Below are 57671 nucleotides of genomic sequence, written 5' to 3'. Positions count from 1 at the left end.
CCGGAAACCCTGGTCGAGGCGCAGGGGCATACCTTCGATCTCGCCCTGCGCCTGGCCGAGTCGGCACCGGGGCCGGTCGAGATGCTGAATATCGGCGGCGGTTTCGGCATCCCCTATTTTCCCGGCGACCAGCCTCTGGACCTGGGCCCCATCGCCGATCATCTGGAAAACCGCCTGCCTGCGGTGCGCGAGGCGCTGCCGGATGCGGAGATCATGCTGGAGCTGGGTCGCTATCTCGTCGGCGAGGCCGGCATCTACGTGGCCGAGGTGCTGGACCGCAAGGAGTCCCGTGGTCAGGTCTTTCTGGTCACGAACGGCGGGCTGCACCACCACCTGGCTGCCTCCGGCAACTTCGGCCAGGTGATCCGCAAGAACTATCCGGTGGTGGTGGGCAACCGGGTGCATGGCCACGAGCGTGAGCTCGTGAACGTGGTCGGCCCGCTGTGTACCCCGCTGGACGTGCTGGCCCAGCAGATGGAGCTGGCGCGCGCCGATGTGGGCGATCTGATCGTGGTCTTCCAGTCGGGTGCCTACGGCTACACCGCCAGCCCGACGCGCTTTTTGAGCCATCCGGAACCGGTGGAGATCCTGGTGTGAACAAGCAACCGATCGCTGCCCTCGACCCGAGCAGGCAGGCCGAGGCCGGTGAACGCCCATGAGCCAGCGGTTTTCTCCAATCGTTGTCGTGGGCAGCGGGCGTTCCGGCACGACATTCCTGGCCAAACTTCTCGACAGTCACCCCCGTGTTCTGTATCGACACGAACCGGACTGGGCACTTGTCGACAGGTCAATCCCGTTTCTTCCCGGGCCGGACGATCGGCAACGTTGTCTGCGTCTGGCGGGCGAATATTTAAGGCGGTTGGAGAATGTCCGGGCGCTTAAGGTCAGCGGCAAGGAGCCCTTCTTCCGCAAGTCTTACCGGTCCAGCCCGAGAGAGGCCGCTTACCGGCTCAATGTTGCGGCCGCTCGCCTGCTGGACCGGCTGGGGATCGCACAGAAACGAGACACCGTCGGGGACATGGTTGGCCGGGGTGCCCCCGATAACGTGGTGACTGTCATCAAAAGCGTGAATTCGGTGGCGCGGGCACCGCTGTTTGCGGATGCGCTGCCCCGTGTGCGGCTTGTGCATATCGTTCGCCATCCGGCTGGGGTCATTGCATCCAGACTGCGCGGAGCCGACAGGGGCCTTATGGACTCTCGGGTCTACATCAACAGCCTGTTCGACGCGGGCTATGCGGACCAGTGGGCGTGGCAACGAGAGGAGGTCAAGAGCTGGCCTATCGAGAAGCAGTTGGCCTTTGAGTGGATGGCGGTTAACGAATTCGTTTACCGATCACTCGAAACCCACGAGGCCTACATGTGTGTGACTCATGAGGCGTTGTCCCGGTCCACCGAGGCGGAAACCAGAAAGATCTTTGCCCACGCAGGGCTTGACTGGAATGAACAAACGGCTGGGTTTGTTCAGTCGCTGACCTCTCGTTGCGGCCAGTCCGGTTACTTCGACGTGCAGCGGGCGCCGGAGACTCAGATCGCCAAATGGCGCGAGGAACTGACGGAGCAGCAAGTGTCCTGGATCGAAGAGGTCGTCACGCCCTCATTGGTGGGCAAGTGGTTTCTTTGAGCCATTTGCGGAACGCTGGCCAGACTGATCGGTGTCGCCTCAAGCGCGTACTTCTCTCGGCCCCGTGAGGTTGCGGGCCAGGCGCAGGCCGAAGCGCAGGGGGGTGCGATCCCAGGGGGTGAAGCGCGGGAGCTGGAAGAGATCGGAATCGAGACGCGCGGCGCCCGGCGCGGTGGACACGGCGGCCTCGAAGCCGCAATCGCGCGCGATCTGCACATGTTCGGTGGCGTAGTCCTTGTTCGGGCGTCCGTTGGGGTAGGCAAACAGGCGTGGTGCCCGCCCAAGCAGCGCCTCGAGGTCGTTCCGGCCCTTCTCGATCTCGGCGCGGGCGGTGGCCGCGTCCACCTCGGTCAGGATGGGGTGGGTGGCGGTGTGGCCGCCGATTTCCATGCCCGCGTTCGCGAGTTCGCGCACCTGCTGGCCGCTCATCATCAGGTTGTCCGGCAGTTGCAGGCCAAAACGCGCGGCCAGGGCCTCGGTACCGGCCCGGCGCTGTTCGGCGGGCTGGTACTTGAAGCGGCCGATCAGCGCGTGGATCAGTTTCAGGCGGTCCTGGTGGGTCTCCAGCGCCCACTCCCCGAGGCCTTCCGGGCTCATGTCGGCATTTTTCGGCAGGCGGCGCACCGTCTCGATCAGGGTGTCGTTGAACATCCGGCCGCCATCGAGATAGCCGGTGGCAATGAAGAATGTGGCTGGCATGCCTTCCTCTTGCAGTATCGGCAGCGCGACCTCGGCGTTGTCGGCATAGCCGTCGTCAAAGGTCACGCATACGGCCCGTGGCGGCAGGGTGTGGTTTTGCAGGCGTTCGACGGCCTCGGCCAGCGGTAATGGGTTCATGTGGCGGGCCAGCAGGCGCATCTGCCAGCGGAAGTCATCGGCGTGCGGATCACCATCCAGCAGCGGGTCGGGTTCCGGCAGTACACGGTGATAGATCAGGATAGACAGGCGCCCCCTGGAACCACCAGGCGACATCAGGGACAGCAGCGAGCGCAGCAGCATGTCGGCTAGACCGCCCGAATGCGCGCGACGCAGCACCGCCGGGCCCGATCACGGCTTTGCCCCGGTTCGGGCTTCTTGGTGTGCGCGGGTGCAAGGGCTGCACGCATGCTTGGGTATGACTCCGGCATCTGCAATTTGGTGTCCTGCAACAGTGTTTCCCTTGGCCTTGTTGCCGATCATAGCGAAGGGAAACGCTGCAGAGTGAGGGCGCCGTTGATTGAGCGTTTTCCGCATGTGGAAAACGGGTGTACCACTCGCATCGATTGCCGCTTGCGTCGGGAGGTTCGGGGGTGCCTGATCGTACGCTTGCTTCACGGGCCTGACGGGAAGCCGGTGGCCCCGCCGCGAAAGGCCGAATGACAGAGGGCCAGTAGCGAGGCCATGCTGCTCAAAGACCGTTCGGTCGGGAGATCGCATATGTGGGCTGAATTAGCGGTAAAACGCGCGGGATGGGGACGGGCTGTTAGCTGCATCGGTTGCGCGACCCTGGGGGCCATGGTCCTTCTGCTGCCGGGCATCGGGCCCGTAGTTGCGGCAGATCATTCGGGGTTCACGGAGGCGCCGGACGGGGGATGGAACCGTATCCAGGCTACGCCGACGGACTATCGCGCGGCGGTGGCTGCGCTTGAGCCCGGTGACTGGTTGCAGCTGGAGTCAGGGGACTATCCGCGTTCGCTGCGGTTACACGGAGTGCGCGGGACGCCGGAGCGGCCCATCGTGATCAGCGGGCCAGCGGAAGGTGAGCCGGCCGTGCTGCGCGGGCGCCGCGGGGAGAACACGATCAGCCTGGTGGATGCGGAACATCTGGTGATCCGGCATCTGACGCTGGATGGCGGCGGGGAACCGGTTGCGGGGGTGGTGGCGGAGGCGCGCGGTGACGGCGTGCATCACGTGACGCTGGAGCACCTGACCATCCGCCATTATGACCGTTCGCAGGGCAACACGGGGATCACGACGCGCGTGCCGGCCTGGGGCTGGGTGATCCGGCACAACGAGATCCATGATGTGGGTACCGGGATGTATCTCGGACAGCCGGATGGCACCAGCCCGTTTGTCGGTGGCGTGATCGAGCACAATCATGTGCACCGCACTCTGGGGTACAACATCCAGATCAAGCACCAGACGGAAAGGGAGATGATTCCGGATCAGGACCCGGGCCCGCGCGAGACGCGGATTCGCTTCAATTTTCTGAACAAGGCAGAACGCGGGAGCGACGGGGCCCGGGCCCGCCCCAATCTGCTGGTGGGGCATTTCCCGCCCACCGGCCCGGGGTCTGAAGACCGCTATCGCATCGAAGGGAATCTGTTCTACCAGAACCCGCAGGAGCGACTGTTCCAGGGCGAGGGCAACCTCCTGATCCACGACAACCTGTTCGTGAATGATGTCGGCGATGCGTTGCTGGTCCGCCCGCACAACCATGTGCCGCGGGAGATCCACGTTGTGAACAACACGGTCTTGGCGAGCGGGTTCGGGATTCGGGTGGACGAGCCCGACCAGGCATACGAGCAGGCGGTGGCGGGCAACGCCGTGTTCGCCGGGAACCCGTTACAGTTCTCAGGCGGTATCGCGGGAGCCGAGAATTTTACGGCCTCACGCGATACCGCGGCCCGTTACCTCGTGGCCCCGGATGCTGGGCTGGATGCCCTGGATCTCTACCCGCGCGCGGGCGGTTTGCGGGAGCGTGGAGGCAGCGTGAGTTCGCCCGCAATCGCGGGCGCGGATCACGATTACAATGGCCGCCTGCGCGAACGACCGGTCTGGGGCGCCTATGCCGGTCCGCCGGGCCCCAATCCGGGGCGCGTGGAGGGGATCGGGCCGCGCGTGCCGGGTTGCGCGCCCTGCCAATAGGGAAACATGGATCCCATGTTTCCCTGAGCCGGACGCGGTCCAGGGACAGAACGGCCCCCGCCGGGGTGCCGCATGACGAAGAGCAACGAGAACGGACATCTTATGCATACGCTTCCCGCGCTGGATGAAGTCACCATTGGGGTCATCGGTCTTGGGTACGTCGGCCTGCCGCTGGCCGTCGAATTCGGCCATCACTGGTCCACCATCGGGTTCGACATCGACCCGGAACGGGTGCAACAGCTGCGGGCCGGGGTGGATCGCACGCGCGAGGTGGAGGCGGACAAGCTGGCGGCCACGCCGCATCTGGAATACACCTCGGACCTGGAGGCGATGCGGGCCTGCAACGTGTTCGTGGTGACGGTGCCGACCCCCATCGACCGGCACAAGCGCCCCGACCTCGGACCGCTGCTCGGGGCCAGCCAAAGTGTGGGGCGGGTGCTGAAGCCGGGGGACACGGTGATCTACGAGTCCACCGTGTATCCGGGCGCTACGGAGGAGGACTGCGTGCCGATCCTGGAGGCGGAGTCCGGCCTGGTGCACAACCAGGATTTCTTTACCGGCTACAGCCCCGAGCGCATCAACCCGGGTGACAAGGAGCACGGGGTGACCTCCATCATGAAGGTCACCTCGGGCTCTACGCCGGAGGTGGCCGACTTCGTCGACGCGCTGTACGCACGGGTGATCACCGCCGGTACGCACAAGGCCGAGAGCATCCGCGTGGCCGAGGCCGCCAAGGTGATCGAGAATACCCAGCGCGATGTGAACATCGCGCTGATCAACGAGCTGGCGTTGCTGTTCGAGCGCCTGGGGCTGGATACGGAAGCCGTGCTGAAGGCGGCCGGGACCAAGTGGAACTTCCTGCCGTTCCGCCCCGGGCTGGTGGGCGGCCACTGCATCGGCGTGGACCCGTACTACCTGACGCACAAGGCGCAGGCGGTGGGGCACCACCCGGAGATGATCCTGGCCGGGCGCCGTGTGAACGACTCCATGGGCGCCCACATCGCGGACAACACGGTGCGGGCCCTGGTGCGCAAGGGCATCAATCCGGTGGGCGCACGCATCCTGGTGATGGGGCTGACATTCAAGGAAAACTGCCCCGACCTGCGCAACACCCGCGTGATCGACATTCACGCCACCCTGGCCGGCTATAACGCCGAGGTAACCGTCTTCGACCCCTGGGTGGACCCGGCCGAGGCCGAGCACGAATACGGCATCACCCCGGTGACCGAGACCCCGGACCCGGGGCAGTTCGATGCGATCATTGTCGCGGTGCCGCACCGCGAGTTCCTGAAGATGGGGATCGAGGCGATCCGGGCGCTGGCACGCCCGGAGTCGGTGATCTTCGACGTGAAATCGGTCTTCCCGCGGGAATCGACCGACCTGCGCTTATAACAGCGGTTCGGGATGCACTCGCAGGGAGGCATCGAATCCATCGTTCGGTGTCGCCCCGGTCTTGCGACGAAACGATCTTCGACGGGTGGTACAGAGCCCGTCGAAGATCTCCGTGGTGGATGTTTCAGCTGCCGCTGTCGGACCGCTTGCGGCGCCAGAGCATCGATCCGGCTACCAGCAAACCGCTAGCAAACAATACTAGAGTGCCGGGCGTCGGGACTGGCGTAACTTGTTCGAGTTCACCGATGGTCATATTGTCGAAGCTGAAGATGTCGGTCGTCGGCCCTGCGACCAGGTCAAAGTCGAGCGAAGTGAACAGAAAGTCCTCACTTGAGGCGATTGCGCCGAAGTAGAAGACCGAGCCGTCCGTAGATCCGAACGATCCCACGGTGTGCGGGACGATTTCCTGGTGGACGCCTCCCGAACTCAGGTTGAAATTGATCAGCAGTTGCCCGCCGAAGTCCCCGATGTCGATCCCGTAGAACCCGAAGGCGGCGATGTCCTGTCCGAAGTCCACGCCGAATCCGTCGTCTCCCGTCGCATCGGCCCGCCAAGTGTTGGTGCCCGATACGGAGTACCGACCAGCGAAGGCGCTGCCCTCGGAGACGGTCTTGATGCGGCCGTCCCCCGTAAGGGTCGCGTCAAGCGTGCCACCACCGAAGCCGGGGAAGGTCAGATTCAGTGGCGCAGTGGTCCCCGTGGCAAAGCCTTCGAAGTCCTCGGTTCCGACGCCACTGAGCGACCCGAGAAAGGCGCTTTCGGCCGCATCTGAGTTGGGGGTCTCAGACAACGGAACGGTCGCCGAGTTGTTCAGATCCTCTCCGAAATAAGTGATGAACGCGGCCTGGGCCGAGGTTCCGGCTAGCATCGCCCCCGCGGCGATCAGTGCAATAGCGAGTGGTCCTTTCATGCTGCGACTCCCTTGTTGGCATCCTGGGTCCCGTCCGAAGCAGAAATCGTGCCATTGCGCTGCAACTCACTGACTTGTCGGGATTCAACGGGGCATACGAGAGGGTTCGGCCTTGCCGGTGTAAAGGTTCGTGACGCTTGTCGCGATTCCTGTGCGCTACTGCTCCGCGGACTCCACCGGGTATACAGTGATGACCCGGCCCCATCCCCGAGCGCCGCATGAACGCGATGGCGAATGCAGACGAGCCCTTGTCCCTGCGCACCTGTGCGCTGTGGGCCTGGCTGTCGCTGGGGGCGGCGATCTATCTGACGCTGCTGCCGTTCGAATTCGGCTCGATGAGTCTGGAACGCGCCTGGGAGATCTACCGCGGCATGAGCCTGACCGGCCCCGGCACCAGCGGCCGCCAGCAGTTTATGGCCAATGCCCTGATGTTCTTGCCGCTGGGGTTCTTCTGGACCGCGTGGCTGACCCATGGCCGCCGTAATCGACTGACGGCGTTTGCGGTGTTCACCTTTGTGGCGGCCCTGGGGCTGGCGGTTACGGCGAGCGTGGAGTTCCTGCAGGTCTGGCTGCCCTATCGGCACCCCGCGGGCGCCGATATTGCCGGTAACTTTTCCGGGGCCGTGGCCGGTTCGCTCGCCTGGCTGGCCCTGCGCAATCCGCTGGTGCGCTGGCGACAGGTGCTGGAAGGCGCGGGTGCGCAGACCCTGACCGCCGGCCTGGTGGTCTATGCCGCGCTCTACGTGCTGGTTGGCTTCGTCCCCTTTGACTTTGTACTGGCCGCGGACGAGTTGCGGGCCCGGTTGGCATCGGATGCCTGGGGCTGGTGGGTGGCGGCCGGCGCCTGCACTGGCGGCGTTCGCTGTATCAGCTGGTTGACGTTGGAGGTGGTGGTCAGCGTACCGGTGGGCTTGCTCCTGGCGCTGTGGCTGCATCGGCGTGGAGTTTTGCTGCTGGGGGCCGGGATCCCCCTGGCCCTGCTGCTGGCGGGCCTGCTGGAGCTGCTAAATCTGGCGACGCTGTCGGGGGTTGCCGAAGGACGCTCCGTGCTGCTGCGGGCGCTGGGGATGGGGATCGGCCTCGTCCTGTTCCGGCGCCTACCCGCGCATCCCCATGGCGTGATCCGAACGCTGCAGCAGTTCGCCACGCCGTTGCTTGTGACGGGTACCGTTGCCTACGCCTTGCTGCTGGTCGCGCTCAACCACGGCTTCGGTGCGTTTCACGCCGACGGGGAGGCGGCGCGGGCGCAGTGGGCCGACCTGAACCTGTGGCCGTTCTATTACCACTACCACGTGGACGAGATCCACGCCCTGCGCAGTACCGCGCTGCACCTGGCCATGTACGCGCCCCTGGGGATGCTGGTCTGGCTCTGGCAGTTGCGCCATCCATTGCAACCGGCCGCGTTGAACCTGCTGGCCGTCGTCGCGGGGGCGGTGCTGGCACTGGCGGTCGAGGCCGCCAAGCTGTTCGTGGACGGTGCCCGCCCGGACCCGGCCAGCCTGGTTCTGGCCGGGCTGGCGGCCGGATTCATGGCGGCCTCGCTGCAGTGGCTGGAACGCGCGAGCGTGGCGGGTGTCGCGCAACCGGTCGTGGCGTCGCGAGCCGGGCCCCTCGATGCTGCCCCGGGACCGAGCGACCCCGGCCCCGTCAAGGGTTCTCTGCAGCGGTTGCGGCAGGCCCTTGGCGGTCTCCTGGCTTTGGTGGCCGTGCTGGCGGCGGTGACCTGGCCGGTGGCGCCGGTTGCGCTGGCCGCGGGGTTGCTGGCCTACGCCGTCTTGCTGGCCTGGCGCCCGCAGGCCTGGCTGGTCGTGATGCCGATTCTGCTGGCCACGCTGGACCTGACTCTCTACCACGGGCGCCTGTTCGTCTCCGAGCTGGATCTGTTCCTGCTGATGACCCTGGCCGTGGCCCTGTGGCGGGGGCCCCATGCGCTGCATGCGGGCGTATCGCTGCTGCCGCGCGGGATCCGCTGGCCACTGGGGCTGCTGGTCGTTTCCACCCTGATCGGCCTAGCGCTGGCCCTGTGGCCGCCCGGAGGCTGGAATCCCGGCGCAGCGGTGCACTTTGCCCACGAGTGGAATGCGCTGCGGGTGGCCAAGGGCCTGCTGTGGGCGGTGGTGCTGCTGGCGGTGTTGCGCGTGGCGCCCATTCCGGTCCGGGAGCAGGTGACACGCTGGTTTCTCCCAGGCGTGGCCCTGGCCCTGCTGGCGCAGCTGGCCTTCGTGGTGCGGGAACGGATCACCTACCCCGGGCTGCTGGATTTCGACAGCGGCTACCGGCTCTCCGGCCTGTTCTCGGAGATGCAGGCCGGTGGCCCCAGTATCGAGAGCTTTCTGGTGCTGGCCTTTCCACTGGCCCTGATCTGGTTCTGGAGGCAGCGCCCCGGCCTGATGCTCGCCGGGGCGGCTGCGCTGGCGGTGGGGACGGCCTATGCAGTGGCCATGACGTACTCCCGCGGCGGGTATCTGGGGCTGGTCGTGGCGGTGGTGGTCCTCGCCGTCGGGGTATTGCTGGCGGCGCTGCAGGGGCGCATGCGGGCGCGCGGCGGGGCGCTGATCGGCGTGCTGTTGTCGGCCGCAGCGATCGCCCTGATTGCGGGCACGACCCTGGGTGGATTCGCCGAACAGCGTCTGGGTCAGATCGAGCGCGACTTCGGCAGTCGCGTGGATCACTGGCAGGCCGCGCTCGAATTGCCCGGTGGCGGGCCTCTGGCTCCCCTGTTGGGTCGAGGCGTCGGCAGTTTCCCCGAGCACTATCGCACCGGGAACCGCGACGGGCGCCTGCCCGGCAACCTGGCGTTTACCCGCGAAGAGGGTGAGCCGCGCCTGCAGCTGGGCGGCGGCGATTCGCTGTTCGTCAATCAGCGGGTGGACCTGCCGCGGGAGGGTGTCTATCGCATGACGGTTGAGGCGGCCAGCGCCCGACCCGCGGGTTTTCGTCTGTTCCTCTGCGAGAAGCCCATCCGCCATTCGTTCGCCTGTCGCAGCGAAGGGGTGCAACTGGAGGGGGGCGCGCGCCAGACGGTTGAGTGGACCTTCGATCTCGATCCGATGGGGTCCCGCCCATGGCCGTTCCAGCGCGGGCTGGTGCTGTCACTGGCGGTCGATGCACGGCAGCAGTCTGTCGTCGAATTTTACAACGTTCAGCTCCGGGGTCTGGACGGTCGCGAGTACGTGGCAAACGGCGACTTCCGGCATCTGGGGCGTCACTGGTATTTCACCACGGATCACCTCTGGCCCTGGAGGGTCGAGAACCAGTGGCTGGAGCTCTATTTCGATCAGGGCTGGCTGGGTCTGGTCGCCTTCGTCTGGCTGACACTGGCCGCTCTGACCCTGCTGGTACGGCGCGGGCTGAGGGGCGATGCAGTGGCGCTGGCCATGGCGGCCGCGCTGGCGGGGGCATTGACGATTGGCCTGTTCAGTACGCTGTTCTTCTCGCCGCGTATCGCGCTGTTGTTCTATCTGGTGCTGTTGCTGGGGGTGGCCTCCGCCATCATGCACGTCGAGGAAGAAAGCCGGACTCGGGTCCGGATGCCGGCCGGTTCAGACCCGCAGGGTGCCGGTTGAACACAATGTCTGGATTATTCGACAGGCCTGAACGGATGGACGGTCGGTGGGGTGTCCGATTTTTTTACGCAGCCAGGTGCGTGGTGTGTATCGGTGACGGAACACCCGGAGCGTGTTGTTAAAAAACAGCGGCCTATCGCGGGTGGCATCGTGATTGCTTGCGGGTCGGGCCAATGCCTCCGAACACCGACCAAGGGACGCGACCCATGAAAAAGGCACTTCTGATCGTACCGCTGGCGCTCCTGTCAGTCTCCGCCCACGCTGCGACGGTCGATCCGACCTACCAGTTCTTTAGCGCGTTGCCGGAAGCTGATTTCGGAGGGAGTGGCATCCCCAACGATTCCGTTGCCCAAACCCCGTTCGAGACGGCGGAGGCCCCCGGCCTGCTGGGCCTCTCCGCGGCGCAGCGTTTCGGTTCGCCCGAGGTCACCAACGACGGCGCGGGCACGTTTTTCGCGCAACCGGGTATTAGCGACCCGACCTACGAGTCGGATTTCGGGTCCGGACTGTCGTTGTGGAACCTCAATTTCTACATCGACCCCGGCACTGGGTCCCTGGCGGGCGCGCCGCTGACCTTCGAACTGTATTTCGAGACCGTGCCCGGCCAGATCAGCACGTTTCAGCTGGGAAGCCTGGAGGCTGTCACGCAGGGTTCGCAGAACCTCGGATTCAACTGGATGAACATCCTGGCGGATTCGCAGGGGAATGATCCGTTCGACCCGTTCGCGGAGGGCACCTACAGCTTCGGGCTTGCGGCGTTCGCCGACCGTTCGGAGGTGGTGGAGCCCCTTTCGACCACCCAGCAGGTCGAAAACCCGCCGCTCGTCGCCGAGACCTGGATCAACGTCCAGGTGGGCGATCCGACCGCGGTGTCGGAGCCGGGCAGTGCGTGGATGCTGGGCACGGGCCTGGGGATGCTCGCGCTGATGGCCTGGGGTGTGGGGCGCCGGCGCCCCGGCGCTGGCACGGCCTGACACCGGCCTAGTCTGCCCCTGGCAACCCCCGGTGCTGGCTTTCGCCAGACCGGGGGTTTTTCGTATCGGGCTCACGTTCGCGCAGACGACTTGCCCCAAGGCGGGTATCTGTCCGGAAATCCCACCTGCTACTCTCGTTTGACCAACCTTCCTTGGATCCCGGGAGATGAACAAGGCCTTCGAGGCGTTTGACGAGCACCTGCTCGAGCTGGCCCGGTTTGTTGAAGAAGCCGAGTCCATGGAGAAGGGGCTGCACCAGTTGACGGTCCTGGTGGGCCACGCCATGGACTGCCGGCATTGCTCGATCATGCTGGTCAAACAGGATCCCGAGACCGGCGAACCACGCCTCCGGGTCGAGGCGCACCAGGGGGCGCTTGTGCCGCAGGCCTACGGGGAGTCCCAGCGTTTCGGGACCGGCATCGCGGGACAGGTCGCCGCATCCGGCAAAGGACTCCTGATCAACGATCTCCACCATTCCGAATTTGCCGATGCCGCCCGCCGTTGCCACGAGGTGGAGGCGGTCGACGTGATCGCGGTGCCGGTGGTGCTCGATGGCGAGGTGATCGGCGTGATCAATATTGATTCCCCGCGTGATCAGCGGCGGCTGACGCAGGAGGATCTGCGCATGGCGTCGATCCTGGCGCTGGTGGTGGCCAAGTCCGTACTGGTCCATCGGCTGAAGGGGCTGCTGCGCACCAGCTTTACCCAGATGGCCTTGGCCCGTCAGCCGGGAGCGGCGACGGGGCCCATTACCCACGCACCGGAGCGCGTTGCCCGGTTGCTCGCGCGCACGCTGTACGACGAGATGAGCCGCGCCGGGTTTTCCCGCGATCATGTGCTGACGGCCGCGACCGAACTGATCGGCCAGGTGAGCGAGGGGCGGGAATGACGGCGAGGGTGCCATGAAGGACACCGGATTCGAGCGCCGCTGGCGCCAGCGTTTCCTCGAACGCGGGGCGAGCCTGGAGGATGACGCCGGGATCGCCGGCTGGACGCCGACCGGCCTGAACAGCCGCGTGCGGCAGTTCGAGCGTCTCTGGCGGGACGCGGCCCATGCGCCCGGACGCTGGCTCGATATCGGCTGTGGCGCGGGTACCTACACGCGAATGCTGCATGCGCAGGGTCATGCGGTGTGGGGGCTGGACTACTCCACCCCGTCCCTGGCGAAGGCGAGGGATCGCAGCAATCCGACGATCCCGTGGCTGGCGGCGGATATCCAGCATCTTCCGCTGCCGGAGGCCGCGTTCGACGGGGTGCTCTGCTTTGGCGTAATGCAGGCGTTGTCGGAGCCTGCGCCGGCACTGGCGGAGATCCGGCGGGTCCTGCGTCCCGGTGGCGAGGCCTGGGTCGATGCGCTGAATCTGCGGTGTCTCCCCACTGCGCTTCGGGAGTGGCGGCGCCATCGCCGGGGCCGGCCGCCGCATTTGCGCTACGACGATCCCGCCGCCTTGCGCGCGACGGCCGAGGCCGCGGGTCTGGTGGCGCTGGAGCTGGACTGGTTGCCGCTGGCACCCGGGCGTCTCGCGCGCCTGCAGCCACTGCTGGAGAACCGGGGCACCCGTGGTGTGCTGCAGTCGGTCCCGGTCGCCGGGGCATGGCTGAGCCATTCGTTCATTCTGCGCTTGCGCAGGGCGTGATGTACCGGCCGTCCGGCCCCTGTCGGGAAATTTTGCACTTGGCGGCGACGAGCGCCCTTGCGAACCCGAGGCCTGATGAGGCGGCCCTCGATATCAGTGAGTTACCCGTTATTCGATGGAGTGGCATTGCGCTTGCTAACTCTTGGTAGAAAGCGTCTGATTGCAGTGTGCCCCGAAATTCCCCCGGTGCGGGTGGAGGCGGGTGCCCTGGCGCGAACGGCGTGACGCCGGGGACGGACCTGGAGCAGGCAAGAATGAGCGACGAACACGATCAGAACCACAGCCATGGCCCGGAGGGCGAGGATCCGTCCGGCAGCCCCGTGGATCGGGACGAGGCTTCGTCCGGCCCGCGCAGCCGGACTCGCCGCCGCCTGACCACCGCCGGCCTGGGTGGCGCGATGTTGGTGTCTCTCCCCGCCAAGTCGGTCTGGGGTGCACAGGGGCAGTGTTCGCTGTCGGGTAATATCTTCTCCGCCAACGTCTCCAATATCGACCACGAGTGCACCGAGGGCGATGGCTGCACGCCGGGCTTCTGGAAGAACAACTGGTTCGCCTGGGACTGCACCGGCTACTCGCCGGGGACCTGCCACAAGACCAATCCACCGGGCAACCAGTGCCGCAGCTTCGATGCGACGGTGCATCCCGGTGGCGCGACCTCCTTCGAGTCGGTGTTCGGCTACAAGCCGGAGTGTCTGAGTGGCTCGCCGTCGCTGATGGAGGTGCTGCAGGCCAGTGGCGTGTGCAGTGGATCGCTGGACTGGCATGCGGTGGGGGCGGTCCTGAACGCGGCCTGCACCTCGATCGACTTTGGCGCCTCGGTGGATGAGGTGGTGAAGGCCTATTCCATGGCCCGCGATGACGCGGACAAGTACACGGCCGTGAAGAACGTCTTCGTCTACATGAACGAGCGCTTCTGCCCAATCAACAGCCAGGGCGACTGCGAGGATGGATACTCGCGCAACGAACTGGGCGTATGCGTAGAGGTGCGGACCACCACGTCCAACCAGAAGGGCAATCGCTGAGCTGCGGGGCGCTGCCCCGGGTACGGCTGGCCGTACGGTAAACGAGGCGCACTTGTCCGTTCCCGAAGAACCCCTCGAACTGATTTCGCTGCCGGTCGCTCACGTGCGGGCGTGGGGCGAATCCGTGGTCGTTTATGATCAGCGCTGTGGCGAGACACACGTGCTGCAACCGCCCCTCACCGAGCTCTTCCAGGCCCTGCAAGAGGGGCCGATGACGCCGACGGCCCTGTTCGAGTACCTTGAACAGCGTTACGAAGCCGCCGAGGGGGAGCTGGAGGATGCGATGCAGGCCGGCCTGAGTCAGTTGCGGGAGCATCACCTGATCTGTGATCCGGCGGACTCGCGGGACGCGTGACAGCCCCAGAAGACCTGCGCGCGGGGCTGCGCGGCGCCGGGGTGGCCCTCCAGGTGGGCCCGTTCGTGGTCCGGCTGCGTTCGCGGCTGGACCGGGTCGAACGCGCGCTGGCCCTGTTCTACGACCGGCAGTTGCTGCCGCCGGAACAGGCGGCGTTTGCCGATTTTCACATCACGCTCGCACGGGCCTCCGGCCTGCACTGGCTCTGGCGCCCGCAGGCGCGATTCTTCCTCGACGGTCGATCACCGTTTCGCCCCCTCCCGCTGGCCCACGCCTACCCGCTGTTCGAGTGGGGACTGAACTGGTGCATTGCCCAGCACGCCCACGACTTCCTGATGATCCACGCGGCGGTGCTGGAACGTAACGGTCGGGCGCTGGTGATGCCGGGCGAGCCGGGGGCGGGGAAGAGCACGCTGACCGCCGCGCTGACCCTGTCCGGCTGGCGCCTGCTGTCGGACGAATTCGCCCTGCTTTCCCTGACGGACGGGCAGCTGGTGGCCCTGCCGCGCCCGGTCAGCCTGAAGAATGCAGCCATTGACCTGATCCGCGAGCGCTACCCGCAGGCGGTCATCGGGCCCGCCTCGCATGACACCAGCAAGGGGACCGTGGCGCATCTGAGACCGCCGGATGCGAGTATTCAGAAGATGCACGACCCGGCGCGACCGGCCTGGCTGGTCTTCCCGCGTTTTGCCGCGGGGGGCCGTGACCACCTTGCGCCGCTGGACCGGGCCGTGGCCCTGCAGCGGCTGGTCGGGTCGTCGTTCAACTACAGCGTGGTGGGGGCCGCGGGCTTCGAGGCCGCGGCCGACCTGATCGAGCAGAGTGCGTGCCTCGAGCTCGAGTACGCAGATCTGGATGCCACCCTGGGGCTGCTGAACGACCTGACCGCGGGGGGCGCGTGACATCCTCCGCGCTGACGCAACTGCTCGCGGTCCTGGGCGCTCCGAAGTCGGCCGGGCGGCTTTCGCTGGCGGACTGGGACCTGCTGGTGCGGGTGGCGCGGGTGGCCTCCCTGGAAGGGCGGCTGCATGCATTGATCGAGGAGGCCGGGACACTGCCCGAGGTGCCACCGGCGCCGCGACGGCACCTGCACGCGGCCCGGGTCCTGGCGGACCGTCAGCACGCCATGGTCCGCTGGGAGGTGGCGCGGATCCACGAGGCCCTGGCGCCCGAGGCGATCCCGGTGATGCTGCTCAAGGGCGCTGCCTATGTCATGGCGGGCTTGCCCTGCGCCCCGGGGCGTCAGTTCTCCGATGTCGACATCCTCGTCCCGCAGGCGCGGATTGAGCAGGCGGAGCAGCACCTGTTTGTCCAGGGTTGGGTCTGCGAGGGCTACGATGCCTATGACCAGCGGTACTACCGCCAGTGGATGCACGAACTGCCGCCGCTCACGCATATCCAGCGCAAGAGCGTGCTGGACGTGCACCACACCATCCTGCCGCCGACCGCGCGGCTGCATCCCGACCCGGATCTTCTGTGGCAGGCGGCGCTGCCGCTCGACGACCACCCGGGTGTGTATATCCCGGCTCCGGTGGACATGGTCCTGCACAGCGCGACGCACCTGTTCCACGACGGCGAGCTGGAGAACGGGCTGCGGGACCTGGCCGATCTGGATGCGCTGCTGCGGTACTTTGTGGCCGAGGATCCGGGTTTCTGGGAGCGGCTGACGGCGCGCGCCTTCGAGATGGATCTGGCACGCCCGCTCTTCTACGCCCTGCGCTATGGCCGCGAATTCCTGCAGACCCCCGTGCCCGATTCGGCCTTCGCGGCCCTGGCCCGCGCGCGCCCGTCGGCGCCTCTGCGTGGGCTGATGGACGGGCTGTTCCGGCGCGGCCTGATACCCCATCACTGGAGCTGCGATGGCGTCGGGTCCGGCGCCGCGCGCTGGCTGTTGTACGTGCGTTCCCACTACCTGCGCATGCCGCTCCACCTGCTCCTGCCTCATCTGGTGCGCAAGGCGGTCAAGGACCAGCGCAAGGGGAAGCGGGAACGGCCCGAACCCTGAGGGAGACGCTGATTGAATCGCACGTCCGCGTTGGTGCCCCCTGTTTTCCGAGACAAGGCGCGTCGTGCAGCGGGTAGTGGTTCTACCCGCCCGTTTTGGATGGATTCGGGGCGCAACGCAGGATCGGGCCATATTCATTCAGAATCGGGGGGGGGCACCAACCCCACAAGCCATTGAAAGCAGCGGCTCGGCCGCCCGTTGTTGATCAAAAACGGGCGCGGGAACGGCGTTGCGGTTCCCTTGTGCAGAATGACTGCACGGCAGTCACCGCGCCTTGTTCGCACGCAAAAGCGACTCGAGCGCGGACGTGCGATTCAATCAGCGTCTCCCTGAGGTCCGCGCGCTCCCGAACCCGCAGCTCGACCGCCGCCCGTCTACCCGACCAGCGGGCCCTTACGCGGTGGCTGGGTCTCCATCCAGGCCCAGAGTGGCGAGGGGTGCCAGGAGCAGCTCGGCGCGAAACAGGACGCGTGGGCCGGCCACCAGGCCGAGGCAGCGGTAGCGCTGCTGTGCCATCCCGGAGCCGGCCAGGCCGCGATCCGAGGTGTCCACGTGTTCGGCCGGGCTCACCAGCATATGCAGGGCATCGGCGCTGCGCAGGGCGCGCGCCAGACGCTGGTCGACGCTGATGTGATGCGCGGTATAGATCATGGGGTCGCGATAGAAATCGTGGCCATCGGCATGGGCCTTCTCCAGCAGCGCGCAGGAGATCAGGGATGCCGGAAACATGTCGGGAAAGTTGACCCGGTCCTCCAGCTCGTCGAAGTAGTCCGCCTGGCGCACGAGCGAACCCGACAGCAGATTCTTCGCGTTGCTGTTGGTCATGAACTTGCGCTTGTGGAACCACCCGTTGTCCGGCAGTTCGCGGCGGTCCTCGAGCCGGTCGAGGTCGAACCCCGCGGGCAGGGGCAGTGCCGCGTCCGGCAGCGCGCGGGGGGTGGCCGTGTCGCGCACGTGTCCCAGCAGCACCAGACCGCCGGATGTGCGCATCGCGATGCGGTTCGACAGTTGCGGCCGTCCCGCCTCGTCCATGCGCCGGTTCGTGGGCTTGACCACGGTGGTCAGGGCCTCGTCCGGGCGCAGGGCCCCGGCAAAGGTGAACTGGTAGTTCCGGAATGGCCGTTCGCGGATGTTCCCGCTGTCGCCCTCCGCCTGGCGTACCTGCGTGATCAGGGCCTCGGCGAGGCATTCCAGTTGAAAGCCCAGCACAATCGGGCCGCCAAACGGGTTGCCGCGGATCCGCATCCACTTGTCGCCGTCATGGAACGGATTGAAGTCATCGGTGGCGTTGCGCGCCACGTCGATGTGGATCTGACGAAAGACGCGGGGGGCGTCGAGAGGGGGCGCGGCCATGGGCGTGCGTTCTACCGGGCAGGGCCTGCCGTGACGTGTGCGGGCGTCGATGGGTTACTCCCGGGCGTTTGCCAGCAGCGGACGAATCCGGTCCGCTGGCACCGCGTAGCTGATCCCGCTGGGGTGGCCGACCGCCGCCTCGCGTCCGCCCTGGACGAAGACCTGATTGATCACGCCGACGACTTCGCCGCTGTCGATCCGGTAGACGGGGCTCCCGCTGTTGCCGGGGTAGGCGGTGGCATCCAGCTGAAACACCATGGGTGCGCCGGCCCGCAGTTGCCGGATGCGCGCCTCGCTCAGTTCGCTCGAGCGCCGGGCGGTGATCGCCATGGGGGTGCGCGCCGCCACGCTCGCGCGATGGGTCGCGGGATAGGTGCCCAGGACCATGCCGATCGGGAAGCCGGTAAAGGCCAGTTGTTCGCCTTCCCGCACGGCATCGGAGGATCCCAGCTGCAGGGGTGGCAGCGGGGGCCCGGCAATCCGCAGCAGGGCCAGGTCGTCGTCCGCCGAATGGGCCACCAGTTCCGCGCTGTGGATGGAGGTGTCACGGCCTTCGCCGCTGACCACCACGAGTTGTTCGCGGTTCTCGTGATCCAGGGACGTCGGGATCACATGGTGATTGGTGACGATCAGACTACCGTCGCCAACCGCAAAGCCGGTGGCGAGGTAATGGGCCCGGGGGCTGCGCGCGGGCTGGTGGGTGGCGATGCTGACCACCGAGGGTTTGACGCGCTCGATGGTGTCGGGCAGCGCATCGGCCGCGGCCGGGGGCTGGACGACCAGAAGGGCCAGAAGACTGGCCGCGGCCAGGGCCTTCAGCGTCCGCCATTTGCGCGGGCGGGTGCATGGCGCAGAGGCCGGTGACAAGAGGCCGGATCGCGTGCTCGTCGTATTGTTCATGGGCCACCCCCGCCGGTTGATGGTCCAAGTCTAGGCCAGGCGTCTCCGATCGTGGTGGCAGTGCGTTAGGTGACGCGGGTAGTGGCCGGCGGAGGCGTTAAGCCGAATGTTCAGTTGAAGACGATGGTCTTGTTGCCGTGGGTGAGGACGCGGCCTTCGAGGTGGTAGCGCAGGCCGCGGGCGAGGACCCAGCGTTCGACGTCGCGGCCCTTGCGGATCAGGTCCTGCACGCCGTCGTCATGGCGGATGCGGGTGACGTCCTGTTCGATGATCGGGCCGGCGTCGAGGTCCTCGGTGACGTAGTGGCAGGTCGCACCGATCAGCTTAACGCCGCGGGCGAAGGCCTGGTGGTAGGGCCGTGCGCCGACGAACGACGGCAGAAAGCTGTGGTGGATGTTCAGGATACGCTCGGGGTATTCGTCGCAAAGCCGGGGCGGCAGGATCTGCATGTAGCGCGCCAGTACGATGGCGTCGGGCGCGAGTTCGGCGAGTCGCGCCTGCAGGGTGACGAAGGCGGTCTCGCGGTCCTCGCGCGGCACGGGGATGTGCTCGAACGGGATGCCGTAGCACCGGGCCAGCGGCTCCAGGTCACGATGGTTGGAGAGGATCGCCGGGATCTCCATTGGCAGTTCGCCGTTGCTCCAGCGGGCCAGCAGGTCGCTGAGGCAGTGCGGCTCGCGCGAGACCATCAGGACCACACGTGGTCGCGTTTCGGCGCCCGCCAGCCACCAGTCCATGCCGAGATCGAGGGCCAGCTCGTCCAGGCGTTCGCGCAGGGCGGGCTCGGCATCGACGGGCAGCGAGAATACCCAGCGCATGAAGAACCAGCCGGCCTCGGCATCGGTGTGTTGTGCAGCCTCGGTGATCCAGCCGTCGGTGTTGGCGATCGCGTTGGCGATGCGCGCGACGATCCCGTGCTGATCCGGGCAGCGAATACTCAGCCGAAAACGCGGTCGATCATCCATGTCGTTTATGTATCCCGGATAAGGTCAAGGGCGGGTTTTACCACGAAGCTCACGAAGGCACGAAGAAGGGCAAGGGCGGATTAACCACAGAGGTCACGGAGGACACGGAGAAAACCAGCGATGGTTTTGTGGCGGGCAGGATTCCGATGAACGTAGCGAATCGCTTCCTGCCCCTATAAACCTTTGTCGTCTTTCTCCGTGTCCTCTGTGCACTCTGTGGTGCAATCGCCTTTGACCTTGCCCTTCTTCGTGCCTTCGTGTCCTTCGTGGTGAATCAAGGCGACGCCGGGCAGAGAAAGGCCTGTCAGGCGGATTCGCGGCGCAGGCCGGAGGGGATGGAGAAGGTGATGGTCTCTTCGCGGCCGGCGAGTTCGGAGACGGTATCGACGCCGTGCCCGCGCAGGAAGTCGAGCACCTCGTTGACCAGGACCTCCGGGGCCGAGGCGCCGGCGGTGACGCCGATGCGGCTCTTGCCCTCCAGCCAGGCGGGGTCGATGTCGGCGGCACCGTCCACCAGGTAGGAGGCTACGCCCATGCGGGCGCCGATCTCGCTCAGGCGGTTGGAGTTCGAGCTGTTCTTCGAGCCGACCACCAGCAGCAGGTCGCACTGCTTCGCCAGGTCCTTCACCGCATCCTGACGGTTCTGGGTGGCGTAGCAGATGTCCATCTTGCGCGGGCCCTCGATCTTCGGGAAGCGCGCGGTAAGGGCATCGATGATGCCGGCGGTGTCGTCCATCGACAGCGTGGTCTGGGAGACGAAGGCCAGACGGTCCGGGTTTGCAACCTCCAGATTCTCGACGTCCGCGATGGTCTCGACCAGCATCATGCAGCCGCCCCGGGAGTCGTCGAACTGGCCCATGGTGCCCTCGACCTCGGGGTGCCCGGCGTGGCCGATCAGTACGACCTCGCGACCCTCGCGGGCGTAGCGCGCCACCTCCAGATGGACCTTGGTGACCAGCGGGCAGGTGGCATCGAACACGGTCAGGCCGCGATCCTCGGCCTCCTGCTGCACGCGGCGCGGCACGCCGTGCGCGGAGAAGATCACCACCTGGCCGTCGGGCACTTCGCTCAGTTCCTCGACGAAGCGCACGCCCGCATCCGTCAGGCGGCCGACCACGTGGCGGTTGTGCACCACCTCGTGGCGCACGTACAGCGGCGCGCCGTAGATCTCCAGGGCGCGTTCCACGATCTCGATGGCGCGTTCCACCCCGGCGCAGAAACCGCGCGGATTGGCGAGCTGGGCCTGGATACTCATGGTGTTCTCCTGCGGTCGGTCGCGACCTATTGTGGCTCCCGTACGGATACCACATCCACCTCGAAGGTGAAGTGTTGCCCCGCCAGCGGGTGGTTGAAATCCACCGTCACGGTGTCGTCCTCCACCGCTTCGATGCGGCCGGGCACGGCCTCGCCGGAGGGGCTGTTGAACTCGTAGATGTAGTCCACTTCCAGCGGCAGGTCATCCGGGAACTGCGAGCGCGGCATGCGTTGCACCGCCGCCTGATCCCGGAACGGGAACATGACGCCGGCCTCGATCGCAAATTCCCGGTGGTCGCCGGCCTCCAGCCCGACCAGCAGATCCTCCAGGCCGGGCAGGATCTCGCCGGAGCCGATCTCCAGGGTAATGGGTTCGTCGCCGGTCCCGTCCACTACAAAGCCGTTTTCGAGGATCAGGCGATAGTGCATCTCGATGTGCGCGCCCTTGGTGGCCGTGGTCATGCGTGCTCCCGTGTTCAGTGCTTGTCTTCGGAATGGCTGTGGTCACCCTCGATGAAGGTCGCCACGATCAGCGTGATCGCCCCCACCACGATGGCCATGTCCGCCACGTTGAAGGCCGGCCAGTGATAGCCCGCCCAGTGAAAGTCGAGAAAATCCACCACCGCGCCATAGCGCACGCGGTCGATCAGGTTGCCCACGGCCCCGCCCAGTACCAGGCCCAGGGCCGTCACCGACCACCACGCCCGGCGCGGCAGGCGGGCCAGCCAGCCGATGATCAGCAGCCCGATCACCACGGCGATGCCGGTCAGCAGCCAGCGGCCCCAGTCCCCGGCGCCGGCCAGGAAGCTGAAGGCCGCACCGGGGTTGTAGACCAGCGACAGATTGAAGAAGCTCGTCACCTCGACCGGGGCGAACAGCGTCAGCGCGTGTTCCGCCCAGATCTTGGTGACCTGGTCCGCGACCACGATCGCGGCCGCGATCAGCAGCCCCGGGCCCAGACCGGAACCCCGCAGTTGCATCAGGCGAAGTGCCGGGTCTCGCCCGGGCCTTCCACGTTGCTGACGCAGCGCCCGCACAGTTCCGGGTGTTGCGCGTGCTCGCCGACATCCGGACGGCGGTGCCAGCAGCGCACGCACTTGGGCTGTTCGCTCTTGTGCACCACCACGCCCAGCGCTGTCCCGTCTGTCAGTTCGGCGGTATGCGCGCCTTCCGGGGCGGCGCCCTCGGCCAGACGGGCCTCGGAGGTGATCAACACGAAGCGCAGCTCGTCGCCCAGGCGCTCCAGCAGCGTGCGCGCCGCGGAGTCGGCCGGCAGATGCAGGTCGATCTCGGCATTCAGCGAGGCGCCGATGCCCTGTTCGTTGCGAGCCAGTTCCAGCGCGCGGGCGACGTGGGTGCGCACCTCCAGGATGCGGTCCCAGTCACCGTCGGAGAACGTCGCGTCCTCCGGCAGCGGGGCCAGTCCCTCGTACCAGGTGGCGAACAGCACGCTGTCCGGCCGCTCGCCGGGCAGCAGCTCCCAGATCTCTTCGGCGGTAAAGGTCAGGATCGGGGCCACCCAGCGGGTCAGGGCCTCGGCCACGTGGTACAGCGCGGTCTGCGCCGAGCGCCGGGCGTGCGAATCCGCCTGCGTGGTGTACTGGCGATCCTTGATCACGTCCAGGTAGAAGCTGCCCAGCTCCACCGAGCAGAAGTTGTGCACGCGCTGGTAAATCTGGTGGAACAGATAGTCGTCATAGGCCTTGGTGACCTGGCCCTGTACCTGCAGCGCGCGGGCGACGATCCAGCGATCCAGCGGCAGCAGCTCGTCCAGCGGCAGGGCGTGCTCGGCCGGTTCGAAGCCGTTGAGGTTGCCCAGCAGGAAGCGCGTGGTGTTGCGGATGCGGCGGTAGGCATCGGCGGTGCGGTCGAGGATGTCCTTCGAGATCGCCATCTCGCCGGAGAAGTCGGTGGCCGCGACCCACAGGCGCAGGATATCCGCGCCCAAGGTAGAAACGACCTCCTGCGGCGCGACCACGTTGCCGCGCGACTTGGACATCTTCTCGCCCTTCTCGTCCACGGTGAAGCCGTGGGTCAGCACCGCCTTGTACGGCGCCGCGCCGCGCATGGCCACGCTGGTCAACAGGCTGGACTGGAACCAGCCGCGGTGCTGGTCCGAGCCTTCCAGGAACAGGTCCACCGGCAGTCCGCCGAGTTCCGGGCGCTTCTCCACCACCGTGGAGTGCAGCACGCCGGAGTCGAACCAGACGTCGAGGGTGTCGTTCAGCTTCACGTAGTCGTCGGCCTTGTCGCCCAGCAACTCCTTCGGGTCCAGCTGGAACCAGGCCTCGATGCCGTCCTGCTCGATGCGCTGCGCGACCGCCTCGACCAGCTCCGCGGTGTGCGGGTGCAGGCGGTTGGTTTCCTTGTGCACGAAGAACGGGATCGGCACGCCCCAGTTGCGCTGGCGCGAGATGCACCAGTCCGGACGGTTGACCACCATGCCGTGGATGCGGGCCTGGCCCCAGCTCGGCATCCACCGGGTGTCGGCGATCGCCTTGAGTGCATCCGCGCGCAGCTCGGCGCGCTCCATGCTGATGAACCACTGCGGGGTCGCGCGGAAGATGATCGGCGTCTTGTGGCGCCAGCAGTGCGGGTAGCTGTGCTCGAACTTCACCGCCACGATCAGCGCGCCGTGTTCCTTCAGTACGTCGATCACATGGCCGTTGGCCTGATGCACGTTCTCGCCGGCGAAATGCGGGGTGTCCGGCAGGAAGCGCCCGTCCGGGCCCACCGGGTTTTCCACCGGCAGGCTGTACTGCAACCCGAACGCGTAGTCCTCCTGGCCGTGGCCGGGGGCGGTGTGCACCGCGCCGGTACCGGTCTCGGTGGTCACGTGGTCGCCCAGGATCAGCGGGACTTCGCGGTCCAGGAACGGGTGGCGCAGCATCAGGCCTTCCAGCGCCTGGCCCTTGGCGCGGGCGACGATCCGGCCCTCGCCCAGCGAATAGCGGGCCAGGCAGTCCTCGACCAGGTCCTCCGCCAGCAGGATGCGCTCGTGCTCCAGCTCCACCAGGGCGTAGTTCAGCTCCGGGTGCAGGGCGACCGCCTGGTTGGCCGGCAGGGTCCACGGTGTGGTGGTCCAGATGACCACGCTGATCGGGCCGCGCGAGCCGTCGATGCCGTCGAAGCGGCGCAGGAAGTCGATGTCGTCGACCACGCGGAAGCGCACGTCGATCGCCTGCGAGATCTTGTCCTCGTACTCGACCTCGGCCTCGGCCAGGGCCGAGCCGCAGTCCACGCACCAGTGCACCGGCTTCTCGCCCATCTGCACGTGGCCGCGCTTGAAGATCGTGCCCAGCGCGCGAACGGTATCGGCCTCCACCTGGTAGTTCATGGTCAGGTAGGGGTGGTCCCAGTCGCCCAGTACGCCCAGGCGCTGGAAGTCCGCGCTCTGGCCGTCCACCTGCTCCTGGGCGTATTCGCGGCAGGCCTTGCGGAAGGTCGCGGCGTCCACGTCGCGCCCGGCCTTGCCCAGGTTCTGTTCCACCTTCAGCTCGATCGGCAGGCCGTGGCAGTCCCAGCCCGGCACGTAGGGCGCATCAAAGCCGGCCAGGGTGCGGCTCTTCACGATCACGTCCTTGAGGATCTTGTTGACCGCGTGGCCGACATGGATCGAGCCGTTGGCGTAGGGCGGGCCGTCCGCCAGCACGAAGCGCGGCCGCCCGGCACAGTGCTCGCGCAGGCGCTGGTAGCGGTCCTCGGCCTTCCAGGCCTCCAGCCACTCGGGCTCCCGCGTCGCCAGGCCGGCGCGCATGGGGAAGGCCGTCTCGGGCAGGTTGAGGGTGTCCTTGTAGGGATTCGGCGGTGCCGGTTTGCGTGCCATGAGCGAGTTCCGGATCGGCCCTGCGGGCCGGTTTCAGTCGAGTTCGGAGAGTTGCATGCGGGCCGTGTCGACGTCGCGCGCGATCTGTGCGCGCAGCGCCTCCAGGCCCTCGAAGCGTTGTTCGCCGCGCACCTGCGCGACCGGCTCGAAGCACACGGCCTCGCCGTACAGGTAGGGCTGGCCCTCGAGCACGTGGGCCTCCAGGCGCTGTTCGGTGCCGTCCACGGTCGGGCGCCAGCCGATATTGGCGACCGCCGGCAGGGCCTCGCCGGAGGCGCGTCGCAGCCAGCCGGAGTACACCCCGCGCAGCGCCAGCGGCCAGGGCCCCAGGCGCAGGTTCGCGGTGGGGAAGCCGATGGTGCGCCCGCGCTTGTCGCCATGCGCGACCCGGCCGTGCAGGCGGTAGGGCCGGCCGAGCAGCTCGGTCACCCGGGCGAAGTCCCCGGCGACGGCCGCGGCGCGCACCCGCGTGCTGCTGATACGGCCCTCGGCATCGCGCACCGTCGGGGTGGACTCCACAGTGAAACCGAGGCGTCGGCCGGCGGTCTGCAGCGCGGCCTGGTCGCCCTCGCGTCCGCGGCCGAAGCGGAAGTCGTCCCCGACCAGGACGTGCCGCGCGCCCAGCCGCTGGTACAGGACCTCCTCCATGAAGGCGTTCGCCGACAGCCCGGCCAGGTGCGCGTCGAAGCGCAGGATCCAGGCGGCATCCAGGGCGCTGTCGCCCAGGGTGACCAGGCGGTCGCGCAGCCGCTGCAGGCGCCCGGGCGGAGCCGGGGCCTGGGTCCGCGCGCCAAAGTACTCGCGCGGCAGCGGTTCGAAGGTCATCAGGAGCGCCGGCGCCTGGCGATCCTGCGCCGCCTCGAGCAGGCGCCCCAGAACAGCCTGATGACCACGATGGAGACCATCAAAGTTGCCAATGGTCACCACCGCGCCGTGCAGGCCGGCCGCCTCGAACGCCTTGCTGTCGGCCGGCCCCAGGCCGCGAATCAGCCGCATCGCCCCGATCCCGCGCAAAACCGCGAGTATAACCCGCCGGGGCCACCCCGGGCATCATTGATCCGCGCCTTCCGTGGACTCGCGCAGCAACAGGTGACGCGGACGCAGCCCGGCCAGCCACAGCGTGGCGGCGAGCGTGGCGGTCCCGGCCAGAATCAGACCCGCGAGCGCCATAAGGCGTGTATCGATGGACCACTCGGTCCACTGGCCGAACTCGGGCGAGAGCCAGGCCAGCACGCCGATCATCGCGGCCAGGCCCAGCGGCAGCCCGAGCCGCAGCCGGCGCAGGCCCGGGCCCGGCTGGTAGATACCCTCGCGGATCAGCCCGCGATAGAGCAGCCCGGCGTTGATGTAGGCGGAGGCCGAGGTGGCGAGCGCCAGCCCGGCATGCGCCCCCGGCATACCGGAGAGATACCACGGCAGCACGAAGGCCCCGTTCAGCACCATGTTCCAGAGCATGGCGATGATCGCGATCTTGACCGGGGTCTTCGTGTCCTGGCGGGCGAAGAAGCCGGGTGCCAGGACCTTGATCAGGATGAACCCGGGCAGGCCCAGCGCATATGCGGCCAGCGCCATCGCGGTCATGTAGGTGTCGAACTGGGTGAAGGCCTGGTACTGGATCAGCGTGGCCAGGATCGGCACCGCCAGCACCACCAGTCCGACCATGGACGGCAGCGCCACCAGCATCGCCAGGCGCAGGGCCCAGTCCAGCGTACGGCCGAACGCGGCCGGGTCGGCCTGGTTGTACTGGCGCGCCAGGCGCGGAAGGATCACCGTGCCGATGGCGATCCCGAACAGCGCCAGCGGCAGCTCCACGAAGCGGTCGCCGAAGTACAGCCAGGAGATCGACCCTGCGACCAGAAACGAGGCGATCAGGGTGTCCACCAGCAGGTTGATCTGCACCACCGAGGTCCCGAGGATCGCCGGCAGCATCAGCTTCACGATCCGGCGAACCCCCTCGTGGGCGCGCCGGAAGCGGGGGCGGGGCAGCAGTCCCGCGCGCCACAGGAACGGGATCTGGAAGGCGAGTTGCAGGGCCCCGGCGATGAACACGCCCCAGGCCAGGGCCATGATCGGTTCTTCGAACATCGGCGCCAGCCACAGCGCCGCGCCGATCAGCGCCAGATTCAGGAACACCGGGGTGAAGGCGGGCACCGCGAAACGCCCGATGCTGTTGAGGATGCCGGCCGCCATCGCGGTCAGCGAGATGAACAGCAGGTACGGGAAGGTGATCCGCAGCATGGTGGCGGCCAGATCCTCGCGCCCGGCCTCCTGGGTGCCCAGGCCCGGGGCGAATACCCAGATCAGCGCCGGTGCCGCCAGGACCCCAATCAGGGTCACCGCGGTCACCACGGTCATCAGGGTGCCGGCGGTGTGATCCAGCAGATCGCGCAGGGCTTCGCGCCCGCGCTTCTCGCGAAACTCCGCGAACACCGGCACGAAGGCCTGGTTGAAGGCGCCCTCGGCGAACAGCCGGCGCAGGAAGTTGGGGATGCGAAAGGCGACGAAGAAGGCGTCGGTCGCGGGGCCGGCGCCGAAGGTGACCGCCAGCACCATGTCGCGCAGATAGCCCATGATCCGGGAGATCATGGTCATGCCACTGACAACGGCGGTGGAGCGGAACAGGCGGTTCATCGCGTGCGGGCGGCCGACGGGAAAGCCCCGCAGTGTACTTGAATCACCCGCGCCGGACCGCCGCCTTCGCCACGAGCAAGGGTCAAATCAAGAGCGTTTCACAGGAAGATGGGAAGACAGGAAGGGTCATTTGGGTGCGGGTGCGGGTGCGGGTGCGGGTGCGGGTGCGGGTGCGGGTGCGGGTGCTGGCTGTGGGCTCGTGGCATGCCCGGACCGTCAGGCCTGCCCCGTATGCCCACCCCAGTCCCTCTTCCAGTCTTCACGCCTTCCTGTAAATCGCTTTTGACGTTCTTCGTGGTGCATACAGAATGCCGGGCACGAAAAAGGCCGCCCGGAGGCGGCCTTCTTGGACGGTCCAGTGCAGGAGCCGTCAGCCATGGGAGTGGCGCCTTAGATGGCGGTCACTTCGCCGGCGGCGAGGCCCTTGGCGGTTTCCTGGATCTCAAAGGAGACCTTCTGGCCTTCGGCCAGGGTCTTGAAACCCGAACCGTTGATCGCGGAGAAATGGACGAACACGTCCTTGCCGCCATCATCGGGGGTGATGAAACCGAAACCCTTGCTCTCGTTGAACCACTTCACAACACCAGTATTCACAACTTGTAACCTCTTCATGTAACTAACAAATGTGTTCGCGGCATGCTGCCAACAGATCAACGGGAGCACTGGTTCAGAAACTAGAAACTTCCTAGTGTTGCCGCTCAACCACGAATCACGTCTCCGACTATACGCCGCATCCCCGGCGAAATCCAACGCCCCTCCATGAACTTTTTTTTGGCGCTGCAGCGCCGATTTTCCGCACGCCGGGGGCCACCACGAAGCGCACGATGGCACGCAGGAGGGCCAGGGCGGTTCACAGGAAGGCGGGAAGGTCGGAAGAATTATTGATTGGGTACGGACAGGGGGCTGGATGTCGGTGCATGCCCCTGCCCGTCAGCCCTGCCCTCAACGCTTCAGCCCGATCCCCCTTCGGATCTTCCCGTCTTCCTGTCACCCGTCCTTGATCTTTTGGGTGGCTGGGACGGCGCTGCGTCAGAGCTGGCGGATGTCGACGAAGCTGCCGCGGGTGGTCTGGTGCAGGCGGGGCAGGACGTCGAGGATGGCGCGGGCGGCGTCCTCGGGGTTGGGCATGTCGCGGGTGCCGCGCGCGGCCTTCAGGCGCTGGAGGACCGGAAAGCTCTCGCGGTCCGCCTCGTCGCACAGGTAGTCCTGCATCGCAGTATCCACCAGGCCCGGGGCGAAGGCGTTGATCGCCGTCTCTTCCGGGAATTCGTGGGCGTAGAGCTGCATCATCATGTTCAGCGCCGCCTTGGAGAGCGAGTAGCCGCTCCAGCCGGCATGCCCGGAGACCGAGGCGCCGGAGGAGATCGCGATGATCTGGCCGACCCGCACGCGGTGCTTCAGCAGCGCGTCGAGGATCACCTTGTTGGCGAAGGTGTTCACGTCCATCAGCAGGCGCAGCTCGTCCATCGGCGCGTCCTGCATGCGCTGCATGTGGCCCAGCAGCCCCGCGTTGAGCACCACCAGGTCCAGCGAGTCCACGCCCTGCAGCAGGCGTTCCATCGCGGCCCCGGTGGCGGTGAAGTCGCCGAGGTCCACCCGCTCGTCACCGCTGACCCTGGCCTCGGGGCAGCCGCGACGGCTCATGCCATAGACGTTTGCGCCCTGTTCCAGCAGTACCCGGGTCAGCCCCAGGCCCAGCCCGCTGGAGTTGCCGGTCACCAGCGCCGAACCAAAACGGCCGTCCTGCATATCGCTCTCCTTCGAGATTCCGAATGTCTGAATTGTCTACCACGAAGCACACGAAGACACGAAGAAGGGCCAAGTCAAGAGCGTTTGCACAGGAAGATGCGAAGACCGGAAGAGGGATATGGGATGAAGCACGAGTGCTTTGCCGGACATCTCGGATGTGCCTCGGCCGCCCATCCAGTACCCACCAAAATCCTTCCAGACTTCCCGTCTTCCTGTGAATCGCCCTTGCCCTTCTTCGTGCCTTCGTGTGCTTCGTGGTGAATTAAGAAGGACTACCCCGGCGTACGGGGACGTTCGCGCCACTGGCGTTCGAGGTCGGCGGCCGGCATCGGGCGGCCGAGCAGGAAGCCCTGGATCTCGTCGCAGCCCATCTCGCGCAGGAAGCGGTGCTGCTCCTCGGTCTCTACGCCTTCGGCCAGCACCCGCAGTTTGAGGGTCTTGCCCAGGCCGATGATGGCGCGGGTGATGGCCTCGTCGTCCGGGTCGTTGCCGATGCCCCAGATGAACTCGCGGTCGATCTTCAGCGTGGTCAGCGGCAGCCGCCGCAGGTAGCGCAGGGACGACTGCCCGGTGCCAAAGTCGTCGATAGCCACCGACACCCCGAGGTGCACCAGGCGCTGGAGCATGGCCGCGGCCGCGTCGATGTCCTCGACCAAGACACTCTCGGTGACCTCCACCTCCAGGCGCTCGGGGGCGAGCCCGGCTGCCTGAAGCGTCTCGAGGATGCGCTCGGGCAGGTTGGGGTCGGCGAACTGGCGCGCAGAGAGATTGATCGCCAGGCGCAGGGGCGGAAGGCCCTTCCGGTCCCACTCCACCAGTTGTTGCGTGGCGGTGCGCAGCACCCAGTCGCCGATCGGCACGATCAGCCCGGTCTGTTCCGCCAGCGGGATGAAATCCGCCGGCGAGATCATCCCGCGCTCCGGGTGGCGCCAGCGGACCAGGGCCTCGATGCCGGCCGTGTCACCCCGATTCAGGCCGGTCTGCGGCTGATAGTGGAGCTCGAACTCGCACTGGCGCAGCGCCGTGCGCAGCCCCTGCTCCAGTTCCAGTTGCTCGCGCGCCTGGGTGTTCAGCCTCTGCGTGTAGAAGCGACAGGTGTTGCCGCCGGCGTTCTTGGCATCGTGCAGGGCGCTGGTGGCATGGCGCAGCAGGTCGTCCTTGCCCCGTGCATCCTGCGGGAACAGGCTGACGCCGGCACTGATCGTCGCCACATGCTGGCCATCCCCCAGGGCGAACGGCTCGGCGCAGTGTTGCAGGATGGCCTGCGCGCGATCACGGGCCTCGGCCGGGTCCGCGATCGCGGTCAGGACCAGGGCGAATTCGTCCGCGGCCAGTCGTGCGAGGGTGTCGCGTGGCTGCAACTGATGCTGCAGCCGTTGTGCCAGTGCGTTCAGCAGGGCGTCCCCGGTGTCGTGTCCCAGGGTGCTGTTGATCGAGGTGAAGCGGTCGATGTCCAGCAGAAGTACCGCCAGTGTTTCTCCCTGGCGTTCGGCCTCGTCGAGGGTCGCACGCAGGCGGGTGCGCAGCCCGGTCCGGTTGGGGAGGCCGGTCAGGGCGTCGAAGTTGACCAGCTTGAACAGGGCCTGTTCGGTCTTCTCGCGCTCGGTCAGGTCCTGATGGATACCGAGGATGCGGGTGGGCGTATCCTCTGCGCGTTCGCCTTCGGCCAGCATGTAGCGTTCTTCGCCGTGGGGCAGCAGCAGGCGATGCCGGATGGAGAAGCGGTGGGTCTGGCCGTTGGCCAGGCGCAGCAGGGCGAATGCCAGCGCGGCGCGATCATCCGGATGGGTGGCCTGCACCAGGGCCTCGCGGGTCAGGGTGCGGGGCTGGTCGCCATGTCCGAAGAGTTTGCTTGCCTCGGGCGAGAGGTGGACCTCGTCGGTCTCCAGGTCCCAGTGGCCGATGCGGGCCACACGCTGTGCGGCCAGCAGGCGTTGATGGCTGTCCTGCAGGGCCTGCTCGGCGCGCATGCGTTCCTGCACCTGATGGGTCAGCAGGTCGATAGCCTCGCGCAGGTGTTCGGCCTGCTCCGGTGTGTCGTCCGGCCGGTCCGCGCGCTGTTCGCGCAGGACCGCGAACTGCAGCGGCTCTTGGGCGTGCTGGCAGGTCCCGATGTCGATCAGGGCGGGACGGGGCCGGCCGTCCTCGCGGACCAGGTCCACCGGGTCGCGCCGCGGGATCCAGCCCTCTGCCCGGGTCGCCTCGCGCAGCCGCTCGTGCAGGTCGAAGGCCGGGTCTCGCGGCGTGATCAGGCGGGCCAGATTGCGGCCGTCCAGGCTGCAGGCGGTGGTGCCGAACAGGCGTTCCGCCGCCGGGTTGGCGTAGCGTACGGTGCCGTCGGCCGTGACGAAGAGGATCGCCTCGCTCAGCGCGTTCACCAGATCGAGCGGGGCGGGGCTTTGACGGGTCTCCAGGGCGTAGGTCATGGCGTATCGCCGGATTCGCGCTGGGCGTCGGGGTCCGCTTGCCAGCGGTAGTCGGCTTCGACCCGGTTGCCGCTGCCGTGATAGCGCACCTGTTCGCACAGCTGGCGTACCAGAGTCAGTCCGCGCCCCCACAGGCGCTGGTCGCCACGGCCCTCCAGGGCTTCCTGGATCCGCTGGTGGTCGAAGCCCGGTCCGCTGTCGCGCACGCGGATGCGGATGCAGTGCTGACCATCCAGCGGGCGGTAGCGCAGGGAGAGGGCGATCCGGCCGCGGATGTCGCTCAGGGCCGCGGCGCGCTGGCGATAGTACTGCTCGAAGCCCTCCACCGTGGCCTTCATGCCGGAGTCCAGCCGCAGGACGCCGTGTTCGAAGGCGTTGTTGCACAGCTCCGCAATCACGGTCTGCAGGGCTTCGGCATGGCCCCCTCCCAGGTTCGGCAGCCATTCGAGCAGCTGGCTGCGCGCTGCGCCGACCAGGTCGACTTCGGCGAGGCGCTGGTCGCTGGCCTCCAGGGACCAGCGCAGCGTGCCCCGAAGCTCGTGGCTCTGCGGTCGTTCGCTCTCGGTGACCACGCCCGGGCTGCAGTCGATGGTCACCAGAGTCATGTCGTCGGCCGGCGTCTGGTCGCCACAGTGGGTATCCAGTGCCTCGCGGATGCGCTCGAAGGCGGTCCCGGCCGATTCGCCGGCCTGGCAGTGGCGAAGGATTGCGTCCTCGCCAAAGGCCGTTCCGGCGATATCGGTGGCTTCGAGCACGCCGTCGCTGACCAGCGTCAGCCAGTCGCCGTCGTCGAGTTCGTAGCTGCGTGCCCCGGTGTCGAGGTCCAGCCGGGCGAGGATGCCCAAGGGCATGGCCCGGGACTGGATACGCCGGACTCGGTCCTGGCGGGTATTGCACAGCCAGGCGTCCGGCATACCGCCATTCCACAGGCGTACCCGGCGGCCGTCGGCGGAGAAGGTGGCGAGCAGGGCCCCCATGAACATCGCCGGCGGCAGGAAATCATGCAGCACATGGTTCAGCTCGTGCAGCAGCTCCTGGTCGTCCACGCCGGCCTCGGTCAGGGTGTGGAAGGTCTCGCTGACCGGGTAGGCGCCGATCGCCGCGCTCAGGCCGTGGCCGGTGAAGTCGCCCACCAGCACGCGCAGGGCCCCGTCGGGCGTGTAGTCGGACAGCACCACGTCGCCGCTGAAGGTGGAGGCCGCGCAGCGATGCAGCTGCAGTCGGTCCAGCCCGCGGTTGCGGCGGGTGATGGCGCGCGAGAACAGGGTCTCGGCGGTTTCCTCCTCCCAGGCCTGGCGCGCCTGGGCGCGCAGCAGGGCGGCGTTGCGGCTTTGCAGGCCAGTGTGCAGGTCGCGCAGGCGCTCCATCGCGTGGATCTTGGCCTTCAGGATCGCGAGGTTCAGCGGCTTGCTAAGGAAGTCGTCGCCGCCCGATTCGATCGCCCGCAGCAGGGCGTTTTCGTCGTCCAGCGCGGTCAGGAAGATCACCGGGATGAAGTGCGCGCCCATCTCCGCCTTGATCCGGGACGTCGCCTGGTAGCCGTCCATCTCCGGCATCATCACGTCCATCAGGATCAGGTCGGGGGCCTGCTCCCGGCAGGCCTGCACGGCTGCCCGGCCATCCGCGGCCTCGCGCACGTCGTAGCCGGCTCCCTGCAGCATCATGCGCAGCAGCCGCCGGTTGTGGGGGTCGTCGTCGGCGACCAGTACTCGGCCTTCGCCGGAGATCAGGTCACCGGGCGGGGTCGAGCGCGGCTCGGGGGCGGTGTCGTCCACGGGGCCGGTTACTGGATGCGGAACAGGCGGCCAAAATTGGCGATGTCCAGTACCTTGCGCACGCCCTCCGAGGCACCGGTGATGCTGACGTCGGAGAACTCGCCGCCGGCGTGTTCGCGCAGCAGGAGCAGCATGCCGAGTGCGGAGCTGTCCATGTACTCGGTATGGGCGAGGTCGACGATGTAGCGCACGCCGGTCCCGCCGGTGTCGCGGTAGGCGGCGCGGAAATCCTGGTGCTGCTCGAAGTCGAACCGGCCCTTGACCCGGATGCGGACTTCCTTGCCGTCGTCGGAGGTGTACTGCTCGATGCTCATATGCGGTTCCTGGCGCTGTGGCGGGCTTCATGCCCGGTGAGAGTTGGTACGCGGCCCCGGGATTCGCGATCGGGTACGCGATCGGGTACGCGGGGGTTCGACGGAAAAACCTCAGAACAATTCCACATCCCCCGTGCCCATGTTCTGCTGGTTGACTGCGCGGTGATAGGTCTCCTGGCGGCGCTCGCGCCATTCGCGCACGCGGGTGGCCATGGCCCGCGCGTCCTCGGTAGAGCGGGCCTCGTGCAGGATGCTTCGCAGCTCCTGCAGATGTGCCACGGCCTCCTCCGCGGTGCCCAGTGACTGGCGGGCGATGTCCTCGAACTGCAGCGAGCGCACGGCGGTCGCGACCGCCTGGTTCATGCGCTCGCTCAGCTCGGCCTCCTCGCGGATGCGGTCCTCGAGCTCGTCGGTGGCGCGCTGCGCGTAGGCGAACAACCGGGTGATGCGTTCCTTCTCGCCCATACTTTGGTTCATGTCGCGCGAGGCCATGTCGTGTACGGTCCCGTGGACCTTTTTGATCGATTCGCGGGCCTGGTCGATCTGCGCGCGGATATCGTCGTGGAAGGTGGCCGAGCGCTGGGACAGCGAGCGCACCTCTTCGGCGACCACGGAGAAGCCGCGCCCGGCCTCGCCGGCCCGCGCCGCCTCGATGCTGGCATTGAGCGCCAGCAGGTTGGTCTGCCCGGCGATCGCGCCGGCGCTGTCCAGCAGCTTGAACACCCCGTCCATGTGCTGGCTCATGTCCTCCATGTGGTGGGCGCTCTCCACGCTCTGGCGGCTGATTTCCACCAGGGTGTCGATGAACATCTGCAGGGTCTCGTCGGACTTGCGGGTCAGTTCGGTGATGACCTCGGCGTGGGTCATACCCTGTCCGTCAGCGCCCTCTCGCGCGACGTCGCTGGTCATCAGTTCCATCTGGCGGTCGGCGATCTGGTGCATCTCGTTGAAGCTGGTGCCCAGTTCCTGCACGGCATCGGCGATCAGCCCGCGCTGGCGGCCGATCTCCGCCTCCAGCTGGTCCAGCTCGAAGCGCATCGCCTGGTCCAGCGCGTCGGAGAGTTCGCTGCCGCCGGTGGGCTGGCTCGCGGTCATGTCCGCGCTGGATTCGGCCGCCGGGGCCGGCCCGCGCAGATACGCGCCTGCGGTGATCAGGGCCGCCAGTCCGGCCAGGATTGCGGCCCCCAGAGCGATCCAGCCGGCCCCATTCAGTGCGGCGAGGATCGCCCCGAGCAGGAGCAAAACGGCGAGGCTGAGCGTCAGCCCCTTCTGGGTGATGTCACGGGTCAGCCATTGCATACGGTGGTCCATTCCGGTGGCTCCTATTCGCCGGCTGCGGCGGCTTTGCGGTGATCGCGGATCAGCGCGGCGGCGATCCGACCCAGCGGCAGCACCTGGTCAGCGGCGTCCAGCCTGACCGCCTCGCCGGGCATACCCCAGACCAGGCTGGTGCTCTCGTCCTGGGCGATGGTGTGGGCCCCGGCCTCGCGCAGCGCCTTGAGCCCGCGGGCCCCGTCGTCACCCATGCCGGTCAGCAGGGCGGCCATGACGTTGGCCCCGGCCTGTTCTGCGGCCGAGTTGAACAGCACGTCCACGCTGGGGCGATGACGGTTCACGGGGCCGCTGCGGTCCAGGCGGCAGACGTAGCGGGCGCCGTCCCGCGCCAGACGCAGGTGGTAGTCGGTACCCGGGGCGACGTAGGCATGCCCGGGCATCACGATGTCGCCGTCCTCGGCCTCCTTCACGCTGAGCGCGGTGTTCCGATCCATGCGTTCTGCAAAGGCGCGACTGAAGCCGGAGGGGATGTGCTGGGTGATCAGGATGCCCGGCGCGTCCGGCGGCAGGGCCGTTAGCACCTCGCGCAGGGCCTCGGTACCCCCGGTGGAGGCCCCCAGGGCGATTACCCGGTCAGTGGTGCGAAAGCGCGCCGCGCCCGCGGAGGCGAGCCGCTGCGGCGCTGCTGCCGGGGTCGCGCTGCGGGCCTGCAGGCGGATGCCGGCCGCGGTGCGGATCTTGTCGATCAGGACGTCGGCGTACTCCTGCAGGGCGTGGGAGACGTCTACCTTCGGCTTGGTGACAAAGTCCACCGCGCCGACCTCCAGGGCCTCCAGGGTCACATCCGCCCCCGCTTCGGTCAGCGAGGAGACCATCACCACCGGCATCGGGCGCAGGCGCATCAGATTGCGCAGGAAGGTGATGCCATCCATCTTCGGCATCTCCACGTCCAGGGTCAGCACGTCGGGTTCGTGCTGCTTGATCTTCGTGCGCGCGTCATAGGGGTCGGAGGCGGCGGCGACCACCTCGATGTCCGCGGCCTGCGACAGGATCTCGTTCAGCAGCTTGCGGATCAGGGCCGAGTCGTCGACGACCAGAACGCGGATGGGCTTGGCATTGGCAGGCATCTAGAACAGCTCCACGTCGCCCTGCAAGGGATCGTCCTGCAGTCGGCGGCGGTAGTCCTGCTCACGCTCGAGCAGGGTGTTGTTGTGCAGGGCCACGAGCTTCTTGATGCGCACGCGCCCGGTGGCGGGGAAGAAGACGACCTTGCGCGGCCAATGCCCGCCGACGTCCTCGGCGACCAGGTCCAGGTTCTCCTCGCGCAGGAAGCGGCGCAGGAAGGTGATATTGCCGGCACCGACGTCGGTCATCCCGGCCATTACGCGGCCGCCGCCGAACATCTTGACGCGCAGGTCGCTTCGCTCCGCGCCCAGCTTCAGCAGTTCGTTGATCAGGAACTCCATCGCATGGGTGCCATAGCGCGTGGCATTGGATACCGCCGGTCCCCAGCCGCTGTCACGGGCGCCGTCCGGCAGCATGAAGTGGTTCATGCCGCCGATGCCGGCCGCGGGTGACCAGACGCAGGCGGACACGCAGGAGCCCAGCACCGTGGTGATCAGTTCGGTCGGCGAGACCGAGACGTAGCACTCCCCCGGCAACAGCTTCGCGGCCGGGCAGGCGTGCACCCGGTCCCAGTAGCGATTGATGTGTGCGAAGGCGCCATCGTGCAGCTGCGGCAGGGCGGACATCAGGCCGCCCTCCGGTACAGCGTCTGCTCCAGCAGCCGGAAATCCTCGGTCACGCGGAACAGCGACTCGGAGTGCCCGATGAACAGGTAGCCCTCCGGGCGCAGCAATTGCGCAAAGCGTTCCACCAGCTGTTTCTGCGTCGGCTTGTCGAAATAGATCAGCGTGTTGCGGCAGAAGATCACGTCCAGCGGGCCCTTCATGGGCCATGGGTCGAACAGGTTCAGCTGGCGGAAGTTCAGCATGGCGCGCAGCTCGTCGCGGATCTTGACCCGGCCCTCGTTGGCGCCAGTCCCGCGCAGCAGCCAGCGCTTCTGGCGCGCCTGCTGGATGCCGGTGACGCGCTTGGCGTCATACACCCCGGCATCGGCATGGACGACCACGCGCGAGTCGATATCGGTGGCGAGGATGCGCACATCCTCCGGCGACGGCAGGGCCTCGGCCAGCGTCATCGCGATGGAGTAGGGCTCCTCGCCGGTGGAGCATCCGGCCGACCAGACCTTCAGCGGGCCGGTCGGGTTGGCCCGCCGGAGCTCCTCCAGCACCGGGCCGCCCAGCATCTCGAAGTGGTGCGGTTCGCGGAAGAACGCGGTCAGGTTGGTGGTCAGCGCATTGATGAACTCCTCCAGCTCGCCCTCGTCGCCCCCCTCGACCCGGTCCAGGTAGGTGTCGAAGGCATCCAGGCCGAGCACGCGCAGCCGCCGCGAGAGCCGGCTGAAGACCAGCTCCTTCTTGCTCTCGTTGAGCATGATCCCGGTGCGTTCCTGCGTCAGGCGCGCCACGCGCCGGAAGTCGCGCTCGCTCAGGCGATCGGAGGCGGCCATCTAGCATCGAGCCTCCATCCTCAGAACTCCTCCCATTCTTCGGAGGCCTCCTGACGCGAGGGGGCCGGGCGCGTGCTGGCGGCGTTGCCGGACGCGGAGGCCGGGCGCTTCAGTCCGGTGGCACTGCCCTGGCCGGCGGCGGTCGCAGGCGTCGGACGCTGGCTGGGCTGCTTCATGGCCTGGCTGGCGGCCGCGGCCTGCTCGCCCTTGAAGAAGCTCATCAGCTCCAGCAGTTCGCGCGACTGGTCGTCCAGCGATTCGCTGGCGGCCGCGGCCTCCTCGACCAGGGCGGCATTCTGCTGGGTCACCTCGTCGAGCTGGGTCACGGCCTTGTTGATCTCGTCGAGGCCGGTGGACTGCTCCTCGCTGGCCGCGGCGATCTCGGCAATGATGTCGGAGACCTTCTTCACCGAGTCGACGATGTCCTCCAGGGCCTTGCCGGAGTTGTCGACCAGCTTGCTGCCTTCGCCGATGCGCTCCACCGAGTCGTTGATCAGGGTCTTGATCTCCTTGGCGGCCTGCGCACTGCGCTGGGCCAGGTTGCGCACCTCGGTGGCGACCACCGCGAAGCCGCGGCCCTGCTCACCCGCGCGGGCGGCTTCCACGGCGGCATTCAGTGCCAGCAGGTTGGTCTGGAATGCGATCTCGTCGATCACGCCGATGATGTCGGCGATCTTCTTCGAGGACTGGTTGATCTCGCCCATCGCGGTCACGGCCTTGTCGACCACCTCGCCGCCTTCCTGGGCCTTGTCGCGGGCGGCGCTGGCGAGCTGATTGGCCTGCTTGGCGTTGTCCGCGTTGGACTTGACCGTGGAGGTCATCTCCTCCATCGACGAGGCGGTCTCCTCCAGCGAGGAGGCCTGTTCCTCGGTGCGCTGGGACAGGTCGGTATTGCCCTGGGCGATCTCGGCCGAGGCCGAACGCACGTTGCCCGCGCCCTCGAGGATCTGCCCCACGAGCTGGTCGAGGTTCTCCAGCGAGGTGTGGATGGCGTCGCGGAACTCGGCGAATTCGCCGCGGAACTCGCCCTGCATGCGCACGCTCAGATCGCCCTCGGCCATGGCCTGCATCACCCGAGAGCCCTCGCGCACCGGCGGGACGACGGCGTCGAGCAGCTCGTTCAGGCTCTCGGCGATACTTTGGGTGAATCCGCTGTAGCGCTCGGTCTCCAGGCGTTCGCTCAGGTTGCCGCTCGCCGCGTCGCGGATCAGGGCATCGATCTCGGCCTCGGCGGTCCGCATCTCGGTGACATCCCGCCACTCCAGCATGTTGCCGGCATAATTGCCGTCGTCGTCGATGATCGCGGTCGCGTTAATCCAGAAGCGCAGGTCGCCCAGGCTGATTTCGGTTTCGTACGGCAGTTTGGACGGGTCCTTCAGGATGGAATGCTGATGCGACGGGACCGAGTGAAACTGGTCAATGGACTGGCCCACCATGTTGTATGGGTCGAAGCCTGGAAACGCCTTGGTGAAGGCCTCGCGGTGTTTCTGGAACATCGCGGTCAGTGATGCGTTGGAAAAGGTGATGGTCATGTTCTCGTCGCACATCATGAGTGACGCGGTAGCGCCATCAATCGCAGCCCTGAAGCGAGCGCGCTCGCGGTCCGCCTCGTTCCATTCCGTCACGTCCTGCCACTCGACCATGCTGCCGATGATCCTGCCGTTGTCATCGGTGATCCCGGATGCCTGCAGCTTGAATTCGAGTCCACCGACCTCGATCTCGGCGGTGTAGGGCATGCGTGCCGGGTTCGACAGGATGGCGCGCTGATGTGACGGGTCCTTGTGGAATTGGTCGATCGACTGTCCCACGAGGTTGTCCGGATCGAAGCTCGGGAAGTGCTGCTGCAGGATGTGGCGGCGTTTCCGCAGCAGACTGACGACCGCCTCGTTGGCGTAGATGATGTTCATATCGTCGTCGCACATCATCACCGCCATTTGCGACCCCTCGCAGGCGGCACGCATGAAGCGGCCGTCCATCATCTCGTTCGGGTCGGTTTCTGGGGCGTCGGTTTGCGGATTGGCGGCCATGGGGGTGTCCTCGCTTGGCTTGTTCGTATGACGCGCGGCCGAGGTGCGGCGGCGGGCGGGTTTGTTGGTTTTCGGCGTCTCGGTTTTCGGGCCGGACCGGGGTTCGGGGGCGGCTTCGTCAGAAGCCGTGCGCTCGCTCGGGGCCTCGTCGGAGCCCGGTTCGCGGGCCGCGCTGGATGGGTCCATCCAGCCCAGCGGGTCGTTGCCCAGCTTGTTGCGTTTGCGTGTCGTCATGGCCCGTGTTCTCCCTGGCTTGCGGCTCAGGCGTGTGCCGCCGTCGGGCGGGTGTTGGTTGGTGCCCCGGCCGCGATCAGGTCGGCGGCCAGTTGCTGGAAGTCCGCGGCCGCGCGATGGCGCGGCTGGTACTCGAAGATCGTCTGCCCGAAGCTCGGGCTCTCGGCCAGCACCACCGACTCGCGGATGGTGGTGGGCAGCAGGGCATCGGCGAAGTGTTCGCGGATGCGCTCGCGCACCTCGCGGGCGTGGCGGCGCTGTTCGACAAAGCGCGACAGCACGATCCACTTGCGACGGCTCGTACCCAGGCGCGCCTCGATGCCCTGCAGGATGCGCATCAATCGCGACAGCCCGTTCAGGGCCAGGAAGTCTCCGGCGACCGGGATCAGCATCTCGTCGGCGGCGATGATGGCGTTCATGCCCAGCAGGCCGGCCGACGGCGGGCAGTCGATCAGCACGAAATCGAAGGTCTGTTCCAGTCTGTCCAGCGCCTTCTGCAAGCGCCAGCCACGCGCGGCTCCACCCTCGTTCAGGTTCTCGACCTCCTGTAGCTGTTCCCCGGCGGCGACGATCTGCAGCCCGTTTCCGGCTTCGCTGAAGGCGTCCTCCAGGCGCGCGCCACCCTGCAGGACCTGATCAAGGCCGGCCGGGTCCTCCAGCCCGAAGGCCATGGAGAGATGCCCCTGCGGGTCGGCGTCGATCGCCAGCACCCGATGCCCGGCCAGGGCCAGGGCATGCGCCAGGTTCAGGGTCACGGTCGTCTTGCCGACGCCCCCCTTCTGGTTGATCACCGCGATGCTCCGCATGGTTCCCCGCAGCCCCCGGCTACGCCGTGGCCTCGGCCGCGATGGCGTCGGTGCTGGCAATCAGGCCCGGGCCGAGCAGGGTGTCGATGTCCAGCATCAGGATCATCTTGTCGTCGACCGTCGCCAGGCCGCGTACGAAGTCGATCCCGATGCGGGTGTTGAAGTCGGGGGCCGGCTGCATCTCGTCAGCGCCCACGCTGTAGACCTCGGACACGGCATCGACGACGATCCCCATCACGCGCTCGCGGTCCTCGTTGATCACGCGCAGCATGATCACCACGGTGGTCGGGCCGTATTCCATCGGTTCCATGCCGAAGCGCAGACGCATGTCGATGATCGGCACGATCATCCCGCGCACGTTGATCACCCCGCGGATGTAGTCCGGGGCGTTGGGTAGCGGGGTGGGCTGCTCCCAGCCCTTGATCTCCTGCACCCGCAGGATGTCCACGCCGTATTCCTCCTCCGCGAGGATGAAGGTGAGGTACTGGTCCTCGCCGGCGGTGGCGGGGTCGTGGATGGACTGTGTTGCATCGTTTGCCATGGTGCTCGGCTCCTTGGGGTTCAGGCTCAGGCCGCGCGGGTGTCGCGTCCGGAGGCCATCCGCGCGATCCCGGCGACATCCAGGATCAGGGCCACCTGGCCGTCCCCGAGGATGGTCGCGCCGGCGGTACCGGGGACCTTGCGGAAATTGGTTTCCAGCGTCTTGATCACGACCTGCTGCTGGCCCAGGAGGTCGTCGACGCGCAGGGCGACGCGCTGGTCGTCGGCCTCGGCCACCACCAGCAGGGCGCGCTCCGGCAGCGGGCTGGGCTCGGCCCGGCCGAACAGCGCGGCCAGATCGACGATGGGGATGTATTCGTCCCGCAGCCGGTACAGCGGCAGCTTGCCGAAGGCCTGCTTCACGCTCTCCGGTTGGGTTTGCAGTGACTCGACGATCGCGATCAGCGGGATCACGAAGGTCTCGTCGCCGATCTTCAGCAGCTGGCCGTCCATGATCGACAGGGTCAGCGGCAGGCGGATGGTCAGGCGCGAGCCCTTGCCGGGCTCGGATTCCAACTCCACGTTGCCGCCCAGGCCACGGATATTCTTCTTCACCACGTCCATGCCGACGCCGCGGCCGGACAGATCGCTGACCTGGTCCGCGGTGGACAGCCCCGGCTCGAAGATCAGCTGCAGGATCTCGTGGCGGTCCAGTTGCTGGTTCGGGCCGACGATCCCGGCGTCGCGGGCCTTGGCCAGGATGCGGTCGGCATCCATGCCCTTGCCATCGTCGCGGATCTCGATGACCACGTTACCGCCGCGGTGGTAGGCCTCCAGACTGACCTGGCCGGTCTCGGGTTTGCCCGCCGCCGCGCGAACATCGGGCATCTCGATGCCGTGATCCACGGCATTGCGCACCAGGTGCACCAGCGGGTCGCCCAGGTGCTCCATGACCGTCTTGTCGATCTCGGTGTATTCGCCCTTCAGGGTCAGCTCGATCTGCTTGCCGAGCTGCCCGGAGATGTCGTGCACCAGGCGCGGGAAGCGGTTGAAGACCTGGGCGATCGGCACCATGCGGATGCCCATCACGCTTTCCTGCAGCTCGCGGGTATTGCGCTCCAGCTCCGCCAGGCCGGTGCGCAGGCGCTCGATCTGCGCCTCCATCTGCGAGGGGTCTTCCTCCAGCTGTTCGCTGATATCGGTCAGCATCGACTGGGTGATGACCAGCTCACCGACCATGTCGATGAGCGCATCGATCTTGCCGGTGTTCACCCGCATGGAGCTGGATTCCGCGCTGCGATTATTGCCGGCGCGCGCAGCGGGCGGCTCGGCGCGGGTCTCCGTGGCAGAGGAACCCGGGGGCGTAACCGGTTGCTCTGCCACTGTGTCCGGGGCCGTCTCGGGGGCGGCAAGGGGTTCGATCTCCAGGTCGCATTCGTCCTCAACCCATTCGAAGACCTCTTCGATCTGGTCGCGGGTCGCGTCCCCTTCCAGTTCCAGGGTCCAGGCGAGATAGCAGTCTTCCGGGTCGAAGGCCTCCGCGCTGTCCGGCAGGCGGTCGGTCTCGCAGTGCACGGTCAGTCGGCCCAGCTCCTCCAGCACCTCGAACATTCGCAAAGGGTCGTTGCCGGTGCGCATCAGGTCTGCAAAGGGCCGGAACCGGATGCGCCAGCCTTGCGGGCTGTCGCCGCCGGTGGGACCGGCCGCTTCGCCCGCCCCTTCAGACGTTGGGGCGGCCGGCGCGGGTTCGCCCAGATGGGCCTCGATCAGGGTGCGTACCTCGGCCACCTCGGCGGCGTCGGCCTCGCCGCCGTCACGGGCGGCATGCAGCTGGGCGCGCAGGATGTCCACCGCGCGCAGCAGCAGGTTCACCGTCTCCGGCGTCGCCTCCTGCTCGCCGTTGCGCATCCGGTCCAGCAGGGTCTCGACGCCGTGGGTGAACTCGGAGATCGCGCCGAATCCGAAGGTCCCGGCCCCACCCTTGATCGAATGGGCGCAGCGGAAGATGGTATTCAGGGTCTCCGGATCGCCGCCGTCCAGCGCCAGGAGTTCGGTCTCCATGCGCTCCAGCCCCTCGAAGCTCTCCTCGAGAAAGGCATCGACGAACTGGGCCATGTCGACCGACATGACTAGCGCAGCACCCGGTTCACGGTGTTCATCAGCTGGTCCGGGTCGAACGGCTTGACCAGCCAGCCGGTCGCACCCGCCGCCTTGCCTTCCTGTTTCTTCTCCGGGCCGGCCTCGGTGGTCAGCACCAGGATCGGGGTGAACTTGTAATCGCCCAGCTTGCGCAGTTCGCGGGTCAGTTGCAGCCCGTCCATGCCCGGCATGTTCACGTCGGTGATCACCAGGTCCGCCTTCGTCCCCTGGGCCTTGCCCAGGCCGTCGTTGCCGTCGCGCCCCTCGGTGACCTCGTGTCCGGCCTGCTTGAGGGTGAATGCGACCATCTGGCGCATCGAGGCGGAATCGTCCACCACCAGAACCTTAGCCATTGTGTTCTCCTGAATCGGTATCGTGTTCCTGTCCCGCACGCGCGGCGGCCGCGTCCGCACCGAGCGCCTGGAAGGCCTGCGTTAAGACGGCGCTTGCTCCGTCGATCGAAAAGCCCTGCGCATGGCGTGCCGCGCAGTGGCGTGCCATCAGCAGGACCTGAACCCCGGCGGCGTCGATATCGGCCACGGTCGTCGCGTCCACCTGAAGGTCCTCGCCGGCATCCAGCGCCACGCGCAGCTCCTGCCAGCAGGCGGTCGCGGTGTCGATGCGCAGGCGTTCGGGCAGCGCTATGGTGGTCATCGCCGTTACCTTTCCGTGAATTCGTTCACACTGTACAGGATCTGTACAGATATTTCCCAGCTCTTTGTAAAAAACTTGTACGGCTGCGGGTGGGAAAACTTGAGGACGGATTCACATGGAAACGTCGGCAGCGCGCTGGACTTTCGTCGCGCCAGTGTGACCAGATGCCGTGTGCGCCCGTGCAAGCCCGCTTTTTCCATGCAACCTTCGACCCCGGTGAGATGCTGAGATGGAGGCCCGTTCGCTCTACCGACTACCGGCCGACCCGGCGGCCCGGCAGGCCGCCGCGGCCTGGCTGCGGACCGCCGCAGCCCGGGGGCCGGTGCTCTGGGTGGGGCGGCATGTGCCCGACGGCCTGCCGCACGTGGCGCCGGCACAGGCCGGGCACTGGCTGGGCCACGAAGTGCAGGCCCTGGTGTTCGAGGCCGGGGATCCGCTCGCCGTGGATGCGCTGGTCACCGCGGCCGGGCTGCTGCGCGGCGGGGGCACCCTGGTGGTCCTCGACGGCGTCACCGGTGAAGGCGCGTTTACCCGCCGCTGGCGGGCCGCGCTGGCCGAGGCGTGGGTGCGGACGCCCGCATCGGCGGAGGAATGGCCCGAGGTGCCGGCACGTCCGGCGCCCGCCTTTGCGTGGACGCCGGATCAGGCCGCGGCGCTGGATCGTCTCGCGCATCTTGGCGCCGACGAATGCCTGGCGCTGATCGCCCCGCGCGGTCGCGGCAAGTCGACCCTCCTGGGCGAGTTCCTCGGCGGGACACTCCAACACGGCGGGCCCGCGATCACGCTGACGGCACCGAGTCCACGGGCCGTGGGTGCCCTGCTGGCGCGCGCCCGCCGGTGGGTCGACACGCCGGAGCGTCTCTACCGGGCACCGGATATCCTGCTGGAAGCGCCCGAACCCGTGGATACTCTGATCATCGACGAGGCAGCGAACCTGCCGGTGGAGCGCCTGCTGCGCCTCGCCCGCCGTGCCCGGCGCCTGGTGTTGTCCACCACGACCGGCGGCTTCGAGGGGAGTGGCCAGGGCTTCCGGCTGCGTGCGCTGCCGGCCCTGGAGGCGGCGGGGTTCCGGGTGCGGGTTCAGCCCATGGCGACCCCGGTGCGCTGGGCGCCGGGGGATCCGTTGGAGGACTGGCTCGATCGGTTGTGCCTGCTGGAGGCGGAAAGCCGGACACCGGCTACCCAGGCCGTCCGTCTGCGCTGGACGACCGGGGCGGCCCTGGCGGAGTTGCCGCAGACCCTGGAGGCCGTGACGGGCCTGCTGGCGGATGCGCACTACCGGACCCGTCCGTCCGATCTTCTGCGCTGGCTGGAGGACCCCGGCGGGCGCGTGCTGTGCATGGAGGGCGTGACGGACGGGGCGCTCTTCGGCGTCGTGCTGATTCAGGAGGAACCCGGCCTGGATCGGGCCCTGGCCGAGGCGGTGTGGGCGGGTGAGCGCCGTCCGCAGGGGCAGTTTCTGCCCTGCACACTGGCTGCTCTGGGGGGCTTCGAGCTGGCGGCGGAGCGTACCTGGCGCATCCAGCGCATCGCGGTGCACCCGCGCTGGCAGGGGCGGGGCCTGGGCGGCCGCCTGCTGCGGGCGATCGCGGATCGGGCCGTTGCCGAACGGGTGGCGTTGCTGGGGGCGAGTTTCGGACTGCAGCCCGCGTTGCTGCGGCTCTGGCAGCGGGAGGGCTACGTTCTGGTGCGCGTGGGCACCCAGCCGGACGCGGCCAGTGGTCAGGTCAGTGGCGTGGTCCTGCGCGCCCTCCGGCCCCGCACGGCCTCCGGTCTGCAGCCAATCCAGCGCGCCTTTTGGCGCGACTGGCCAGTCTGGCACCCACGCTTCCTGCCGGCATCCGCCGCGGCCATGGTGAGTGCGGTCCTGGAGGAAACGGCCCGGCCGTTGGCGGAGGCCGACCCGGCCACCGATCTCGCGGAGGTTCGAGCCTTTGCGTACCGCGCGCGGCCGCTGGAATGGGCGTTGCCGGCCCTGTTGCGGCAGCTGGAAGCAGCCCCGCCGGCCGATCCGGAAGGCCGCCTGCTGGCGGCGAGCCTGGCCGCGCCTATCGACTGGGCACGCCTGGCCCGCGAGCTCGGGGTGTCCGGGCGGCGCGGCGTCACCCGCAGGCTGCGCCGCGCCGCCCGGACCTGGCTGGAGGTACGTAGCCCGTAGACCGGGTCAGAGCCGGAACTGCGCCAGGGCCTGCTGGATCTCCTTTTCCACCTGCTTGAGTTCGTCGGAGGCGGCGCTGACCCGGTCGGCGGTGTTGGCCGACTGATCCGCCTCGTCGGAGATCTGCACGATATTGCGGTTGATATCCTCGACCACCGTGCTCTGCTGGCGCGAAGCGACCGCGATCTGCTCGGTCATCTCCACGATGGTGGTGACCGACTGCCGGATCTGCTGCAGGGCGCCGTTGACCTCGGCGGTATGCTCCATGGTCGACTCGGCCTCTTCCTGACCCTGTTCCATGGCCTTGACGGCACTGGTGGTGGCGGTTTGCAGGCGCGAGATCATGGACTCGATCTCGTCGGTGGATTCCTGCGTGCGGGTCGCCAGCTTGCGGACCTCGTCGGCGACCACCGCGAAGCCGCGGCCATGTTCGCCGGCGCGGGCGGCCTCGATGGCCGCGTTCAGGGCCAGCAGGTTGGTCTGCTCGGCGACCCCGCGGATCACCTCGAGGATGGTCCCAATTTGCTTGGAGTCCTCGCCCAGCTTGGAGACGGTCCCGGCGGCCTGCTCGACGGTGCCGAGCAGCGAGGCCATGGACTCGATGTTCTTCTCCATCACCTCGGAGCCGTTGTTCACCGCATCCCCGGCCTCCTGGCCGGCCTGGGAGGTCGCGTCGGTGTTGCGCGCGATCTCCTCGGCGCTGCTTTGCAGCTCGTTGATCGCGGTGGCGACACGCTCGGTCTCGTCGCGCTGGCGCGAGACCGCCTCGCGGGCCTCGTAGGCCTCCTGGTTCAGGTTCTCGGTGGCGCGGTTGAGTGTCTCGGTGCTGCCGCGCGCGTGGCCGATGGCCTGGGCGATCTTGTCGGTGAAGCGGTTGAAGGCGCGGCCCAGTTGCGCGGTCTCGATCAGCCCGTTCTCGTCCAGGCGGCGGCTCAGATCGCCATCGCCGTCGGCGATCTCCTCGAGCGCCGCGGTGGAGTGGGCCAGCGCGCGCCGCACGACCAGGATGATGAACACCGCGCCGGCCAGCCCGAGGATCACGCCGATCAGGGCCAGGATGCCCTGGGTCGTCTGGGTGGCGCGCATGTCGGCAGTCAGGGCGGCGGCGCTGCGTTCGGCGCGGGCAGTGATGCGCTCGCTGAGTCCTTGCAGATGATCGCGGGCCTCGACCAGCAGCGGGCCGATCTCGGTCCGAATCAGGTAGGCATCCTGCAGGGCCTGTTCGCTGCCGTGGATCTCGATCAGGTCGTCCAGCGCGGTGTTCTGGGTATCCAGGGCCATCTGGAAGTCTTCCAGCGCGATCTGCTGTTCGAAGTCGAGATCGTCGAACTGGTCCATCAGCTGCGCGGTGATGTCGTTGGTGCGGGTCGAGAACAGGCGGACGTTCTCGCGGAAGGCGTCATCGCGGAAGGCGATGAACCCGCGCAGGTTGGAGGTGACCTGGACCACCGACATGCGCAGCTCATGCAGGGTGTCGAGACGGTCCCAGGAACGCTGGAAGCGCGGCAGGGCCATCTCGGCGTCGATCATCATGTTGGTCTGCTGGGTCATCTCGCGGCTGGCCGGGTTGGCCCGGGCGTTGGCGATGCCCAGGGCCGGCATATTCTCGGCCGCGTTCTCCGCCACCTCGATCAGGCGGTCCTCGAAGCTGGCGAACTGATCCACCAGGCGGCGTACCTCGGTCGCGCTGGCGGCGAGTTCCTCGTCGGCCGCGATGACCGGATTCTCGTTCAGGGCCCGCGTGGCCGCATCGAGCTCGCGCATCGCGTTTTGCCATGCATCGCGATGCGACTGCTCCTCGCTCATCAGGTAGAAGCCGAGAAACGCCGCGCTCTCCTGCAGCAGCTGCTCGACATCGTTGACCCGGGCGACGGCCGGGTAGTCGGCCTGCGTGAGTTGCTCGACCCCCTGACTGCCCGTGCTCATCGCGCGCAGTGCCAGCAGGGAGTTGATGATCAGGATGGCGACGACCAGGCCGAACCCGGCAATCAGCAGCCCCCGGATGGAGAGTTTGTCCAGCATGCGATGACTCCTTCAGCGCGCCCTGTCCCGGGCGCTTCGCGAACCGGCCGCGGTCTCGGAGAGCGCGGACCCGAAAGGTGGCTATTCAACCCCTGTTACGGCAGACCCCCGGCAGAGTTGAGGGGTGGCCGGAAACCCGAGTGTAGACGCGCCGACGCTCAACCGGATTCCAGCTGCTCCCAGCGCTCGAAGCAGTGGGCCAGCTCGGCCTCCACGGTCTCGAGCCGCGCCTGCAGGTCGCGCATGCGTTCACCGTCGCGCAGGGCCTCGGGATCGGTCATCGCCGTGGTCAGTTCCTGTTGCTCGGTTTCCAGGGCCTCGATCCGGGCCGGGAGGGCCTCCAGTTCGCGCGCATCCTTGTAGGACAGTTTGCGCGGGGTCGCCGGAGCGTTTTCCGATGTCTGCGGCGATGGTTCGGGAGCGGGCTCGGCCCGCGGCTCCGGGGCGCCGGGGCGGGCGGCGGCCGCGGTTTCGCCCTCCAGCAGCCGCCGCGTGACACGTTCGGGCAGGTCGGACCAGCCACCCACGAACTCTTCCACCGATCCGTCGCCCGGCAGGACCAGGGTCGAGGTCGCGACATTGTCCAGAAACGAGCGGTCGTGGCTGACCACGATCACCGTCCCGGTGTACTCGATCAGGAGCTGTTCCAGCAGCTCCAGGGTCTCCACATCGAGGTCGTTGGTGGGTTCGTCGAGCACCAGCAGATTTGCCGGGCGCAGGAACAGCTTGGCCAGCAGCAGGCGATTGCGCTCGCCCCCGGACAGCGCCGACACCGGCTGTCGGGAACGTGACGGCGGGAACAGGAAGTCTTCCAGGTAGGACAAAATGTGCCGGCTCTCGCCATTGACCATCACCCGGTCTCGCCCCTCGCCGACCGCGTCCTGCACCGTGGTGTCCTCGTCGAGATGCGCGCGCGCCTGGTCGAAGTACGCGATCTCCAGCTGGGTGCCCAGCTTCACGTGACCGGCCAGCGGCTCCATCTGTCCGAGCAGGCCGCGCAGCAGGGTCGTCTTGCCCGCGCCGTTGGGTCCGACGATGCCCAGGGCATCGCCGCGTTGCAGCAGCAGGTTCACGTCCCTGACGATGGGTTTTTCGTAGCCGAAATCGGCGTGTTCCGCCTCGATCACCAGCCGGCCCGAACGCTGTTCCGGGCTCAGCTTCATCTTGACCTGGCCGCTGCGTTCGCGACGCTCGGCGCGCTTCTTGCGCAGGGCCTGCAGTGCCCGCACGCGCCCCTCGTTGCGGGTACGCCGTGCCTTGATGCCCTGGCGCACCCAGGCCTCCTCCTGCGCCAGCTTGCGGTCGAACTCCGCGCGCTGGGTGGCCTCGGTCTCCAGGCGTTCGGCCTGGCGCTCGCGGAATTCCTCGATCGACGGCGGATGTTCATACAGCTGCCCGCGGTCCAGCTCCAGGATGCGGGTGGCTACACTCTCCATGAACTGGCGGTCATGGCTGATGAAGACCACGGTCAGGCCGCTCTCGAGCAGGAACTCTTCCAGCCAGCGGATCGCGGCCACGTCGAGATGGTTGGTCGGTTCGTCGAGCAGCAGCAGCTGCGGGCGCTGCACCAGCTCGCGTGCCAGCCAGACCCGGCGCTTGAGTCCGCCGGACAGCGCGGCGAACTGCGCCTCGGGGTCCAGGCTCAGGCGGGAGATGGTGGTCTCCACCCGGTTCTGCAGGCTCCAGCCATCGATGGCGTCGAGCTGCGACTGCACTGGCCCCATCTTCTCCAGGGCATCCATGTCGCCGCCGGCCGCGGCCTGGCTCAGGTGGTGGAAGCGCTCCAGCAGGCGCCCGGCCTCGCCCAGGCCCTCGGCCACGACATCGAACACCGTCCCTTCAATGCCCGGGGGCAACTCCTGGGTCAGGTAGGCGGTGGTGAGGCCGTCCTGGCAGGTGATCTCGCCCGAATCCGCCTGCGCCTCGCCGTTGAGCACCTTGAGCAGGGTGGATTTGCCCTCTCCGTTGCGCCCGGCGATGGCGACGCGCTCGCCGGGTTCCAGGCTCAGGTTGATGCCGTCGAGCAGGGCGGCCATGCCGTAGGCCAGGTGGATGTTGCGCAGGGTGAGCAGTGCCATTCGAGTTCCGGTCGCGAGCGAGTGTTGTAGCGGGCGCCAAGCCTATCACCTTGGCGCTCTGCGGCGTGCGGTTGGCTGCGTCCAGCCGCCTGCCTCGTGGTGGCTGGTCCTCTTTCGTCATCTGGTGTTTACGGTGCCTTCGGTCCACATACTGCCCGGCGCTGACTCGCCAGCGCGCCGCGCCCGTTGTTGATCAAAAACGGGCTTCTTTGCTCGTGCAAAGAAGTACCCAAGAAACACGCCCGACTGCCGCGACCCCGGCCCGCTGCGCGGGCCGGGGTTTCCCTCGCTCCGAGGTTTTTCGCGGGCGGCGCTGAACTCGCTACGCCTTCGGCTCCGCTCAGACATCCAGCGCCTTTTTCCCCGCGAAAACCCTCTCCACTCGGCGCGACGACAACGGGGGATTCAAGGTCAAGACAACAGCCGTCCCGACGGTCGTGCCAGTGGAGGATGGCTAACTTTTCGGACATCTTGGGCACGCTCGGCCCTCGGCCGTTGCGTGCCGCGCCCGCAGGGCGGGCGCCAGGGGCTTTCGAGCGGCGTTGCCTATGGTTAGGCGCAAACATGGGGATGCGTTCGGTTTTGACCTTCGCCTCCCGTATGGAGCCCCTTGCGGAAGGGTTCTCGGGCCGGGAGAAGGCGCTGGATGTCTGAGCGAAGCGCAGCGTAGCGAGTTCAGCGCCGCCGGCCCGAGGGCCCTGGAGCAAGGTTCCCGGGCGGAATCCGGGTGCCCTTCTTTGGGCACTTTCTTGGGCAAGCAAGAAAGTGCCTCGGGGCGCGCTGGCGAGTCAGCGCCGGGCAGTATGTGGACCGAAGGCACCATAAACACCGAAGAATGAACCAGGACCAGCCTCAGCCCGGCAGGCGACCGGCCGGAGGCACCGTAAACACCAGAGGCCGAACCGGGACCAGCCACCAACAGGTCGGCGGCAGGCCGGAGTCACGCGAAAACGGAATCGCCCAGCATGCCTCGTGGGGGGCGAGGGCGAGAGAGGGGCGCGTGTCAGGCCTCGCCCATGAGCCAGGCGCTGGCGGCGCCGGCCAGACTCATCAGCGCGAGGACGAAGATCGCCACCTCGGTGCCCGCCAGCTGCGCCAGCAGCCCGAACAGCCCGCCGACCAGCAGCAGGGCACCAATGACCGTGTTGCTGACCGCGGTGAACGCGGCCCGGGTCTCCTGCGTGGCCATATCCACCAGATACGTCTTGCGCCCCAGGCGCACACCGGCATGACTGACCCCGAGCAGGAAGAACAACGCCGCATAGAGCCAGCCGCCGGGGACCAGTGCGTGGTCGGTATCCACCGGCACGAACCAGACGCCCACCGCGACCGCAATGCCAAGCCCGGCGGCCAGAAGGCCAGACAGGATCAGCACCCAGCGCGCCGAGCGGTCGGACAGGCGCCCCCAGACCGGGGCGCTGACCGCCGAGGCCAGGCCGCTGGCCAGGATCAGCAGCCCCAGGGTGCCGAGATCGCCGGCGGTGGCGTCCTCCGCGAGAAGGACGTAGAAGGGCAGGGCCAGCGCGGTGCTCATCAGCAGGGCGCGGGTCAGCACGAAGTGGCCAAAGGCGCGGTCGGTCCACAGCAGGCGCATGGAGCGGATGGCCTCGGTCACCGCGTTGCCGCCGCCCTCGGTGGAGCCCGGGTCCTCGCGCAGCCGGGTAAAGGTCGCGGCGGCCACCCACCAGGCCCCGGCCGAGGCGGCCAGCAGGGCGACGAAGACCCCGATGCCGGCCTCTTCGAGGTTCGCCAGCGTCAGGTAGATACCCAGGCCCAGGGTGAAGAAGCCGGCGAGGGAGGCGGCATAGCCCATCACGGTTCCGCGCTGGTGCTTGGCGATGGTCTTGCCGAGCACATCCTTGGAAGCCACCGAGTTGATCCCCCGCGACAGGGCAAAGACGATCAGGAGCCCGAGGATGGCCCAGCCGGCGGCGGCGCCCTCCAGGGTCAGGGCGACGACAGCCATGCCGGCGACGGCCAGGCCGGACAGGACACTGCCCAGCACCCAGAAGCCCTTGCGGATCGCCCGGCGGCGAATGGAGGCGGCAACGAACAGTTGAGGCAGTAGCGAGCCAGATTCGCGGATCGGCACCAGGAAGCCGGCGAAGGCGGCCGGGGCGCCCAGGGCGCCGAGCAGCCAGGCCAGCACCAGTCGGGCCGAGGCGAGCTCGTCGCCAATCTTGCTCAGGGTGTTGGCGACCAGGTGGACGAAGAAATTGACCGGCTGGGCGCGGCAGGCGTTTTCGGGGATGTCCTTGCAGACGCGCGCGTCCTCGTCGCCGGCAATGGTTTCGTACAGTCCGATAATCGGGCGCGGAAGCTTGTCCAGGTCGTTGGCGGTCATGAGGTCTTTCCGTTGCGTTGTCCCGTCATTGCGAGGAGCCGAAGGCGACGTGGCAACCTCCAGATGCTGGCAGGGCGGCGGGATCCGGTGGTGCCGGAAGGCAGATTGCCACGGTGCCTGCGGCACCTCGCAATGACAGGGGCGGGTGCGACGCGCTACCGGCGCCCGGCCAGCGGGTCGCTCGGGTCGACGCTGTCGCGGAACGGCTTGCGCCGGTCGAGGTTGGTCAGCTGATAGACGTTGCCCAGCCAGTTGTTGATCACCGCCAGCGCGGTGTCGTGCCAGGTGTTGTCGAGGCGGTCCAGTAGCAGCGCCTCGGGCAGGGCCGGGATCTCGGTGCAGTGTTCCAGCGCGGCCTCCACGTGCTCGCGGTGCTCGTCGAGGATGGCGGCGGCCTGCGGCATCAGGTAGTTCTCCGGCAGCGGCGGGTAAGCGTCGCGTTCGCCCTGGATGTAGCGCACCACCTCGCGTTTGTATTCCTTGAGCAGGCTGATCGAGTCGTATTCCGGGTGGCCCTGGAAGAAGACCATGCGAAAGCCGTCGGGCGAGGCCCCCAGGTGGATCCCGGACTGGTCACTCTCCACCAGCACGCGCAGTCCGTGGCGCTCGAACTGGTCGCGCGAGACATCGTTGTAGCGCGAGTGCGGCACGTCGAAACGGGTGTTCACGCCGGTGACCAGCGGATGCCCGCGGTCGACCACGCGATGCGGGAACACGCCCCACAGCTTCTCGCCCATATGCCGGCGGTGCTCGCCGTAGCGCGCCTGCAGCACGGCGTGGGTCGCCAGGCAGGAGCACAGGGTGGAGGTCACGTTCTCCCAGGCCCAGTCGACCACCTCGGCCAGCGGTTCCCAGAAGGGTTCCAGGGCCAGGTCCGGCTGGGTCACGTTGGCGCCGGTGATGATCAGCGCGTCGAGGCCCTCCTTCTTCAGGTCCTCGAAGGATTCGTAGTACTGCTTGACGTGGTCGCGCCCCTTCGGCCCGCGCTTGAGTTGCGGCAGGGTGAACGGGTGGATATAGAACTGCGCGATCTGGTTGCTCTCGCCGATCAGGCGAAAGAACTGGCGCTCGGTGGCCGCGAGGGCGGCGTCCGGCATCATGTTCAGCAGCCCGATATGCAGGGCGCGGATCTCCTGCTGCTGGGCGAAGTCGCTGGGCAGGACGGTCTCGCCCTCGCTTTTCAGGCGGGCAAAGGTGGGCAGGTCGGAGTAGGCGACAAGTGGCATTACAGACGCGCCTCCCGTTCCAGGGCCATGCAGACCAGGTCGTCGAAGTCGGCCGCGTTGCGCACCCGCGCCAGTTCCGTGGTGCTGATGGTGTAGCCGTGACTCTCGGCGATCGCCTCGTAACGTGGCAGGCGGGCACGGAACAGCCGCGAGAAGACCCAGCGCACAAAGGCGTCCGGGTCGATCTGGGCGACGTAGTCCAGCCCCTCGTCGCGCATGTATTCGGCCAGCTGCTGGTCGAGGAAGGCCTCGCGGTAGTACAGCGGCTTGGGATCGCTCTCGGCGCGCTCGATCAGCTGGCGCTCGTCCTCGTCGGTCGCCTTGATGTAGAGGATCAGCGTGTGCTCCGCGAGGGTCTCCAGCACGCCGGGGCTGTCCAGTTCGCAGACCGAGCCGCCGGCATCGTTGACGAAGTGCGGATAGCCGAACAGCGTCTGGGACTTGTTGATGAAGTCGGGCACGTCGAGCATGGCCTGCACCTCGGCCTCGTGGTGCAGGGTCTGGCGGCGCTTGAACTCGGTCAGCGGCAGTCCGCCCAGCTCCGGGTTGCCGAGCTTGCCGAGGAAGCTCGCCACCGGGTGCAGGTTGTCCACCGTGATGTTGTTGATGATCTGGATCGAGTCCGAGCGCAGCAGATCGCGCAGGAATGGCACCGCCATCGCCTGGGCCTTGATGTTGTCCAGGATCGGTTCGCTCAGGTAGCGCGTGCCGATGCGGTAGTCGCCGGAGTAGTGGAACCAGTCCTCGCGCCGCAGCATGTTGGACAGGCGCGTCTTGCCGACACCGGACATCCCCAGCAGGGTGATGCGGCGGTGGTCCTGATTGCGGTACTCGTCGGGGGTCAGGCGCATGATGTTGGTTTTATCGACGCAGGATGAACAGGATACCGGCGATCACCGCCAGGCCACTGATGACGTAGTGGTCGTACTGGAACTGCAGCCCCAGCAGACCGCGCAGGCCGAACAGGATCAACCACAAGCCCAGCAAAATGTTTCCAAGCATGCGCATCCCTGCGTGTCTCCCGGTTCGTGATTAGCGGATCAACTGGCTCAGTTCGCGGAACTGCGGATCGGCCGCGTCGCGCAGCCATTCGAACAGCACCGATTCGTGATTGGTGATGATGGCGCCGGCGGCGCGCAGGCGCTCCAGCCCGTTGTGCTTGCGCCCGGTGTCGCGCGAGCAGACTCCGTCCTCGACCACGAACACGGTCACGCCCGCCTCCAGCAGTTCCAGTGCCGTCTGGGTCACGCAGATGTGGGTCTCCGCGCCGGTCAGGATGATCTGGTCGCCGCGGGTCAGGCGGGTGTGCAGGTCGGGTTCGGCGCAGCAGGAGAAAGCCGTCTTGTCGGTGACCGCGCCCTTGCCGTCCAGCGCCTGCTGCAGGGGGGCGGTGACCTCGCCGAGGCCTTTGGGATACTGGCGCGATACCTCGATCGGGATGCCGAGCTTGCGCGCCGCCTCGATCAGGCGCACGGCATTGCGCTCGACCTCGGCACGGGCCGCCTCGGGCATGGCGGCCAGCAGGCGTTCCTGCAGGTCGATCAGGACCAGGCGCGACCGCGCGCGCTCGCAGCGGGCCCGTGGGTTATGCGTGGCGGAGGCGGACATTACTCCAGCAGGTCGTCGATGGCCTCGAGGTCGGCCACGCTCAGGCGACCGGCCGCGCGCTGCAGGCGCAGCGACTCGCCGAGGAAGCCGTAGCGGGCCTCGGCGTAGTCGCGCTCGGCGCGGAAGACCTCGCGCAGGGCGAGCAGGACGTCCACCTGGGTGCGGGTACCGACCTCGAAGCCGGCCTCGGCCGCCTCGAACGCGGACTGGGTCGAAACCAGCGCCTGCTCCAGCGCGCGCACCCGCGAGTTGTTGGAGATCACCGACAGGTAGGCGCTGCGGGTGTCCTGGGTGGTGCGGCGCTCCACCAGCGACTGGCCTTCCTGCGCGGCCTGGAAGTCCTCGCGGGCCTGGCGGGTCAGGGCGCTGACGCGCCCGCCGGTGTAGAGCGGGATCTCCAGTTGCACGCCGACCTGGGCGTCGGTGCCCTCGAAGAAGGCGCCTCTGGCATCAGCTGGTACATCCAGGCCGTGGTAGCGGTTCTCGCGCACCGAGGCGTTCAGGTTGAGCCGCGGCAGGCCCTCGGCGCGCTGGCGCTGGATCTGTTCGCGGGCGGTTTCCGTGCTCAGGCGCTGGGCGGCCAGTTCCAGGTTGTTGGCGAGCGCGATGTCGACCCAGGCCTGCGGATCGGCCGGGTCCGGCGGGGTCAGCTCGGCCTCGTCGCGCAGCATGTCCAGCTCGTCCCAGTAGGTATTGGTGATCACCGCGAGCTGCTCGCGGGTCAGGTCCAGCTGGTTCGCGGCGGCGATGCGCTCGGCCTCGGCGATGTCGCGCTGGGCCTGGGCTTCGGTGACGTCGGTACGGGCGACCAGGCCGACATCGAAGCGGCGCTGGGTCTGTTCCAGCTGGCGCTCGATCGCCTCGACCTCGGCCTCGCGGAAGGCCAGGGTTTCCTGTGCGATGAGCACGTCGAAGTAGGCCTGGGCCACGCGCAGGATCAGGTCCTGGCGGGCGGCATCCAGTTCGGCCTCGGCGCGGGCGATCTCGAGATCCACCTGCGCCAGCTCGATGTAGTTGCGGCGGTCGTAGAGGCTTTGGGCCAGATTGACGCCGAAGCTGGTCTCGCGCCCATCAATGCTCGGTTCATTGCGGCCGTCGCGGTAGAACGCGCCGGCCTCGGCCTGCCCGGAGATCTGCGGCAGCAGGGCGGAGCGCGCGAGCGGCCGGTTCTCCAGCACGCTGCGGTACTCCGCCTCGGCGGTGCGCAGTTCGGCGTCTTCCGCGGCCGCGCGCTCGTAGACCTCCATCAGGCTGGAGGCGGTGGCGGGGGCCGAGATCACCAGGGCCAGCCCGGCGGCGGCGAGAAGCGACGGCAGACGGTTCATGGACGCGACTCCGGAGGATATTAGGAAACGCCTATCCTATCAGAGCATGTTCCGGCATGGGGCCTCCGGCGCGCGCCCCGTGCCGGGGCGCAGGCGACCGGCTCAGAATTCGAACGCGGGCTTCGGTTCGAAGCCGACCAGCGGCTTCACGCGGGTCTCGAACAGGCCCTCGTGGCGGCAGTCGTCTTCGGTGGTCCGGGTGATCAGCTGGGCCTCCATGATCGGGCCATCGCCAGTGACCACGAACAGCCGGCCGCCGAGCGTCAGGTAGGGCTCGAGGAAGTCGTCGTATTCGGTCATGCCGCCAGTGAGGATGATCGCGTCGTAACGCGGGCGCGGCGGGGTCCAGTCACGGGTCACCGTGGCGGTGCGCAGGTGGGCGTTATCGAGACCCAGATCCGTCAGGCGGTTACGCGCCGCGAGACGCAGATCGTCGACCCGCTCGATGCTGTCGACCCGGGCCGCGAGGTGGGCCAGGCAGGCGGTCACGTAACCGGAACCGGTGCCGATCTCCAGTACCGTCTCGGTGGGCTGCGGCGACACGGCCTGCAGCAGCCGGCCGACCACCACCGGCGGCAGGGTGTTTTCGCCGTGCCCCAGCGGGATCTCGGAATCCGCATATGCCAGGGCCTGGTAGGGCTCGGGCATGAAGCGTTCACGCGGCAGGGTTTCCATCACGTCCAGCACGCGCGTATCGAGCACGTCCCAGGGGCGAACCTGCTGCTCGACCATGTTGATCCGGGCCTTGGCGAAATCCATCGCGGTTTCCTCTGTACGCTAAACAGCCGCGAAAGAGTACGTTCACGCGCCGAAACAGGCAAGTAGGAGGCCAGCCCTCTGGCCGATGGGGTGTTGACCAGACCCCATCGGCCAGAGGGTTTGCCTCCTGCGGGGGGTGCCGCTATTGCCCGTAGGAGCGCAGCCCCCTGCGCGATGGGGTCTGGAGTGTGGTGGTCAAGTGATTTCGGACACCGCGTTAGGTGGATTGGCTGCCGTTGGTTGCTCGTAGATGCTGGGAGGCAGGTAGCCCAGCGTCGAGTGGATGCGAACGGTGTTGTAGAACCGAGCGATGTAGTCCGCGATATCCCGCCGCGCCTCGCCGTGGTTTGCGTAGCGGCGCTGCCAGACGCGTTCCGTCTTGAGGCTCAGGAAGAAGCGCTCGACGACGGCATTGTCCCAGCAGTTACCCCGGCGGCTCATG

The 57671-nt window shown here is 67.6% G+C and carries 50 protein-coding genes (1 of these 50 running past the window's edge); 14 read left to right on the top strand and 36 right to left on the bottom strand.

Annotated elements, in window-relative coordinates; translation table 11 throughout:
- Together D106_RS0111385 and D106_RS0111380 are read left to right on the top strand one after the other, a co-directional pair.
- Positions 1-597, top strand: the 3' portion of a protein-coding gene (locus D106_RS0111385; protein ID WP_018880101.1) for a pyridoxal-dependent decarboxylase, exosortase A system-associated. The gene continues 639 nt to the left of window position 1, outside the view; the window shows 597 of its 1236 coding nt (coding positions 640-1236); its start codon lies off the left edge, out of view; it ends in the stop codon at positions 595-597.
- 58 nt (positions 598-655) lie between these two features.
- Positions 656-1621, top strand: a complete 966-nt coding sequence (locus D106_RS0111380; protein WP_081620083.1) for a sulfotransferase — start codon at positions 656-658, stop codon at positions 1619-1621.
- Between the two features lie 39 nt (positions 1622-1660).
- Here the strand turns inward: D106_RS0111380 and D106_RS0111375 are convergent, their stop codons facing one another.
- On the bottom strand, positions 1661-2620 hold the full coding sequence (locus D106_RS0111375; protein WP_018880099.1) for a polysaccharide deacetylase family protein: 960 nt from the start codon (positions 2618-2620) through the stop codon (positions 1661-1663).
- 717 nt (positions 2621-3337) lie between these two features.
- On the opposite strand from D106_RS0111375, the gene D106_RS0111370 reads away from it, so the two are divergent.
- A complete protein-coding gene (locus D106_RS0111370; RefSeq protein ID WP_018880098.1) occupies positions 3338-4468 on the top strand; it encodes a hypothetical protein in 1131 nt (376 codons plus the stop codon).
- 102 nt (positions 4469-4570) lie between these two features.
- A complete protein-coding gene (tviB, locus tag D106_RS0111365; RefSeq protein ID WP_018880097.1) occupies positions 4571-5860 on the top strand; it encodes a Vi polysaccharide biosynthesis UDP-N-acetylglucosamine C-6 dehydrogenase TviB in 1290 nt (429 codons plus the stop codon).
- A 124-nt stretch (positions 5861-5984) separates the two neighbouring features.
- On the opposite strand, the gene D106_RS0111360 is transcribed toward tviB, so the two are convergent.
- A complete protein-coding gene (locus D106_RS0111360; RefSeq protein WP_018880096.1) occupies positions 5985-6770 on the bottom strand; it encodes a hypothetical protein in 786 nt (261 codons plus the stop codon).
- Between the two features lie 218 nt (positions 6771-6988).
- Between D106_RS0111360 and D106_RS0111355 the strand changes: the two genes are divergently transcribed.
- The 8 genes from D106_RS0111355 (at position 6989) to D106_RS0111320 (ending at position 16329) form a co-directional block, all read left to right on the top strand.
- Complete coding sequence (locus D106_RS0111355) at positions 6989-10336, top strand: VanZ family protein (RefSeq protein ID WP_018880095.1); 3348 nt, start codon at positions 6989-6991, stop codon at positions 10334-10336.
- A gap of 173 nt (positions 10337-10509) precedes the next feature.
- Positions 10510-11310: a hypothetical protein gene (locus D106_RS0111350; RefSeq protein ID WP_231372876.1), complete on the top strand. Its 801-nt coding sequence runs from the start codon at positions 10510-10512 to the stop codon at positions 11308-11310.
- A 166-nt stretch (positions 11311-11476) separates the two neighbouring features.
- Positions 11477-12199, top strand: coding sequence for a GAF domain-containing protein (locus D106_RS0111345; protein ID WP_018880093.1), 723 nt, complete (start codon positions 11477-11479; stop codon positions 12197-12199).
- A gap of 13 nt (positions 12200-12212) precedes the next feature.
- The gene (locus D106_RS0111340) at positions 12213-12947 is read left to right on the top strand and encodes a class I SAM-dependent methyltransferase (RefSeq protein ID WP_018880092.1); all 735 of its coding nucleotides are present in this window, start codon (positions 12213-12215) and stop codon (positions 12945-12947) included.
- Positions 12948-13201: 254 nt separating this feature from the next.
- Positions 13202-13969, top strand: a complete 768-nt coding sequence (locus tag D106_RS0111335) for a hypothetical protein (RefSeq protein ID WP_018876664.1) — start codon at positions 13202-13204, stop codon at positions 13967-13969.
- A gap of 52 nt (positions 13970-14021) precedes the next feature.
- Positions 14022-14324, top strand: a complete 303-nt coding sequence (locus D106_RS0111330) for an HPr-rel-A system PqqD family peptide chaperone (protein ID WP_018878430.1) — start codon at positions 14022-14024, stop codon at positions 14322-14324.
- On the top strand, positions 14321-15226 hold the full coding sequence (locus D106_RS0111325; RefSeq protein ID WP_018876662.1) for an HprK-related kinase A: 906 nt from the start codon (positions 14321-14323) through the stop codon (positions 15224-15226). The genes D106_RS0111330 and D106_RS0111325 overlap by 4 nt, the downstream gene beginning before the upstream one ends.
- Positions 15223-16329 (top strand): nucleotidyltransferase family protein, encoded by a 1107-nt coding sequence (locus D106_RS0111320; RefSeq protein WP_018880091.1) that lies wholly within the window; start codon positions 15223-15225, stop codon positions 16327-16329. Before D106_RS0111325 ends, D106_RS0111320 begins: the two co-directional genes overlap by 4 nt.
- A gap of 393 nt (positions 16330-16722) precedes the next feature.
- On the opposite strand, the gene D106_RS0111315 is transcribed toward D106_RS0111320, so the two are convergent.
- The 24 genes from D106_RS0111315 to D106_RS0111200 all read right to left on the bottom strand — a co-directional run bounded on the left by D106_RS0111315 (position 16723) and on the right by D106_RS0111200 (position 43709).
- Positions 16723-17682 (bottom strand): hypothetical protein, encoded by a 960-nt coding sequence (locus tag D106_RS0111315; protein WP_018876660.1) that lies wholly within the window; start codon positions 17680-17682, stop codon positions 16723-16725.
- A 54-nt stretch (positions 17683-17736) separates the two neighbouring features.
- Entirely contained in the window at positions 17737-18582 is an 846-nt protein-coding gene (locus D106_RS0111310) for a S1C family serine protease (protein WP_038028714.1), read from the bottom strand.
- Between the two features lie 110 nt (positions 18583-18692).
- Positions 18693-19547, bottom strand: a complete 855-nt coding sequence (purU, locus tag D106_RS0111305) for a formyltetrahydrofolate deformylase (protein ID WP_018880090.1) — start codon at positions 19545-19547, stop codon at positions 18693-18695.
- Between the two features lie 304 nt (positions 19548-19851).
- Positions 19852-20802 carry a 4-hydroxy-3-methylbut-2-enyl diphosphate reductase gene (gene ispH, locus D106_RS0111300; protein WP_018866652.1) on the bottom strand — a complete coding sequence of 317 codons (951 nt, stop codon included), beginning with the start codon at positions 20800-20802 and terminating at the stop codon, positions 19852-19854.
- A gap of 26 nt (positions 20803-20828) precedes the next feature.
- Positions 20829-21263, bottom strand: a complete 435-nt coding sequence (locus tag D106_RS0111295; protein WP_018876657.1) for a peptidylprolyl isomerase — start codon at positions 21261-21263, stop codon at positions 20829-20831.
- Between the two features lie 14 nt (positions 21264-21277).
- Positions 21278-21781: a signal peptidase II gene (lspA, locus tag D106_RS0111290; RefSeq protein WP_018876656.1), complete on the bottom strand. Its 504-nt coding sequence runs from the start codon at positions 21779-21781 to the stop codon at positions 21278-21280.
- Positions 21781-24627 carry an isoleucine--tRNA ligase gene (gene ileS, locus D106_RS0111285; protein ID WP_018880089.1) on the bottom strand — a complete coding sequence of 949 codons (2847 nt, stop codon included), beginning with the start codon at positions 24625-24627 and terminating at the stop codon, positions 21781-21783. Before ileS ends, lspA begins: the two co-directional genes overlap by 1 nt.
- 33 nt (positions 24628-24660) lie before the next feature.
- On the bottom strand, positions 24661-25623 hold the full coding sequence (locus tag D106_RS0111280; RefSeq protein WP_018880088.1) for a bifunctional riboflavin kinase/FAD synthetase: 963 nt from the start codon (positions 25621-25623) through the stop codon (positions 24661-24663).
- Positions 25624-25677: 54 nt separating this feature from the next.
- Positions 25678-27258 (bottom strand): murein biosynthesis integral membrane protein MurJ, encoded by a 1581-nt coding sequence (gene murJ, locus D106_RS0111275; protein WP_018880087.1) that lies wholly within the window; start codon positions 27256-27258, stop codon positions 25678-25680.
- A gap of 390 nt (positions 27259-27648) precedes the next feature.
- Complete coding sequence (locus D106_RS0111270; RefSeq protein WP_196794002.1) at positions 27649-27870, bottom strand: cold-shock protein; 222 nt, start codon at positions 27868-27870, stop codon at positions 27649-27651.
- 417 nt (positions 27871-28287) lie between these two features.
- Positions 28288-29007 carry an SDR family NAD(P)-dependent oxidoreductase gene (locus tag D106_RS0111265; protein WP_018880086.1) on the bottom strand — a complete coding sequence of 240 codons (720 nt, stop codon included), beginning with the start codon at positions 29005-29007 and terminating at the stop codon, positions 28288-28290.
- Positions 29008-29279: 272 nt separating this feature from the next.
- Complete coding sequence (locus tag D106_RS0111260; protein WP_018880085.1) at positions 29280-31433, bottom strand: EAL domain-containing protein; 2154 nt, start codon at positions 31431-31433, stop codon at positions 29280-29282.
- Positions 31430-33208, bottom strand: coding sequence for a SpoIIE family protein phosphatase (locus D106_RS0111255; RefSeq protein WP_018880084.1), 1779 nt, complete (start codon positions 33206-33208; stop codon positions 31430-31432). The genes D106_RS0111260 and D106_RS0111255 overlap by 4 nt, the downstream gene beginning before the upstream one ends.
- An 8-nt stretch (positions 33209-33216) precedes the next feature.
- Positions 33217-33522 (bottom strand): STAS domain-containing protein, encoded by a 306-nt coding sequence (locus tag D106_RS0111250; RefSeq protein WP_018866661.1) that lies wholly within the window; start codon positions 33520-33522, stop codon positions 33217-33219.
- Positions 33523-33633: 111 nt separating this feature from the next.
- Positions 33634-34833: a methyl-accepting chemotaxis protein gene (locus D106_RS0111245; RefSeq protein ID WP_018880083.1), complete on the bottom strand. Its 1200-nt coding sequence runs from the start codon at positions 34831-34833 to the stop codon at positions 33634-33636.
- Positions 34834-34844: 11 nt separating this feature from the next.
- Positions 34845-35924 (bottom strand): chemotaxis response regulator protein-glutamate methylesterase, encoded by a 1080-nt coding sequence (locus tag D106_RS0111240; protein WP_018880082.1) that lies wholly within the window; start codon positions 35922-35924, stop codon positions 34845-34847.
- Positions 35925-36548, bottom strand: coding sequence for a chemoreceptor glutamine deamidase CheD (cheD, locus tag D106_RS0111235; protein ID WP_018880081.1), 624 nt, complete (start codon positions 36546-36548; stop codon positions 35925-35927).
- Positions 36548-37369: a protein-glutamate O-methyltransferase CheR gene (locus D106_RS0111230; protein ID WP_018880080.1), complete on the bottom strand. Its 822-nt coding sequence runs from the start codon at positions 37367-37369 to the stop codon at positions 36548-36550. The genes cheD and D106_RS0111230 overlap by 1 nt, the downstream gene beginning before the upstream one ends.
- Positions 37370-37389: 20 nt before the next feature.
- Positions 37390-39630: a methyl-accepting chemotaxis protein gene (locus tag D106_RS0111225; protein WP_018880079.1), complete on the bottom strand. Its 2241-nt coding sequence runs from the start codon at positions 39628-39630 to the stop codon at positions 37390-37392.
- Positions 39631-39656: 26 nt separating this feature from the next.
- On the bottom strand, positions 39657-40436 hold the full coding sequence (locus tag D106_RS0111220; protein WP_018878444.1) for a ParA family protein: 780 nt from the start codon (positions 40434-40436) through the stop codon (positions 39657-39659).
- A 19-nt stretch (positions 40437-40455) separates the two neighbouring features.
- Complete coding sequence (locus tag D106_RS0111215) at positions 40456-40977, bottom strand: chemotaxis protein CheW (protein ID WP_018880078.1); 522 nt, start codon at positions 40975-40977, stop codon at positions 40456-40458.
- A 26-nt stretch (positions 40978-41003) separates the two neighbouring features.
- Positions 41004-43043: a chemotaxis protein CheA gene (locus D106_RS0111210; protein ID WP_018880077.1), complete on the bottom strand. Its 2040-nt coding sequence runs from the start codon at positions 43041-43043 to the stop codon at positions 41004-41006.
- 2 nt (positions 43044-43045) lie between these two features.
- Positions 43046-43408: a response regulator gene (locus D106_RS0111205; RefSeq protein WP_018866670.1), complete on the bottom strand. Its 363-nt coding sequence runs from the start codon at positions 43406-43408 to the stop codon at positions 43046-43048.
- On the bottom strand, positions 43401-43709 hold the full coding sequence (locus D106_RS0111200) for an STAS domain-containing protein (protein WP_018880076.1): 309 nt from the start codon (positions 43707-43709) through the stop codon (positions 43401-43403). The genes D106_RS0111205 and D106_RS0111200 overlap by 8 nt, the downstream gene beginning before the upstream one ends.
- Before the next feature lie 229 nt (positions 43710-43938).
- Between D106_RS0111200 and D106_RS0111195 the strand changes: the two genes are divergently transcribed.
- The gene (locus D106_RS0111195) at positions 43939-45867 is read left to right on the top strand and encodes a GNAT family N-acetyltransferase (RefSeq protein WP_018880075.1); all 1929 of its coding nucleotides are present in this window, start codon (positions 43939-43941) and stop codon (positions 45865-45867) included.
- 6 nt (positions 45868-45873) lie between these two features.
- On the opposite strand, the gene D106_RS0111190 is transcribed toward D106_RS0111195, so the two are convergent.
- Positions 45874-47889: a methyl-accepting chemotaxis protein gene (locus D106_RS0111190; protein WP_018878450.1), complete on the bottom strand. Its 2016-nt coding sequence runs from the start codon at positions 47887-47889 to the stop codon at positions 45874-45876.
- A gap of 158 nt (positions 47890-48047) precedes the next feature.
- Complete coding sequence (locus D106_RS0111185) at positions 48048-49967, bottom strand: ATP-binding cassette domain-containing protein (protein ID WP_018880074.1); 1920 nt, start codon at positions 49965-49967, stop codon at positions 48048-48050.
- 450 nt (positions 49968-50417) lie between these two features.
- Between D106_RS0111185 and D106_RS15285 the strand changes: the two genes are divergently transcribed.
- Positions 50418-50621, top strand: coding sequence for a hypothetical protein (locus D106_RS15285; protein ID WP_081618662.1), 204 nt, complete (start codon positions 50418-50420; stop codon positions 50619-50621).
- Positions 50622-50970: 349 nt separating this feature from the next.
- On the opposite strand, the gene D106_RS0111180 is transcribed toward D106_RS15285, so the two are convergent.
- From D106_RS0111180 to D106_RS0111145, 8 genes are all read right to left on the bottom strand, one after another.
- Positions 50971-52311 (bottom strand): MFS transporter, encoded by a 1341-nt coding sequence (locus D106_RS0111180; protein ID WP_018880073.1) that lies wholly within the window; start codon positions 52309-52311, stop codon positions 50971-50973.
- A 155-nt stretch (positions 52312-52466) separates the two neighbouring features.
- Positions 52467-53537 carry a homoserine O-succinyltransferase gene (locus D106_RS0111175; RefSeq protein WP_018876863.1) on the bottom strand — a complete coding sequence of 357 codons (1071 nt, stop codon included), beginning with the start codon at positions 53535-53537 and terminating at the stop codon, positions 52467-52469.
- Complete coding sequence (locus D106_RS0111170; protein ID WP_018880072.1) at positions 53537-54388, bottom strand: hypothetical protein; 852 nt, start codon at positions 54386-54388, stop codon at positions 53537-53539. Before D106_RS0111170 ends, D106_RS0111175 begins: the two co-directional genes overlap by 1 nt.
- Before the next feature lie 10 nt (positions 54389-54398).
- On the bottom strand, positions 54399-54539 hold the full coding sequence (locus tag D106_RS15205) for a hypothetical protein (RefSeq protein WP_019625837.1): 141 nt from the start codon (positions 54537-54539) through the stop codon (positions 54399-54401).
- Between the two features lie 30 nt (positions 54540-54569).
- A complete protein-coding gene (locus D106_RS0111160; protein WP_018880071.1) occupies positions 54570-55145 on the bottom strand; it encodes an isochorismatase family protein in 576 nt (191 codons plus the stop codon).
- Complete coding sequence (locus D106_RS0111155) at positions 55145-56470, bottom strand: TolC family outer membrane protein (protein WP_018866679.1); 1326 nt, start codon at positions 56468-56470, stop codon at positions 55145-55147. Before D106_RS0111155 ends, D106_RS0111160 begins: the two co-directional genes overlap by 1 nt.
- Before the next feature lie 102 nt (positions 56471-56572).
- Positions 56573-57229: a protein-L-isoaspartate O-methyltransferase gene (locus tag D106_RS0111150; protein WP_018880070.1), complete on the bottom strand. Its 657-nt coding sequence runs from the start codon at positions 57227-57229 to the stop codon at positions 56573-56575.
- A gap of 195 nt (positions 57230-57424) precedes the next feature.
- Positions 57425-57671, bottom strand: a 247-nt coding sequence (locus D106_RS0111145; protein ID WP_018880069.1) for an integrase core domain-containing protein, incomplete at its 5' end; no start/stop codon positions are given.

Source organism: Thioalkalivibrio sp. ALE9 (assembly GCF_000377445.1).
GTDB lineage: Bacteria > Pseudomonadota > Gammaproteobacteria > Ectothiorhodospirales > Ectothiorhodospiraceae > Thioalkalivibrio.
The sequence above is the reverse complement of the archived record's forward strand: the minus strand, read 5'-3'. Positions and strand labels throughout refer to the sequence as shown.

Bases quoted from the DNA above. Each gene is read 5' to 3' on its own strand.
- D106_RS0111155 (WP_018866679.1), bottom strand. From the start codon at position 56,470: ATGAACCGTCTGCCGTCGCTTCTCGCCGCCGCCGGGCTGGCCCTGGTG.
- D106_RS0111355 (WP_018880095.1), top strand. From the start codon at position 6,989: ATGAACGCGATGGCGAATGCAGACGAGCCCTTGTCCCTGCGCACCTGT.
- D106_RS15285 (WP_081618662.1), top strand. From the start codon at position 50,418: ATGGCTAACTTTTCGGACATCTTGGGCACGCTCGGCCCTCGGCCGTTG.
- D106_RS0111315 (WP_018876660.1), bottom strand. From the start codon at position 17,682: ATGGCCGCGCCCCCTCTCGACGCCCCCCGCGTCTTTCGTCAGATCCAC.
- D106_RS0111220 (WP_018878444.1), bottom strand. From the start codon at position 40,436: ATGCGGAGCATCGCGGTGATCAACCAGAAGGGGGGCGTCGGCAAGACG.
- D106_RS0111215 (WP_018880078.1), bottom strand. From the start codon at position 40,977: ATGGCAAACGATGCAACACAGTCCATCCACGACCCCGCCACCGCCGGC.
- D106_RS0111175 (WP_018876863.1), bottom strand. From the start codon at position 53,537: ATGCCACTTGTCGCCTACTCCGACCTGCCCACCTTTGCCCGCCTGAAA.
- D106_RS0111230 (WP_018880080.1), bottom strand. From the start codon at position 37,369: ATGGCCGCCTCCGATCGCCTGAGCGAGCGCGACTTCCGGCGCGTGGCG.
- D106_RS0111280 (WP_018880088.1), bottom strand. From the start codon at position 25,623: ATGCGGCTGATTCGCGGCCTGGGGCCGGCCGACAGCAAGGCGTTCGAG.
- D106_RS0111335 (WP_018876664.1), top strand. From the start codon at position 13,202: ATGAGCGACGAACACGATCAGAACCACAGCCATGGCCCGGAGGGCGAG.
- D106_RS0111200 (WP_018880076.1), bottom strand. From the start codon at position 43,709: ATGACCACCATAGCGCTGCCCGAACGCCTGCGCATCGACACCGCGACC.
- D106_RS0111260 (WP_018880085.1), bottom strand. From the start codon at position 31,433: ATGACCTACGCCCTGGAGACCCGTCAAAGCCCCGCCCCGCTCGATCTG.
- D106_RS0111310 (WP_038028714.1), bottom strand. From the start codon at position 18,582: ATGAACAATACGACGAGCACGCGATCCGGCCTCTTGTCACCGGCCTCT.
- D106_RS0111380 (WP_081620083.1), top strand. From the start codon at position 656: ATGAGCCAGCGGTTTTCTCCAATCGTTGTCGTGGGCAGCGGGCGTTCC.
- D106_RS0111345 (WP_018880093.1), top strand. From the start codon at position 11,477: ATGAACAAGGCCTTCGAGGCGTTTGACGAGCACCTGCTCGAGCTGGCC.
- D106_RS0111375 (WP_018880099.1), bottom strand. From the start codon at position 2,620: ATGCTGCTGCGCTCGCTGCTGTCCCTGATGTCGCCTGGTGGTTCCAGG.
- D106_RS0111270 (WP_196794002.1), bottom strand. From the start codon at position 27,870: ATGAAGAGGTTACAAGTTGTGAATACTGGTGTTGTGAAGTGGTTCAAC.
- D106_RS0111150 (WP_018880070.1), bottom strand. From the start codon at position 57,229: ATGGATTTCGCCAAGGCCCGGATCAACATGGTCGAGCAGCAGGTTCGC.
- D106_RS0111265 (WP_018880086.1), bottom strand. From the start codon at position 29,007: ATGCAGGACGGCCGTTTTGGTTCGGCGCTGGTGACCGGCAACTCCAGC.
- D106_RS0111170 (WP_018880072.1), bottom strand. From the start codon at position 54,388: ATGCGCCTGACCCCCGACGAGTACCGCAATCAGGACCACCGCCGCATC.
- murJ (WP_018880087.1), bottom strand. From the start codon at position 27,258: ATGAACCGCCTGTTCCGCTCCACCGCCGTTGTCAGTGGCATGACCATG.
- D106_RS0111195 (WP_018880075.1), top strand. From the start codon at position 43,939: ATGGAGGCCCGTTCGCTCTACCGACTACCGGCCGACCCGGCGGCCCGG.
- cheD (WP_018880081.1), bottom strand. From the start codon at position 36,548: ATGTCCGCCCTGCCGCAGCTGCACGATGGCGCCTTCGCACACATCAAT.
- D106_RS0111190 (WP_018878450.1), bottom strand. From the start codon at position 47,889: ATGCTGGACAAACTCTCCATCCGGGGGCTGCTGATTGCCGGGTTCGGC.
- D106_RS0111245 (WP_018880083.1), bottom strand. From the start codon at position 34,833: ATGGACCACCGTATGCAATGGCTGACCCGTGACATCACCCAGAAGGGG.
- D106_RS0111295 (WP_018876657.1), bottom strand. From the start codon at position 21,263: ATGACCACGGCCACCAAGGGCGCGCACATCGAGATGCACTATCGCCTG.
- lspA (WP_018876656.1), bottom strand. From the start codon at position 21,781: ATGCAACTGCGGGGTTCCGGTCTGGGCCCGGGGCTGCTGATCGCGGCC.
- D106_RS0111180 (WP_018880073.1), bottom strand. From the start codon at position 52,311: ATGACCGCCAACGACCTGGACAAGCTTCCGCGCCCGATTATCGGACTG.
- tviB (WP_018880097.1), top strand. From the start codon at position 4,571: ATGCATACGCTTCCCGCGCTGGATGAAGTCACCATTGGGGTCATCGGT.
- D106_RS0111225 (WP_018880079.1), bottom strand. From the start codon at position 39,630: ATGACGACACGCAAACGCAACAAGCTGGGCAACGACCCGCTGGGCTGG.
- D106_RS0111160 (WP_018880071.1), bottom strand. From the start codon at position 55,145: ATGTCCGCCTCCGCCACGCATAACCCACGGGCCCGCTGCGAGCGCGCG.
- D106_RS15205 (WP_019625837.1), bottom strand. From the start codon at position 54,539: ATGCTTGGAAACATTTTGCTGGGCTTGTGGTTGATCCTGTTCGGCCTG.
- purU (WP_018880090.1), bottom strand. From the start codon at position 19,547: ATGGATGATCGACCGCGTTTTCGGCTGAGTATTCGCTGCCCGGATCAG.
- D106_RS0111250 (WP_018866661.1), bottom strand. From the start codon at position 33,522: ATGAGCATCGAGCAGTACACCTCCGACGACGGCAAGGAAGTCCGCATC.
- D106_RS0111205 (WP_018866670.1), bottom strand. From the start codon at position 43,408: ATGGCTAAGGTTCTGGTGGTGGACGATTCCGCCTCGATGCGCCAGATG.
- D106_RS0111185 (WP_018880074.1), bottom strand. From the start codon at position 49,967: ATGGCACTGCTCACCCTGCGCAACATCCACCTGGCCTACGGCATGGCC.
- D106_RS0111240 (WP_018880082.1), bottom strand. From the start codon at position 35,924: ATGCCTGCCAATGCCAAGCCCATCCGCGTTCTGGTCGTCGACGACTCG.
- D106_RS0111360 (WP_018880096.1), bottom strand. From the start codon at position 6,770: ATGAAAGGACCACTCGCTATTGCACTGATCGCCGCGGGGGCGATGCTA.
- ileS (WP_018880089.1), bottom strand. From the start codon at position 24,627: ATGGCACGCAAACCGGCACCGCCGAATCCCTACAAGGACACCCTCAAC.
- D106_RS0111350 (WP_231372876.1), top strand. From the start codon at position 10,510: ATGCCTCCGAACACCGACCAAGGGACGCGACCCATGAAAAAGGCACTT.
- D106_RS0111340 (WP_018880092.1), top strand. From the start codon at position 12,213: ATGAAGGACACCGGATTCGAGCGCCGCTGGCGCCAGCGTTTCCTCGAA.
- ispH (WP_018866652.1), bottom strand. From the start codon at position 20,802: ATGAGTATCCAGGCCCAGCTCGCCAATCCGCGCGGTTTCTGCGCCGGG.
- D106_RS0111210 (WP_018880077.1), bottom strand. From the start codon at position 43,043: ATGTCGGTCGACATGGCCCAGTTCGTCGATGCCTTTCTCGAGGAGAGC.